Source organism: Clostridium sartagoforme (assembly GCF_004794105.1).
GTDB classification, from domain to species: Bacteria; Bacillota; Clostridia; order Clostridiales; family Clostridiaceae; genus Clostridium; species Clostridium sartagoforme_B.
In genome coordinates this window covers 1-57,501 of record NZ_SRYR01000004.1, presented here as the reverse complement: position 1 = coordinate 57,501, position 57,501 = coordinate 1, and the positions used below count along the sequence as shown (strand labels likewise).

68 protein-coding genes and 1 other annotated feature (1 of these 69 only partly in view) are annotated in these 57,501 nt (G+C 32.4%); of the genes, 4 read left to right on the top strand and 64 right to left on the bottom strand.

Going from position 1 to position 57,501, the window contains the following annotated elements:
* Positions 1-220, top strand: the final stretch of a protein-coding gene (locus tag E5347_RS09925; RefSeq protein ID WP_136006935.1) for a cell wall hydrolase. Its footprint begins 338 nt before the window's first position; the window shows 220 of its 558 coding nt (coding positions 339-558); its start codon lies off the left edge, out of view; its stop codon occupies positions 218-220.
* 163 nt (positions 221-383) lie between these two features.
* On the opposite strand, the gene iadA is transcribed toward E5347_RS09925, so the two are convergent.
* Both iadA and E5347_RS09915 read right to left on the bottom strand, forming a co-directional pair.
* Positions 384-1,559 carry a beta-aspartyl-peptidase gene (gene iadA, locus E5347_RS09920; RefSeq protein WP_136006933.1) on the bottom strand — a complete coding sequence of 392 codons (1,176 nt, stop codon included), beginning with the start codon at positions 1,557-1,559 and terminating at the stop codon, positions 384-386.
* A gap of 13 nt (positions 1,560-1,572) precedes the next feature.
* Positions 1,573-2,736 carry a tetratricopeptide repeat protein gene (locus E5347_RS09915; protein WP_136006932.1) on the bottom strand — a complete coding sequence of 388 codons (1,164 nt, stop codon included), beginning with the start codon at positions 2,734-2,736 and terminating at the stop codon, positions 1,573-1,575.
* 291 nt (positions 2,737-3,027) lie between these two features.
* On the opposite strand from E5347_RS09915, the gene E5347_RS09910 reads away from it, so the two are divergent.
* Both E5347_RS09910 and E5347_RS09905 read left to right on the top strand, forming a co-directional pair.
* Positions 3,028-3,351 (top strand): winged helix-turn-helix transcriptional regulator, encoded by a 324-nt coding sequence (locus E5347_RS09910; RefSeq protein ID WP_136006930.1) that lies wholly within the window; start codon positions 3,028-3,030, stop codon positions 3,349-3,351.
* 88 nt (positions 3,352-3,439) lie between these two features.
* Positions 3,440-4,063 (top strand): hypothetical protein, encoded by a 624-nt coding sequence (locus E5347_RS09905; RefSeq protein WP_207670473.1) that lies wholly within the window; start codon positions 3,440-3,442, stop codon positions 4,061-4,063.
* Between the two features lie 375 nt (positions 4,064-4,438).
* On the opposite strand, the gene ptsP is transcribed toward E5347_RS09905, so the two are convergent.
* From ptsP to E5347_RS09875, 6 genes are all read right to left on the bottom strand, one after another.
* Positions 4,439-6,058 carry a phosphoenolpyruvate--protein phosphotransferase gene (ptsP, locus tag E5347_RS09900; protein ID WP_136006928.1) on the bottom strand — a complete coding sequence of 540 codons (1,620 nt, stop codon included), beginning with the start codon at positions 6,056-6,058 and terminating at the stop codon, positions 4,439-4,441.
* A 530-nt stretch (positions 6,059-6,588) separates the two neighbouring features.
* Complete coding sequence (locus E5347_RS09895; RefSeq protein ID WP_136006926.1) at positions 6,589-7,623, bottom strand: ribonucleotide-diphosphate reductase subunit beta; 1,035 nt, start codon at positions 7,621-7,623, stop codon at positions 6,589-6,591.
* 106 nt (positions 7,624-7,729) lie between these two features.
* On the bottom strand, positions 7,730-9,958 hold the full coding sequence (locus E5347_RS09890; RefSeq protein WP_136006924.1) for a ribonucleoside-diphosphate reductase subunit alpha: 2,229 nt from the start codon (positions 9,956-9,958) through the stop codon (positions 7,730-7,732).
* A gap of 231 nt (positions 9,959-10,189) precedes the next feature.
* On the bottom strand, positions 10,190-10,549 hold the full coding sequence (locus E5347_RS09885; protein ID WP_136006922.1) for an arsenate reductase family protein: 360 nt from the start codon (positions 10,547-10,549) through the stop codon (positions 10,190-10,192).
* 189 nt (positions 10,550-10,738) lie between these two features.
* Complete coding sequence (locus tag E5347_RS09880) at positions 10,739-12,514, bottom strand: sensor histidine kinase (RefSeq protein WP_136006920.1); 1,776 nt, start codon at positions 12,512-12,514, stop codon at positions 10,739-10,741.
* The gene (locus E5347_RS09875; RefSeq protein ID WP_136006918.1) at positions 12,498-13,193 is read right to left on the bottom strand and encodes a response regulator transcription factor; all 696 of its coding nucleotides are present in this window, start codon (positions 13,191-13,193) and stop codon (positions 12,498-12,500) included. Before E5347_RS09875 ends, E5347_RS09880 begins: the two co-directional genes overlap by 17 nt.
* Positions 13,194-13,374: 181 nt before the next feature.
* Here E5347_RS09875 and E5347_RS09870 point away from each other — a divergent pair, with 181 nt between their 5' ends.
* On the top strand, positions 13,375-14,235 hold the full coding sequence (locus E5347_RS09870; RefSeq protein WP_136006916.1) for a YitT family protein: 861 nt from the start codon (positions 13,375-13,377) through the stop codon (positions 14,233-14,235).
* A gap of 552 nt (positions 14,236-14,787) precedes the next feature.
* Here the strand turns inward: E5347_RS09870 and E5347_RS09865 are convergent.
* From E5347_RS09865 to tuf (E5347_RS09590), 56 genes are all read right to left on the bottom strand, one after another.
* Entirely contained in the window at positions 14,788-15,348 is a 561-nt protein-coding gene (locus tag E5347_RS09865) for a Fe-S-containing hydro-lyase (RefSeq protein WP_136006914.1), read from the bottom strand.
* A 12-nt stretch (positions 15,349-15,360) separates the two neighbouring features.
* Positions 15,361-16,203 carry a fumarate hydratase gene (locus E5347_RS09860; protein WP_136006912.1) on the bottom strand — a complete coding sequence of 281 codons (843 nt, stop codon included), beginning with the start codon at positions 16,201-16,203 and terminating at the stop codon, positions 15,361-15,363.
* 148 nt (positions 16,204-16,351) lie between these two features.
* Entirely contained in the window at positions 16,352-17,032 is a 681-nt protein-coding gene (gene cwlD, locus E5347_RS09855) for an N-acetylmuramoyl-L-alanine amidase CwlD (protein WP_136006910.1), read from the bottom strand.
* A 170-nt stretch (positions 17,033-17,202) separates the two neighbouring features.
* Entirely contained in the window at positions 17,203-18,819 is a 1,617-nt protein-coding gene (locus E5347_RS09850; RefSeq protein ID WP_136006909.1) for a Na/Pi cotransporter family protein, read from the bottom strand.
* A 618-nt stretch (positions 18,820-19,437) separates the two neighbouring features.
* A complete protein-coding gene (gene rpsI / locus E5347_RS09845; protein ID WP_136006907.1) occupies positions 19,438-19,830 on the bottom strand; it encodes a 30S ribosomal protein S9 in 393 nt (130 codons plus the stop codon).
* Between the two features lie 25 nt (positions 19,831-19,855).
* A complete protein-coding gene (rplM, locus tag E5347_RS09840) occupies positions 19,856-20,290 on the bottom strand; it encodes a 50S ribosomal protein L13 (protein WP_136006905.1) in 435 nt (144 codons plus the stop codon).
* Positions 20,291-20,470: 180 nt separating this feature from the next.
* Complete coding sequence (truA, locus tag E5347_RS09835; RefSeq protein WP_136006903.1) at positions 20,471-21,205, bottom strand: tRNA pseudouridine(38-40) synthase TruA; 735 nt, start codon at positions 21,203-21,205, stop codon at positions 20,471-20,473.
* Between the two features lie 215 nt (positions 21,206-21,420).
* Positions 21,421-22,224 carry an energy-coupling factor transporter transmembrane component T family protein gene (locus tag E5347_RS09830; protein WP_136006901.1) on the bottom strand — a complete coding sequence of 268 codons (804 nt, stop codon included), beginning with the start codon at positions 22,222-22,224 and terminating at the stop codon, positions 21,421-21,423.
* A gap of 11 nt (positions 22,225-22,235) precedes the next feature.
* Entirely contained in the window at positions 22,236-23,096 is an 861-nt protein-coding gene (locus E5347_RS09825) for an energy-coupling factor transporter ATPase (RefSeq protein WP_136006899.1), read from the bottom strand.
* The gene (locus E5347_RS09820) at positions 23,081-23,926 is read right to left on the bottom strand and encodes an energy-coupling factor transporter ATPase (RefSeq protein WP_136006896.1); all 846 of its coding nucleotides are present in this window, start codon (positions 23,924-23,926) and stop codon (positions 23,081-23,083) included. The genes E5347_RS09825 and E5347_RS09820 overlap by 16 nt, the downstream gene beginning before the upstream one ends.
* Positions 23,927-24,119: 193 nt before the next feature.
* Positions 24,120-24,461: a 50S ribosomal protein L17 gene (gene rplQ / locus E5347_RS09815; RefSeq protein ID WP_136006894.1), complete on the bottom strand. Its 342-nt coding sequence runs from the start codon at positions 24,459-24,461 to the stop codon at positions 24,120-24,122.
* A gap of 14 nt (positions 24,462-24,475) precedes the next feature.
* Positions 24,476-25,423, bottom strand: coding sequence for a DNA-directed RNA polymerase subunit alpha (locus E5347_RS09810; protein WP_136006892.1), 948 nt, complete (start codon positions 25,421-25,423; stop codon positions 24,476-24,478).
* Between the two features lie 102 nt (positions 25,424-25,525).
* Positions 25,526-26,146 carry a 30S ribosomal protein S4 gene (gene rpsD / locus E5347_RS09805; RefSeq protein ID WP_136006890.1) on the bottom strand — a complete coding sequence of 207 codons (621 nt, stop codon included), beginning with the start codon at positions 26,144-26,146 and terminating at the stop codon, positions 25,526-25,528.
* Between the two features lie 23 nt (positions 26,147-26,169).
* On the bottom strand, positions 26,170-26,562 hold the full coding sequence (gene rpsK / locus E5347_RS09800) for a 30S ribosomal protein S11 (RefSeq protein WP_136006888.1): 393 nt from the start codon (positions 26,560-26,562) through the stop codon (positions 26,170-26,172).
* 15 nt (positions 26,563-26,577) lie between these two features.
* On the bottom strand, positions 26,578-26,943 hold the full coding sequence (gene rpsM, locus E5347_RS09795) for a 30S ribosomal protein S13 (protein WP_136006886.1): 366 nt from the start codon (positions 26,941-26,943) through the stop codon (positions 26,578-26,580).
* Positions 26,944-27,163: 220 nt separating this feature from the next.
* On the bottom strand, positions 27,164-27,277 hold the full coding sequence (gene rpmJ / locus E5347_RS09790) for a 50S ribosomal protein L36 (RefSeq protein ID WP_016205879.1): 114 nt from the start codon (positions 27,275-27,277) through the stop codon (positions 27,164-27,166).
* 41 nt (positions 27,278-27,318) lie between these two features.
* Positions 27,319-27,537, bottom strand: coding sequence for a translation initiation factor IF-1 (gene infA, locus E5347_RS09785; protein ID WP_136006884.1), 219 nt, complete (start codon positions 27,535-27,537; stop codon positions 27,319-27,321).
* Positions 27,538-27,544: 7 nt separating this feature from the next.
* Entirely contained in the window at positions 27,545-27,856 is a 312-nt protein-coding gene (locus tag E5347_RS09780) for a KOW domain-containing RNA-binding protein (RefSeq protein WP_136006882.1), read from the bottom strand.
* A 56-nt stretch (positions 27,857-27,912) separates the two neighbouring features.
* Entirely contained in the window at positions 27,913-28,659 is a 747-nt protein-coding gene (gene map, locus E5347_RS09775; protein ID WP_136006880.1) for a type I methionyl aminopeptidase, read from the bottom strand.
* A 2-nt stretch (positions 28,660-28,661) separates the two neighbouring features.
* A complete protein-coding gene (locus tag E5347_RS09770; RefSeq protein WP_136006878.1) occupies positions 28,662-29,309 on the bottom strand; it encodes an adenylate kinase in 648 nt (215 codons plus the stop codon).
* Positions 29,310-29,331: 22 nt separating this feature from the next.
* Positions 29,332-30,606: a preprotein translocase subunit SecY gene (gene secY / locus E5347_RS09765; RefSeq protein WP_136006876.1), complete on the bottom strand. Its 1,275-nt coding sequence runs from the start codon at positions 30,604-30,606 to the stop codon at positions 29,332-29,334.
* 1 nt (position 30,607) lies between these two features.
* Positions 30,608-31,048, bottom strand: a complete 441-nt coding sequence (rplO, locus tag E5347_RS09760) for a 50S ribosomal protein L15 (protein WP_136006873.1) — start codon at positions 31,046-31,048, stop codon at positions 30,608-30,610.
* 21 nt (positions 31,049-31,069) lie between these two features.
* Positions 31,070-31,249 (bottom strand): 50S ribosomal protein L30, encoded by a 180-nt coding sequence (gene rpmD, locus E5347_RS09755; protein ID WP_136006871.1) that lies wholly within the window; start codon positions 31,247-31,249, stop codon positions 31,070-31,072.
* A gap of 12 nt (positions 31,250-31,261) precedes the next feature.
* Entirely contained in the window at positions 31,262-31,759 is a 498-nt protein-coding gene (rpsE, locus tag E5347_RS09750) for a 30S ribosomal protein S5 (RefSeq protein WP_136006869.1), read from the bottom strand.
* 19 nt (positions 31,760-31,778) lie between these two features.
* A complete protein-coding gene (gene rplR, locus E5347_RS09745; protein WP_136006867.1) occupies positions 31,779-32,141 on the bottom strand; it encodes a 50S ribosomal protein L18 in 363 nt (120 codons plus the stop codon).
* 20 nt (positions 32,142-32,161) lie between these two features.
* Positions 32,162-32,704, bottom strand: a complete 543-nt coding sequence (gene rplF, locus E5347_RS09740) for a 50S ribosomal protein L6 (RefSeq protein ID WP_136006865.1) — start codon at positions 32,702-32,704, stop codon at positions 32,162-32,164.
* Positions 32,705-32,766: 62 nt separating this feature from the next.
* Positions 32,767-33,165, bottom strand: a complete 399-nt coding sequence (gene rpsH, locus E5347_RS09735) for a 30S ribosomal protein S8 (protein WP_136006863.1) — start codon at positions 33,163-33,165, stop codon at positions 32,767-32,769.
* Positions 33,166-33,196: 31 nt separating this feature from the next.
* On the bottom strand, positions 33,197-33,382 hold the full coding sequence (locus E5347_RS09730; RefSeq protein ID WP_136006861.1) for a type Z 30S ribosomal protein S14: 186 nt from the start codon (positions 33,380-33,382) through the stop codon (positions 33,197-33,199).
* 15 nt (positions 33,383-33,397) lie between these two features.
* Positions 33,398-33,940, bottom strand: coding sequence for a 50S ribosomal protein L5 (gene rplE, locus E5347_RS09725; RefSeq protein ID WP_136006859.1), 543 nt, complete (start codon positions 33,938-33,940; stop codon positions 33,398-33,400).
* A gap of 23 nt (positions 33,941-33,963) precedes the next feature.
* A complete protein-coding gene (rplX, locus tag E5347_RS09720; protein ID WP_136006857.1) occupies positions 33,964-34,278 on the bottom strand; it encodes a 50S ribosomal protein L24 in 315 nt (104 codons plus the stop codon).
* A gap of 17 nt (positions 34,279-34,295) precedes the next feature.
* Complete coding sequence (gene rplN / locus E5347_RS09715) at positions 34,296-34,664, bottom strand: 50S ribosomal protein L14 (protein WP_136006854.1); 369 nt, start codon at positions 34,662-34,664, stop codon at positions 34,296-34,298.
* A gap of 28 nt (positions 34,665-34,692) precedes the next feature.
* Positions 34,693-34,947, bottom strand: coding sequence for a 30S ribosomal protein S17 (gene rpsQ / locus E5347_RS09710; RefSeq protein WP_066889849.1), 255 nt, complete (start codon positions 34,945-34,947; stop codon positions 34,693-34,695).
* A 22-nt stretch (positions 34,948-34,969) separates the two neighbouring features.
* On the bottom strand, positions 34,970-35,182 hold the full coding sequence (gene rpmC, locus E5347_RS09705) for a 50S ribosomal protein L29 (RefSeq protein ID WP_136006852.1): 213 nt from the start codon (positions 35,180-35,182) through the stop codon (positions 34,970-34,972).
* Complete coding sequence (gene rplP / locus E5347_RS09700; protein ID WP_136006850.1) at positions 35,182-35,616, bottom strand: 50S ribosomal protein L16; 435 nt, start codon at positions 35,614-35,616, stop codon at positions 35,182-35,184. Before rplP ends, rpmC begins: the two co-directional genes overlap by 1 nt.
* A gap of 21 nt (positions 35,617-35,637) precedes the next feature.
* On the bottom strand, positions 35,638-36,306 hold the full coding sequence (rpsC, locus tag E5347_RS09695) for a 30S ribosomal protein S3 (protein WP_136006849.1): 669 nt from the start codon (positions 36,304-36,306) through the stop codon (positions 35,638-35,640).
* A gap of 19 nt (positions 36,307-36,325) precedes the next feature.
* A complete protein-coding gene (gene rplV / locus E5347_RS09690) occupies positions 36,326-36,661 on the bottom strand; it encodes a 50S ribosomal protein L22 (RefSeq protein WP_136006847.1) in 336 nt (111 codons plus the stop codon).
* A gap of 21 nt (positions 36,662-36,682) precedes the next feature.
* Positions 36,683-36,967 carry a 30S ribosomal protein S19 gene (gene rpsS / locus E5347_RS09685; RefSeq protein ID WP_136006846.1) on the bottom strand — a complete coding sequence of 95 codons (285 nt, stop codon included), beginning with the start codon at positions 36,965-36,967 and terminating at the stop codon, positions 36,683-36,685.
* Between the two features lie 66 nt (positions 36,968-37,033).
* Positions 37,034-37,867: a 50S ribosomal protein L2 gene (gene rplB / locus E5347_RS09680; RefSeq protein ID WP_136006844.1), complete on the bottom strand. Its 834-nt coding sequence runs from the start codon at positions 37,865-37,867 to the stop codon at positions 37,034-37,036.
* A 64-nt stretch (positions 37,868-37,931) separates the two neighbouring features.
* Positions 37,932-38,222, bottom strand: a complete 291-nt coding sequence (rplW, locus tag E5347_RS09675; protein ID WP_136006843.1) for a 50S ribosomal protein L23 — start codon at positions 38,220-38,222, stop codon at positions 37,932-37,934.
* Entirely contained in the window at positions 38,222-38,842 is a 621-nt protein-coding gene (gene rplD / locus E5347_RS09670) for a 50S ribosomal protein L4 (protein ID WP_136006841.1), read from the bottom strand. Before rplD ends, rplW begins: the two co-directional genes overlap by 1 nt.
* A gap of 24 nt (positions 38,843-38,866) precedes the next feature.
* Positions 38,867-39,496, bottom strand: coding sequence for a 50S ribosomal protein L3 (gene rplC, locus E5347_RS09665; protein ID WP_136006840.1), 630 nt, complete (start codon positions 39,494-39,496; stop codon positions 38,867-38,869).
* 78 nt (positions 39,497-39,574) lie between these two features.
* Entirely contained in the window at positions 39,575-39,883 is a 309-nt protein-coding gene (rpsJ, locus tag E5347_RS09660; protein ID WP_136006838.1) for a 30S ribosomal protein S10, read from the bottom strand.
* Between the two features lie 524 nt (positions 39,884-40,407).
* Positions 40,408-41,601, bottom strand: coding sequence for an elongation factor Tu (gene tuf, locus E5347_RS09655; RefSeq protein ID WP_136006816.1), 1,194 nt, complete (start codon positions 41,599-41,601; stop codon positions 40,408-40,410).
* Positions 41,602-41,788: 187 nt separating this feature from the next.
* Positions 41,789-43,852: an elongation factor G gene (fusA, locus tag E5347_RS09650; RefSeq protein WP_136006836.1), complete on the bottom strand. Its 2,064-nt coding sequence runs from the start codon at positions 43,850-43,852 to the stop codon at positions 41,789-41,791.
* Positions 43,853-43,927: 75 nt separating this feature from the next.
* Complete coding sequence (rpsG, locus tag E5347_RS09645) at positions 43,928-44,398, bottom strand: 30S ribosomal protein S7 (protein WP_136006835.1); 471 nt, start codon at positions 44,396-44,398, stop codon at positions 43,928-43,930.
* 152 nt (positions 44,399-44,550) lie between these two features.
* Positions 44,551-44,931 carry a 30S ribosomal protein S12 gene (rpsL, locus tag E5347_RS09640; RefSeq protein ID WP_136006833.1) on the bottom strand — a complete coding sequence of 127 codons (381 nt, stop codon included), beginning with the start codon at positions 44,929-44,931 and terminating at the stop codon, positions 44,551-44,553.
* A 227-nt stretch (positions 44,932-45,158) separates the two neighbouring features.
* Positions 45,159-48,692 carry a DNA-directed RNA polymerase subunit beta' gene (gene rpoC, locus E5347_RS09635; RefSeq protein ID WP_136006831.1) on the bottom strand — a complete coding sequence of 1,178 codons (3,534 nt, stop codon included), beginning with the start codon at positions 48,690-48,692 and terminating at the stop codon, positions 45,159-45,161.
* Between the two features lie 21 nt (positions 48,693-48,713).
* The gene (rpoB, locus tag E5347_RS09630; protein WP_136006828.1) at positions 48,714-52,427 is read right to left on the bottom strand and encodes a DNA-directed RNA polymerase subunit beta; all 3,714 of its coding nucleotides are present in this window, start codon (positions 52,425-52,427) and stop codon (positions 48,714-48,716) included.
* Between the two features lie 345 nt (positions 52,428-52,772).
* On the bottom strand, positions 52,773-53,141 hold the full coding sequence (rplL, locus tag E5347_RS09625) for a 50S ribosomal protein L7/L12 (protein WP_136006827.1): 369 nt from the start codon (positions 53,139-53,141) through the stop codon (positions 52,773-52,775).
* Between the two features lie 32 nt (positions 53,142-53,173).
* Entirely contained in the window at positions 53,174-53,677 is a 504-nt protein-coding gene (gene rplJ, locus E5347_RS09620; RefSeq protein WP_136006825.1) for a 50S ribosomal protein L10, read from the bottom strand.
* A 37-nt stretch (positions 53,678-53,714) separates the two neighbouring features.
* Positions 53,715-53,845, bottom strand: a sequence feature (ribosomal protein L10 leader region).
* A gap of 42 nt (positions 53,846-53,887) precedes the next feature.
* Positions 53,888-54,577, bottom strand: coding sequence for a 50S ribosomal protein L1 (rplA, locus tag E5347_RS09615; protein ID WP_136006824.1), 690 nt, complete (start codon positions 54,575-54,577; stop codon positions 53,888-53,890).
* 52 nt (positions 54,578-54,629) lie between these two features.
* Complete coding sequence (gene rplK / locus E5347_RS09610) at positions 54,630-55,055, bottom strand: 50S ribosomal protein L11 (RefSeq protein WP_136006822.1); 426 nt, start codon at positions 55,053-55,055, stop codon at positions 54,630-54,632.
* 71 nt (positions 55,056-55,126) lie between these two features.
* Positions 55,127-55,648 (bottom strand): transcription termination/antitermination protein NusG, encoded by a 522-nt coding sequence (gene nusG, locus E5347_RS09605; RefSeq protein ID WP_136006820.1) that lies wholly within the window; start codon positions 55,646-55,648, stop codon positions 55,127-55,129.
* 33 nt (positions 55,649-55,681) lie between these two features.
* Positions 55,682-55,915, bottom strand: a complete 234-nt coding sequence (gene secE / locus E5347_RS09600; RefSeq protein WP_136006818.1) for a preprotein translocase subunit SecE — start codon at positions 55,913-55,915, stop codon at positions 55,682-55,684.
* A 50-nt stretch (positions 55,916-55,965) separates the two neighbouring features.
* On the bottom strand, positions 55,966-56,115 hold the full coding sequence (gene rpmG, locus E5347_RS09595) for a 50S ribosomal protein L33 (RefSeq protein ID WP_008681213.1): 150 nt from the start codon (positions 56,113-56,115) through the stop codon (positions 55,966-55,968).
* 175 nt (positions 56,116-56,290) lie between these two features.
* Positions 56,291-57,484, bottom strand: a complete 1,194-nt coding sequence (gene tuf / locus E5347_RS09590; protein WP_136006816.1) for an elongation factor Tu — start codon at positions 57,482-57,484, stop codon at positions 56,291-56,293.
* Positions 57,485-57,501: the final 17 nt, after the last annotated feature.

Below are 57,501 nucleotides of genomic sequence, written 5' to 3'. Positions count from 1 at the left end.
TCAACCTAATGCATTTTCTTGTGTAATTAATGGAGAAATTAATGTAACTCCTACTGAGGAATGCTATAATGCTGTGTATGATGCTATAAAGGGTAATGATCCAACTAATGAAGCTCTGTTCTTCTATAACCCTTCTATAGCAACTTGTTCATGGATGCAAGATGTTCAGAAAACAAATAGTAAAGCCATAGGGCAACACTTATTTTTCAACACATACTAACAAATGACTATGTTAGTTCCGATTAAAAATTAATAATTAAAATTTAATATTTTTAGATTGTAAGAAAATCCTCAGATAAATTTTTATCTGAGGATTTTTTTATCAAAAGTATATTTTATTCTAACTAAGACTAACCTAACATATTAAGTAGATTTATACTTTTTTATTCTTCAAAAGTTCCCTTAACTATTGCTTCTCCCTCTTTAACCATTAATTTTCCCATTGCTATTACAGTATCTATTTCTAAAGAATCTTCCTTTACTAATACTAAATCAGCATCTTTTCCTATTTCTATTGAACCTTTATTCTTTAGCTTTAATACCTTTGCTACATTCGAAGTAATTACTTTAAGCGCATCTTCTATTTCTATATTATATGTCTTAATACATTTCTTAACTTCTTCATAAAGACTTGCAACAGAGCATATTCCTACTTTAATCAATCTACCTTTTTCATCAAATATAGGCATACTTCCATTTCCATCTGAAGAGAAGGTTACATTTTCTACATTTGCTTTATTTTTTATTAATATACTTAAGCCCTCACTTGCTGATAATTCTCCTGGAGCTAGTTGATCTTCTGGTGTACTAGTTGTTAAATCTATATATCCACCTTTATTTATATATTCTTCTCCTGACTTAAATAAATCTCCATTTCTATTTATATGAGTAGGTAAAATTTGAGTTATTGGTAGTTCTGTTTCATCAGCTAATCTAAATAAATATCCAAGCTTTCTTGTTCCATCTCCTAAATGTATATTAGCTATACCTGCCTTTCCAGATAAAAGACCTCCAACTCTTGCTTGTGCTATAGCTTGAATTAATTGATCATAGGTAGCTTGAGAACTTCTTGTATCTGAAATAGCTAGTTCACCTATCCCTATTATCTTATCTATTAGCATAATATCCTTTTTTATCTCTCCTGTTAAAGTCTTTACAGGGATATCATATGATCCTGTATAGCAATAAGCAGTTATACCTTCTGCTTCTAGGGATTTCGTCTTAGCAATTAAACTTGCCATATCTCTACAGACTCCATCTGTTCCAATACATCCAACTACTGTAGTAATTCCTGCCTTTGTTAATGATGATAACTTTAGTTCTGGAGTTCTCATATTAAAGCCACCTTCTCCTCCAGCACCATTAATATGAACATGATTATCTATAAATCCTGGGAATAATAACTTCCCTTTTCCATCTATAACTTCTATATTAATAAAGTTTTCTGGTATATTTAAATCTTCATATATTCCTTCAATTTTATTTGATGATATTACTACGTCTTTAACACCTAAATATTTAGGCGCATATACTTTAACTTTCTTTATAACTTTTATCATACTCTATTGCCTCCTATGAACTTATAATCTCTTGAATTTTACTATTATTATAAATAGAATTTGGATAATTGTCTTTAAGCTTAAGGGCATAAGTTTTACTTTTTTCATTATTTCTATCTTTATAAATTAAGGCAGCTCTATAATAAGCTTCTTGTATGTAACTTCCACCTTCATATTCTTCTATATAAGAATCATAGTAATTAATAGCCTTATCTACATCATTTATATTTTCATAAGTAGATGCTAATAAAAACATGATATCATCTCTTAGATGGCTTTTTTCAGCACTTGGTAATATCTTTTCTAATACCGCCTTTGCTTCTTCTATCTTATTATCTTCATAATAACTAGATGCCTTTATATAACTTTCCTTAATTTCTTCTTCAGATAAAACTTCTATTTCCTGACCCTTGTCTTCTTTTTCTGAAGTTTCTTCTCTATTCTCATTATTAACTTCTTCATTATTGACATTTTTATCATTAGTTTGGTTGCTATTATTTTCATTATGAGAATTATTAACTTCTATATTATTTTGTACCTCTTCAGCTTTTATATTATCTTCATTATATTTATTATTACCCTTATCTTTAATAAAAATAGTTATAAATATACTTAGAATAATTAATAAAGCTACTGGAATAATTTTTTTCATTAAACTACTATCTTTTATTTCTAATGCACTATTTAACTCTTTATTTATTTCTTTAGCATATACATTAACTTTGTCTATTTCTATTAATTTGCTAAGATTCTCATGGCTTTTTAAGTAGTCACCCTTTCTTAAATAACAAATAGCTAAGTACTTATTTACATTAATTGAATTAAAGTCACTTTCTGTGCATAATACTAATAATTCTATAGCCTCATCTATTTCAAAGCTATTTATACATTCAACTGCCCTATTATACAAATCAAGTCTTTCATAATCCTTTTCTATATCTTTTAAATAAGATGAAGAAATATCATCATTATTAAAATGCCTATTTGTCTTAAAAAGAGCTACTGCCTCTTCTAAATCTCCCTTTAAATATAGAAGTAGTCCTTTTAAATTTAATAGCTTTGAATTAGATAAATCCCTACTTATTCCCATCTCACATATATCTATAGCTTTATCTATATAACCATTATTATATAATTTCAATGCCTTTTCATAAGTTCTATTCTCTCTATTTTTCATCCATATACCTCTATTAGTAATAATTATCTACAATTACTTTTACTTTATAATTATCGTACCACAGCCTAAAAGCTTTTGTACACACTGTGAAAAATGTACAGCATTTTTTAAATGTATAATGCATAATTGATAATGCGTAATTAAGGAAATTTGATCTTTGAAATTGAATAATACGGTATTTAAAGCCTCTATACAAATTATAGCTTATTTAGTATATAATTAAATTATTTTAGTTGCTTATCTATTAAACTCCACGTTAAATTTATAATTTGTGAATATGGAGGTTGTTAAATGTTAAAAAAGGAAGATATGCCAATATGTGCTGTGGCAACAACCGTTCAGATAATCGGTAGCAAATGGAAACTTCTTATTATTAGAGATTTATTAGAAGGACCTAAGCGACCATCTGAATTAAAAAAATCTTTAGTAGGTATCTCTCAAAAAGTACTGACATCATCTTTAAAATCAATGATTGAGGATGGCATAGTCGAAAGAATAGATTATGAGGAAATTCCTCCGCGTGTAGATTACAAACTAACACCACTAGGCGACAGTTTAAAACCAGTTATTTTAATAATGGAGCAATGGGGAAATTGGTATAAAAAGCAACTATAAAAGTAGGCACAAAAAAGTGCCTACTTTCCTATATAGTAACAATAATTTATAATGTGAACTGTAAAAATTATGATGAGAGGATAATTATATGAAAAATAAAATTGACATTAATAAAGAAAATTTTGAAGCAGTTCATACAGCAATTGAAAATGCTATGCTAGGTGGTGAAGAAGTATTAAGAGTTGTTAAATCTGAAAAAATATTAGAATTTGATGAAAATACTTATGCAAAATTAAAGAATCTTAATTTTCATAATGGTGTTATTGAAGTAAAAATGCTGAGCTTACTTTTATCTGATGCACCAGATTATGCAAGAGGATTTATTGGTATTGCTTTTAGAATAAATGATGATGATACAAAATTTGAGTCATTTTATGTTAGACCAACAAACGGTAGAAAGTGTAGTGATTCTATAAGAAAATGCCACGGGTGTCAATATTTTTCTTACCCTAAATATACATTTGCCTATTTTAGAGAGAATAACATTTCAAAATATGAAGCACCAGTTGATATAGATTTAAATGAATGGATAGATTTAAAAGCAATTATTGAAGGAAGTCATGCTGAGTTTTATGTTAATAATAGCAAAGATCCAATCCTTGTTGTTGATGATATGAAGCTGGGTACTAGCCAAAAAGGATCAATTGGTTTCTTTGTTGACATAGGTACAGAAGCATTCTTTAAAGATTTAAAAATTACTGTTAATGATTAAATTCTTATATATAAATTTCAATTTATATAATAAATTAAATATTAAACTTACAAGAATACCGTATTATTCAAAAAAACTAATATATGATATTTTTTTAACTCAACATCGCAATCAAGCCAACTCATATTACAAAACTCTTTTTATTCAAAAATCCCTAAGGTTTTTTTCCTTAATTTTTAATTTTTCATTTTAATCGTTGAATTACTAGCAAAGATAAATATAATATGTGAAATAAGCATATGGCGAAATTTTAGCAGTTTTTACGATCCTAGAACTTCTTTTTGCAGCCATCTGTCTTATGGAGCATATTCTATTTATCTTTGCAGTTATATTCACACTTTAAATGAAAAAGGACTGCTTTCGCAGTCCTTCATACTATTCTTGTTCTAATATTATCTTCTTAGCAGTTAAGATTGATGTAGCGCTCATTGAGAACTCATCTAATCCATATTCAACTAATGTTGGGATAGCAGTTTCGTCTCCTGCCATTTCTCCACACATTCCTACCCACTTGCCGTGCTTGTGAGCTCCATCTATAGTCATCTTGATTAATCTTAATACAGCTGGATGCATTGGGTTGTAAAGGTATGATACCTTTTCACTCATTCTGTCAGCAGCTAATGTATATTGGATTAAGTCATTTGTTCCTATAGAGAAGAAGTCTACGTGCTTAGCTAATTCATCAGCGTAAACAGCTGCAGCAGGAATTTCTACCATTATACCCCATTGGATTTTTTCTGAGTATTCTTTTCCTTCTGCCTTTAATTCTGCTTTACATTCTTCAACGAATTCTTTAGCAGCTTGGAATTCTTCTAAGCCTGAAATCATTGGGAACATAACAGCTAGGTTTCCATATACAGAAGCTCTTAATAAAGCTCTGATTTGAACCTTGAATATGTCTTTTCTATCTAAACATAATCTTATTGCTCTATATCCTAAGAATGGGTTCATTTCTTGTGGTAATGGTAAGTATGGTAGAGTCTTATCTCCACCGATATCAAGTGTTCTTATAACAACTTGCTTTCCATCCATTATTTCAAGAACTTTCTTATATGCTTCGAATTGCTCTTCTTCAGTTGGAGCAGAATCTCTATCCATATATAAGAATTCAGTTCTGAATAATCCAACACCGTCTCCACCATTTGCAACTACTGCTTCAGCATCTGCAGGTGATCCTATGTTTCCACAAACTTCAACTCTTCTTCCTGATTTAGTAACTGTTTTAACAGATATTAATTTCTTTAATTCTTCTTGTTCTGCTAAGAATTTTTCTCTCTTTGCAGTATATTCATCTATAACTGATTGCTCAGGATTTATTATACATATTCCTTCGATACCATCAACTATAACCATATCTCCATTTTTAACAGATGTTGTTATATCCTTTAATCCAACTATTGCAGGAATTTCTAATGTTCTTGCCATAATAGCAGAGTGAGAAGTTCTTCCTCCAATGTTAGTTAAGAAACCAGTTACTTTACTTCTATCTAATTGAGCTGTATCTGATGGAGTTAAGTCGTGAGCTACAACTACAGTATTAGCTTCTGTAATTGCAAAAGCATCTCCGCCTTTTCCTGCTAAATTAGAGATAATTCTCTTAGAAACGTCTTTTATATCAGCAGCTCTTTCCTTCATATATTCATCTTCCATAGAGTCAAATATCATTACAAAGGTATTTGTAACGCTTTCAACAGCCTTCATAGCATTTATGCTATTTGTTTCAATTTCTAATAGCATTCCGCCAGTAAATTCTGGATCATCTAATAAAGTTAAGTGAGCTTCAAACACTTGCGCTTCATGTTCACCAATTTCTTCTAATGCCTTATCTCTTATTTTTTCTAATTGAACCTTAGATTGAGCTAAAGCTTTATTTAAAATTTCTTTTTCAGCCGCAATATCAGAAACCTTTGCATCTGTTATTACTATTTCTTCGTGTTCTTGTAAAAATACTTTACCTATTGCATAACCCTTAGAAGCAGCTATACCTTTTTTCATTATTGAGATTCCTCCTTAAATAGCTATAAATTCAAACTATGAATTTAATAGAACGTACTTTATCTATTTTAAAATTACAACTACAATGTATTATAACATATTTTTTCTTTATGTTAATAAAAATACACACAATTTTTATTATTTTCTATCATCCATTTTATTCATATTCATCTTTTTAAGAATTATTTATATTTTAATAAAATTCTGTTAAAAAACATTTACATTTTATGTATTCACTATGATTATAAAAAAAATTCATTTTACAATTTTAATCTTCATTTAATATAAACTATAAATTTTATTGATACATTTAACCTTTAATTAATATAGTTTATGTGACAAATAGTATATTAAGCATAAAATTTATAACATTAATATTTTATTTTTATCTTTATTCTAATTTAAAAACTTAGCTTTATTTTCATAATATAATAATTTTCAAACTTGCTATCTTTCAAGACAAAATATGAGGATGCTCAAACAAAACACCCCCATTAATTTATATATTTAATATTTTTCTTTACTAAATATTATAGATCATCTATAAGTGCTCCTGCTTTTGCATAAGCAGTAGATTTTGCTTCAAAGAAATCTGTTTTAACTGAATTAGCATCAGATAATATATCAACCCAAGCTGCTGGATTTTTATCATAGCCTTCATATATTTCTTCTAATCCTATAGCTCTCATTCTTATATTACCTAGATACTTTATATAATCTTCAATTAACTTTTTATTTATACCTTGGATATTGTCTCCTATTACATAATGTCCCCAAGCTATTTCATGATTAACAGCTGTTTTCATCATTTCTTTTAGCTCACTTTTTAATTCTTCTGTAAATATATCTGCCTCTTCTAATTGTAACTCTTTAAGAATATTTCTAAATAACCAAAGATGAGTATTTTCATCTCTATTTATATATCTAATTTCTTGTGCTGAGCCAGGCATCTTACCGTTTCTTTCTAAATTATAGAAGAACATAAATCCTGAGTAGAAGTATATACCTTCTAAAATATAGTTTGCCATAGCTGTTTTAACTAAGTTTTCCTTAGTTGGGGATTCAATAAAGTTATTATATAGATCACCTATAAACTTATTTCTTTCTAATAATCTCTTATCATCTTTCCATTGATATAGTATTTCATTTCTTTTCTCTGGAGAGCAAATACTATCTAACATATAACTATAACTTTGTGAGTGAACAGCTTCTTGGAAAGCTTGAATAGTTAAACATAAGTTTACTTCACTCGCAGTTATATAGTTATTTATATTTGATAAGTTTGCTGTTTGTATAGAGTCTAAAAATATTAAGAAAGAAAGTATCTTATCATAAGCTGTTCTTTCCTCAATTGTTAACTTATTATAATCCTTTAAGTCTTGAGCTAAATTTATTTCTTCTGGTATCCAAAAGTTATTCATTGCTTGCCTATACCAATCAGATACCCAGTTATATTTCATATTATTAAAATCATTTAAGTTGGTAGTATTACCATTTATCATCCTTTTTTTAGATGTTTCTATATCCCCAAATTCGTTAAATAGAGGCTTTTTATTTACAATCATATTTACCCTCCAAAGCTTTCATATTTTATACCATCGCTACCATTGCTAACACTCCCACCTTCTATAAATGGAAACTAAGCACTGCTACGCGCCTGGATTAGTTATTCTATGCTGAGCAGCTTTCACAATCACTTACTGTTAAAGATTTTGATCTTACATAGTATATTGATTTCACTCCTACTTTACATGCTTCTATATATAAATTCATTATTTGTCTCATAGTATAATTTGTTGTTATATATAAATTAAAGGATTGACCTTGATCTATATGTCTTTGTCTTATTCCATTAATTTGTACACACCATTTTTGATCTATATTATAAGCTGAATTATAATACCAATAATTTTCATCATTTAAATTAGGTGCAGTCTTAGGGATTATACTTCCCTTCTTTTCTTCAAGCCAGAACCTAGCCATTACTGGATCTACACCTTCTGAAGTTCCTGCTATAGTAGCTGTTGATCCATTAGGTGCTACAGCCATTAAATATCCATTTCTCATTCCATAAGTGTTTACTTCTTCTCTTAAATCTTGCCACTTTTTAGAGTTATATCCTCTAAGATTGAAGTAATCACCGTTTTGCCAATCTGAACCTTCGAAACATGAGTATCTGCCTTTTTCCTTAGCTATATTCATACTTGCTTTTATTGCATGATAATTTATTCTTTCATATACATCATCTGCAAAATCCTTATGTTCATCAGCTGTCCAATGTATTAAATTATTTGCAAGCATATGATGATATCCACTAGTCCCAAGGCCGATAGCTCTATATTTCTTATTTGTAACCTCAGCAAATGGAACTGAATAGTAGTTTAAGTCTATAACATTATCCATTGCTCTAATTTGTGTTTCTACTACATATCCAAGTTCTTCATCATTTTTAACTTCTACATTTCCTAAAACTACTGAAGATAGGTTACATACTACAAAGTCTCCTGCTTTAATTCTTTCAACAATAACCTTATCTCCATTTTCATCAATAATCTCTGACTTCTCTATATCCATACTACTCATATTTTGCATTATTTCAGTACATAGATTTGATGAATATATCATACCTTTATGTTTGTTTGGATTCATTTTATTTACTGAATCTCTATAGAAAGCAAAAGGTGTCCCTGTTTCTGCTGCACTCTTTATTATAAGCCTTACTATATCCTTAACAGGCATTGATCTTTTGCTAATATTATCATCATTTACACATTCTAAATATCTTCTTTCCCACTCTTCTCCATAGAAATCCTCTAATGAATATCCCTTAGCTAATCTTATCTCATGTGGACACATCATATACCAGTTTGCATCTATATCATTTTCTGCAAGCTTCCAGAATAAATCTGGGTAACATATCCCTGGGAAAACATCATGTGCTTTCTTTCTATCATCACCATTATTAGTTTTTAACTGTAGGAATTCTGGTAAATCTTTATGCCACGCATCAAGCCATATTGCAACTGATCCATTTCTAACTCCAAGCTGATCTACGGCTATGGCAGTATCATTAAACAGCTTAATCCAAGGTATTACCCCTCCTGATGCTCCTTTAAACCCTCTGATTGGTGATTCTAAGGCTCTTACCTTACCTACGTATATTCCCATTCCGCCACCAAACTTAGATACTTCTGCAAAGTTATCTAGAGATTTATATATACCCTTTAAGCTATCATCAACAGTATCTATAAAACATGAACTTAATTGATAAAATGGTTTTCTTGCATTTGACATTGTTGGAGTTGCCATTGTTGCTTTAAGAGAACTTAAAACATCATAGAATCTCTTAGCCCACTCTACTCTCTTTTCTTTTTTCTCAGGTACAGCTAGGTGCATAGCGATTCCCATAAACATTTGCTGTGGTAACTCTAACTTACTTCTATCATAATCCTGAATTAAATATCTCTTTGCCAAAAGATTAATTCCACTGTATGTAAACAAGAAATCTCTTTCTGGCTTTATTTCTTTTTCTAATTCTAGAACCTCTTCCTTAGAGTAATTTTCAAGAATATACTTGCCATATAGACCTTTATCAGTTAATTCTGCTATAAATTCATAAAGAGATCCATATAAATTATCATCTGAAGTTAATCCCCTATTTCTTCTTACCTCATCATAAAGTTTATATATGTATAACCTTTCAGCTGCTACTTGCCACTTAGGCTCCATATCTGTAGTTAATTCTAATGATACTTGAATAAGAGAATCCCTTATTTCTTCATCTGTCATATTTGGTCTAACTATATGATTTAATGCTTCTAAAAGCCTTTCTTCATTATAAATTTCTTTACTCTCATTTATCCCAATTAAAGCATTACTGCAAATATCTAATAAATCCATGTCGTTCCCCTTCCACTACATATAGTGTATATATTTATACTATGTATAAATATATACACAACATATAGACATTATAAGTTCTATTCTACATAAAGTAAAATTGAGGAATTAATCAATAGATTAAAAATGCTCAAATAAAATGGAGATATCTTTTAATATCTCCCTTTTTCACTTCAAAGAATATTTCTTTAGTAATATTTATTATTTCTCAGTAATTATACACTTCAAGTATTACTTTTTAAGATTTTCTACCCATTCTTCTTCTTTAAAACCTACTAGTACTGTATCTTCTTTTACTAATATAGGTCTCTTTACTAACATCCCATTTGTAGCTAATATATCTAATAGCTCATCTTCTGGTAAAGTCTTCACTTTATCCTTTAGTTGCATTTCTCTATAAAGTACTCCAGAAGTATTGAAGAACTTATTTATTTTTAATCCACTTTTATCAAGCCAAGTTTTTAATTCTTCCTTACTTGGATTTTCTTCTGCTATATGTCTATCTATAAATTCCACATTATTTTCTTGTAAGAACTTCTTAGCTCTTCTACATGTAGTACATTTCGGATATTCCACAAATAAAACTGACATTATATCACTCCTTAATTATAATTATTATTTAATTACTTCTATTATATATATCTTTCAATTAATAATCTACATAAAAATAATTTTGTAAAATTGAAAGTCATAAAATTATTAAGTAAAGCCTTGAAACTCAAGGCTTACATACTTTTTAATTTTTAATGGGGCTGTTTGTGCTAACAGCCCCATTGTATATTATTTCTTAGGTATAATTAAATATATTTTAAACATGTCTCCTTCAACTTCTATTTTTATACTTCCATCATGTAATTCCACTATACTTTTAGTTATTGCTAAGCCCATTCCAGATCCTTCTACTGCTGAATTTCTAGACTTATCTGCTCTTGCGAATCTTTCAAATATATCTTTTGTATTAAAGCCCATTTCATAATTAGAAATATTCTTAAAGGAAACCTCTACTAAGTTATCTTTTGAATTTATATCTATATATACTCTAGTGTTATTTAATGAATATTTTAATGCATTAACTATTAGATTTTCAAAAACTCTGGACATTAGCTTTCCATCTAAATCTAATATTATCTCTTCCTCATTACTAGTTACCTTAAATTCTATATTCTTTTCTTCATATAAATTTGAATATTCACCAACACCTTGATGAACTAAAGATACTATATCTATTTCTTCTTTTTCTATTTTCATCTTGCCACTATTTAGTTTAGATGCTTCAAATAAATCTTCTATAAGACTTTTTAATCTCTTTGAGTTTCTATCTAGTATTTGTAAATAGTCTTTTCTTTCATCTTCAGTTATATTTGGATCATTTAATATATTTACATAGTTTATTATGGATGTTAATGGTGTTTTTAAGTCATGAGAAACATTAGATATTAATTCTGTTTTAAGCTTTTCATTTCTTATTTGCTCATTTAAAGCAATCTTATACCCATCTTTTATTTGATTTATATTTTGAACTAATTCCTTAACTTCTCTTTCACCAATATTTTTTAAGTTATATTCAAGATCTCCTGAATTTATCTTTCTTAATCCATCATTTATAATTGATATATCTAAACTCTTCTTCAAAGAATATAATACGCATACTAGAGGTATTAATATTAATATCAAAGTTCCCTTAAAGGGATACCTAGTAAGGAATGTAACTAATACATTTTGATTCCTTATACCAGCTATAAGGTATAAGTACACTATAATTACTCCTGCAGCTCCTCCAAAGGATATCATTATTTTATTTCTTGTATTCCTATATTTAAATCCATATCTTAGCACAAAAAATAACCTCTTCAACACTTTTATTTCTAAATGAATATTATTACTATTAAAAATTAGATTAAATACAATTTTTATTAAAAGCAAAATAGATACTACACTGGCTAATATCATTATTTTCGCAGTTAATGATTCAGTCCTTATTAAATAATCATAGGCATCTGGATTTTTATAGTATATTTCTATATACTTATCTATATTTTTCATATTTACCTTATCTTCAGAACTCATTACATAGTAATTATACTTATCTTTATTATCCAACCTAACTGATGATAAACCTATTTCTTTTAAATATGAATTTATATTATCCTCTAATAGAGCAACATTAGTATAATATGGAGATAATACATTAGCTAATTTAGGATCATCTGTAGTAAAGTCTCCAGTTTCTTTATTTATTAACACATAAAATATTTCATCATAATAATAATAGTTTTCTTGTAAATATTGATTTTCATATTCTATAGCGCTTATATCCTCTAAATTATTGCTGTTATTATATATATACTCTGATATTACTCTACTTTCATAATAAATCATTGACTCTATATATTTATTCTTATTAAAAAGAGCATCAAAAGTACCAGCACCAATTTTAGCTGCACTATCATTAAATGCATTATAATATCCTGTAACTAAAGTTAATACTAATATTACCAGGGTTAAAATTTCTACTCCCCATATACCTGTTACATATTCTTTAATTTTCTCTCTCAATTTTATACCCAACTCCCCACACTACTTTTATATATTCTGGGTCCTTTGTATTTATTTCTATCTTTTCTCTTATTCTTCTTATATGAACTGTTACTGTATTTTCACTTCTATAAAATGGCTCTTCCCATACTTTTTCATATATTTCTTTAATAGAAAAAACTCTTCCTAAATTAGATGCAAGTAGCTGAAGTATCTTAAATTCAGTTGCAGTTGCTTTAATTTCTTCTCCTCTTAAGTATATAGTTTTTTCCTTATTATTTATAACAAGATCCTTTACCTCAATGATATCAGGGCTTTCATTTTCTAGTTCTAATGGCTTTTGATATCTTCTTAGTTGAGATTTTACTCTTGCTACTAATTCTAAGTGATTAAATGGTTTTGCTATGTAATCATCAGCTCCAACATTAAGCCCTAATATTTTATCACTATCTTCACCCTTAGCTGATAGCATTATTATAGGTAAATTTCTTTTTTCTCTTATTTTTAAACAAGTTTTGATACCATCCATTCTTGGCATCATTATATCTAATACTATTAAATGAATCTTTTCTTTATCTAATATTTCTAAAGCTTCAATACCATCTTGAGCCTTAAATACTTTCATTCCTTCTCCTCTTAAATATATGTCTATAGCATCTCTGATTTCTTTTTCATCATCTACTACTAAAACATTGAACATATAAAAACACCCCTTGAATTATATTATCTTATAATTATAATAGCTTATATTGCTGATTTTTACTAAGTATAAAAATTACATTTTTATTAAAATACTAAGTTAATAAAGTTTTCGTTAACATATCGTTAAGTTTGGTATATAATCTTGAGTGTACGTTCTACTAATTTTTAAGGAGTTTAAAATGTTTCAAAAAGTCTCAATCAATAAACACATGGTACTAGATTTTATTTTCATTTTTATAGGATGTATAATTGCTTCTCTTGGAGTTAATTTATTCCTAGTTAATGCACAATTACTTAGTGGAGGCGCTACAGGTATAGCACTTATTCTACAATACATGTTTAATGTATCTTCTGGTATAACTGTATTTATAATTAACATTCCTTTATTTTTTGTTAGTTATAAAATGCTAAATAAAAAATTCACTTTATATTCTGCTGTTGGTATGATGTCACTATCTCTTTCCTTAATCATTACTGAACCACTCTCAAAACTAGTAAGGGTAGATGATGTTTTACTTTATTGTATCTATGGTGGTGTTTTATGTGGATTAGGTTATGGATTAGTATTCTCTAGAAATGGTTCTACTGGTGGTACTGATATTATCACAATGGTTCTTAGAAAAAAGTACTCTAATCTAGATATAGGTAGCCTTAGCTTTTCTTTAAACTGCGTTATAGTATTTATTGGAGCTTTAATATTTGGACTACCCAAAGCCTTATATACATTAATCTCTATGTTTGTTCAAAGCATTGTGGTAGATAAGGTTATTAATGGATTCTATAGCAAAAAGCTTTTATTAATATTAACAGATAAAGAACAAGATATTATCGAATATGTTATTAAAGATATGAATAGAGGTGTTACTTCTTTAATTTCTGAAGGTGAATACACTCATGAGCTTAGAAAGATGCTTTACATAGCTGTTACCTCATCTCAACTAGTAAGATTAAAAAAGAAAATTTTGAGAATAGATCCTAAGGCCTTTATAACTATAATAGATGTTTCTGAAGTTAACGGCAAAGGCTTCCATAAGATTTAAATATATAACTAAAACTATAGCTATATTGTGCTCAGTTCTCCGTCGCAAGCTCCAAGTCGACTTTCGCATCAATATAGCTATAGTTTTTTATTATAATTTAAATTACACACACTCGCCCTACTAAAGGAAAAAATTCAGACGAGCTGAATTTCTGTGTTAATTATAACTTTTATATTTAAATTATACTTTAGCTCCAAGTCACCCTACCGCATTAATATGTATAATTTTTTTTGTATAAATTTAAATTGTAAACATCACCTACTGAAGGAGGAATTCAGACAAGCTGAATTTCGGTGTTAATTTTAACTCTTGTATTAAATTTATACTTTAGCCAAGTCGACTTTCGCATCAATATAGCTATATGTTTGCTTCGAGCTTGATTTCAATATTACTTTTAACTTTATATAGACTTTTTCAAGTTGTTGTATCGTAATATTAAATAAAGGGCTGTCTCACAATGTAAACTAATAAAAAACTCCCGAAGGAGTTTCAAAAAGAAATTAATGATGTAATTCTTACGGAATTACATCATTAATTATTAATTGTTAATTATTAATTGCCAATTGTCCTCAGGTATTCTTCTTGTCCTACTTTGTATAGATTAATTCCTTTTGAGTCTATTATTACTGTTAAAGGCATATCTTTTACTTCCATTTTTCTTATTGCTTCTGTCCCTAGATCTTCGTATGCAATTATTTCTGAAGCTACTATAGACTTCGATATTAATGCTGCTGCTCCTCCTATTGCTCCTAGATAAACTGCTTTATTTTTTATTATAGAATTTATAACTGCTTCATTTCTAGCACCTTTTCCTATCATGGCTTTAAGTCCTAAATCTAATAGCTGTGGTGAATAATCATCCATCCTATAGCTAGTTGTAGGTCCTGCTGAGCCTATAACTTGTCCTTCTTTTGCTGGAGTAGGTCCAACATAATATATAACAGCATCTCTAACATCTATAGGTAGTTCTTTTCCTTCTTCTAATAATTCTATTAATCTTTTATGAGCAGCATCTCTTGCTGAATAAATAATTCCTGATAATAATATACTATCTCCTGCTTTTAAATCTTTAATCTTCTCGTATGTTAATGGTGTAGATAATTTTATTTCCATACTCATATCCCCTTATATTATTTCTTCTTTATGTCTAGTTGCATGACAGCTAATATTAACAGCTACAGGCAATCCAGCTATATGGGTTGGATATGTTTCTATATTTAGACCTATTGCAGTAGTTTTACCTCCAAAGCCTTGTGGCCCTATTCCTAGTCTATTAAAGTCTAAAAGTAACTCTTCTTCTAAATCAGCATAAAACTTATTTTTATTTTTACTATCAATAGGTCTTATTAAAGCTTTCTTTGATAGGTATGCTGCTTTTTCAAAAGTTCCTCCTATACCTACTCCTACTATCATTGGTGGACATGGATTTGGACCTGCATCCTTAACAACCTTAACAATAAAATCCTTTACTCCTTTAAGTCCATCTGAAGGTTTTAGCATCTTTATTTGACTCATATTTTCAGATCCAAATCCTTTAGGTGCCACCGTAATCTTTAATTTATCTCCTGGTACTATTTCATAATGTATTATTGCAGGTGTATTGTCTTTAGTATTTAATCTATCTATAGGATCTTTTACAATTGATTTTCTTAGATATCCTTTATCATATCCTCTTCTTACACCTTCATTAATTGCATCTTCAAGATTTCCACCAACAATATGTACATCTTGACCTACCTCTAAAAATACACATGCCATTCCTGTATCTTGACATATTGGCATACTTTCACTTTTTGAAATTTCTGCATTTACAATTATTTTATCAAGAATATCTCCAGCTAGTGTCCATGTTTCCTCTTCCTTTGCTTTGTTTAAAGCATCAAAGACATCTTTAGATAAATTATAGTTTGATTCTATGCATAGCTTTTCTACAACTTCTTCAATTTTTTTAATATGAACTTCTCTCATTAGCCTACCCCTTTTATAAAAATACTGTTTAATCAATTGAACTATATTGATATTTTAACATAATTTTCTATAACTGTTGGGGTAATTTCACAAAGTAGTTTCACTTATTCTCTAACCTACTTTTCATCATATAATAATACTTAATTCACTAATTATTTTTTATTTCCTCAAAATACTTATTTATTCCCCAGGAAATTCCCTTAACTATTGAATTTTGATGTTCTTCTGTTTGTAACCTTTTTTCTTCATCAGGATTAGATAAAAATCCACATTCAAGTAATATTGAAGCTCCTTCATATTTATCTCTTAAAATTAAATAGGCATCCCCAGCAGGCTTAGAAACTCTCTTATTGCCATCATTAGCACTTTCCTTTATTCCTTGTTGAACATTATCTGCGAGCTTTTTACTTACTTCATTTGAACTATGCCATACTTGTGCTCCATAACATTTAGCCTCTGGAAACATATTTTGATGTATTGATATAAAAACATCGCATTTAGTCTCAGCCTTCATATCTCTTCTTTTCTTTAAGTCTTCTCTTTTCTTTTCTCTAATAGTTTTACCAGTATTACCTAGGTCTTCATCAGATTCTCTAGTTAAAAAAACTATATACCCTTGCTCTTCTAAGTTTTCTTTAAGCCTTAGACTTATTTGAAGATTTATATCTTTTTCTATAGTTCCAGCTTTTGACTTAGCTCCTCCATCAAATCCTCCATGCCCTGGATCAATTAATATTATTTTTTTATTCTCATCAGCCTTTACACTAATAGGTGTAATAAAGATTGATATTATTAACATTAATAAGCAAACAAAATTAAACTTCTTCATAACTTTCCTCCATTTTTAAATTTATAAGCTTATTATGTCCATTTTTCTTTTACTTAATAATAAAAATTAAAATGTAAAATAGAAATTCTTATTCCATTAACTTTATATAAGACTCTTATTAAATTTTTATTTTAATTATTAAAAGAGCCACCTAAAAAGGCAGCTCTTAACTAACTATTCTCTATAACACTTTCAGATATATTCATTGCATGGTCACCAACTCTTTCTAGATTACTTAATAAATCTAGATATATAGCCCCTGCATATGCATTACAAGTTCCATCATATAATCTCTTAATATGAAGTTCTCTATATTTCTTTTGCATTCTGTCTAATTCAGATTCAATTGCATCTACGCTCTTTGCCTTATTTACATCTTTAGTTGCATAACTATCTATTGCTACTGATAATGATTCTAAAGCCTTATCATAAACCTTATGTATCTGCTCTATAGCTTGCTCACTATAACCTAATTTCTTATTAATTTTTTGTTGAGTTAAATCAGCAATATTTTCAGCGTGATCTCCAATTCTTTCTATATCATTAATAACATGGAATGTTGCTGCTACTATACTTAATTCTTTATCAGATAATTCACATTTTGAAAGCTTAACTAAGTATGTAGTAATAGCTTCATTTAATGTATTTATTACAGTTTCATTTTCATATACCTTTTGAATTAATTTTTCATCATTTTTTTCAAAAGCCTCTAATGATAATGCTAAACCTTTTTTCGCTTTTTTAGCCATTCTTAATGTCTCTTTAGCCACTTGTCCTGCTGCTATTACAGGAGTTTCAAGTAATCTATCATCTATGTATTTAGGACCTGGTCTATCCTCTTCCTCATCCTCTGGAATAATTCTATTAACTATCTTAATTAAGAATCCTGTTAATGGAAGCATAATTGCTGTATTCACAACATTAAATACTGTATGTGAATTTGCTATTTGTCTACTTACATCTCCTGGACTTATAGTAGATACTACATCACCTAATAATCCACTTACTAGAACTGGAATGAATATTAATGTACCACCTAAATTGAATATTAAATGTAATAATGCAGCTTTATGTGCAGTTTTACTAGTTCCAACTGTTGCAAGCATAGCTGTAACACATGTACCTATATTACATCCAAATACTATTGGAAGGGCTTGTGTTATATCTATAGCTCCTGCTGTTGCTAAAGCTACTAATATACCTGTTGTTGCTGATGAACTTTGAAGTACTGCTGTAATAAGTGCTCCAGCTAGTATTCCAAGATACCACTTATCACCTACAGTTGCTAAAATTTCATTAAATATAGGTGAAGCTGTTAATGGTTTCATAGCTGCGCTCATTTGTCCCATTCCAACAAATAAAATACCAAAGCCTAATATAATACTTCCAATATCTTTTCTCTTTTTCTTTTTTGCAAACATTACTATAAATGCTCCAACAAAAACGAATAAAGGTGCTATTTGATCTAGCTTAAATGCTACTAGCTGAGCTGTTATTGTAGTACCTATATTAGCTCCCATAATAATTCCTGCAGCTTGTGCTAAATTCATAAGTCCTGCATTAACAAAACCTACTACCATTACAGTTGTTGCACTACTACTTTGAATAACTGCTGTAACTATAGCTCCTACTATAACTGCTATAACTGGATTTCTAGTTACTTTTTCTAAGATAGATTTAAGTCCATCCCCTGCAGCATTTTCTAGACCATCCCCCATGATCTTCATTCCATAGATAAATAGCCCTAAGCCACCAAGTAACTTTATAATAACCATTAATGATTCCAAAGTTATTCTCCTTTTCAACATTATTTTTACAAACTAAGTTTACATTATTTTTTAACATTTGTTAAGTAATTAAACTTATTTTTAACATGATTTTAATATATGATTCTATGGTTTTACAATTTTAATTATTAATTTAATATTTTTACTTTCTTTTTATAACAATTTTTATTTATATTATTTTAATATTGCAAAATTCTACATTTCTATTTCTATTGATTTTAACATAAAAATCTATTATATAATAAGTTCATAAATAGGTCTTATTATATAATAGATCCTTTCAATATAAGCTAATTCAATTTCATAATAAGGCAATATTATTAATAATTATTTCTCAGTCTATATAAGTACTTTTATATAGGCTTTTAATACTATCTACTATTATGCCCTAATTATATATAATATATAGATTCTAGTATTTTGTCATACTAAAATCCCACTACAAATTTTGCTAATTAATCAGCTAATTTCTATTTCATTGAGTATAATTATTTATAACTTTTACAATAACATTTCTAGTGGTACCATAATTTAAAGTATATCACTAAAACCCCTTTTCAGAGTAATAGAAAAAATCCCACAACCATAATGATTGTGGGATTTGTAAAGTTCCAAATATTATCTCTTTGAGAATTGAGGAGCTCTTCTTGCTTTCTTAAGACCGTATTTCTTTCTTTCTTTCATTCTTGGGTCTCTAGTTACGAATCCAGCCTTCTTTAATTCTGGCTTTAAGTTTTCGTCAGCTTTGATTAAAGCTCTAGTGATTCCGTGTCTTATTGCTCCAGCTTGACCTGTGAATCCACCACCGTGAACGTTAACTAAAACGTCGAATCTGTCCTTAGTTCCAGTTAAAACTAATGGTTGATTAACGATCATTCTTAAAGTTTCTAATCCGAAATAATTTTCGATATCTCTTTTATTTATAACTACTTTACCATTTCCAGGTACAAGTCTAACTCTTGCTATTGATTTTTTTCTTCTTCCAGTTCCCATGTATTGAACTTTTGCCATTTTTATTCCTCCTCCCGAGCATGTATTAGTACTTTAATTCAAGTACTTCTGGTTGTTGAGCATCATGTCCGTGCTCAGTACCTCTGTATACTTTTAATTTTTTAAGCATTTTTCTTCCTAAAACACCTGTTGGAAGCATTCTTCTTACTGCTTCTTCGAAAGCGAATTCAGGCTTCTTAGCTAATACTTCTCTGTATGGAGTTTCCTTTAATCCACCTGGATATAAGCTGTGCTTTCTCATTAATTTTTGGTCTAACTTCTTACCAGTTAAAACCACCTTTTCAGCATTGATTACGATAACGAAATCTCCGCAGTCAACATTTGGTGTAAATGTTGGCTTATTTTTTCCTCTTAAAATTGAAGCAACTTGGCTAGCAACTCTTCCTAGTGGCTTACCAGCAGCATCAACAACATACCATTTTCTTTCAACTTCTTGCGCCTTAGCGATGTATGATTTCATGTTTTTCCCTCCCTGAACTTACATTTGTGCTTTACTTCTTAAGTACTGCTTTTATGTCAAGACCCGGGGCTAGTGGATCTTATATACATAAATTATTCTAACAAACATTAATAATTATAATACACGCATACGGGTGTGTCAATGTTTTTATTTTATTATTTTTATAGTTTTTTTATTTTTTTAATAGTAAACTTCTTCTAATATTAATCCATTAGCAGGAACACAATTTCCGGCTTTTTTTCTATCCTTACTATCAATTATATCTTTAATTTTACAAGGTTTTATCTTGTTATTTCCAACCATAATTAGTGTACCTACTATTATTCTTACCATATTGTAAAGAAAACCATCACCTGTAACATAAATTTTTATTATATCCCCACTATGCTCTATATGTAAGTCTGTAATAGTTCTTACAGTAGTTTTAACTGATCCTCCACTACTTTTAAAAGCATTGAAGTCATGAGTCCCAATAAAATACTTGCAAGCTTCTTCCATAGCTTCAGTATTCAACTTTTTCTTTACATGATAATAATAATTTCTATATATAGCTGAAGGGACATCTCTATTTATAATTGAATAAGAGTATGTTTTACCTTTAGCACTATATCTTGAATGAAAATCATCAGATACCTCTTCTGATTTTAATATTACTATATCTTCTGGAAGCCTATAGTTTAATGCCTCCCTAAACTTATTAGAAGGAATTGTACTTTCAGTTTTAAAGTTAGCTATAAAACCTTTTGCATGAACTCCAGAATCTGTTCTAGAGCTTCCTGTTACCTCTACCTCTTCTTTTATAAGTTCTTCTATTGCCCTTTCAAGAGTACCTTGTATAGTTTCCCCTATCTTTTGTTTTTGCCAACCTTGATAGTTAGTACCATCATACTCTAAAGTAAGTTTTATATTTTTCATATTTGTTTCACCTTCATATATATGTTTCAGTAAATAACATACAGTTAAGTCTTATAAAATTATACGTAATAATAAGTTTAGAATAAATCGCATCAATTTAAAGCATCGATTTTTAATTTTTATATATGTTGCTAACTAAAATTCTTATGTTAAATATTTTTATGACAAAATATAAATTAATAAAAAGTAGAATTTTTTATTACAACTTATATATTTTACAATACAAATCTTACTGCTATGCTTCCTATAAATAAAACTGAGAATAAAGCAAAGGCTATTGCATCTTTATTAGTAAACTTTAATTCCTTCATTCTAGTTCTACCAGCCCCACCTCTATATGCTCTTGATTCCATAGCCATAGCTAATTCATCCGCTCTTCTAAATGAGCTTATAAATAGAGGCACTAGTAATGGGATTAAACTCTTAGCTTTTTGTATTAATCCACCACTTTCAAAATCTGCTCCTCTTGCCTTTTGCGCCATCATTATTTTATCTGTTTCATCCATTAATGTAGGAATAAATCTTAATGCTATTGTCATCATCATTGCAAGCTCATGAGCCATTTCTTTTCCTATTGGTCTAAGTAATCTCTCTATTCCATCTGTTAACTCTATTGGAGAAGTAGTTAATGTTAATACTGATGTTCCCATAATTAAGAATATTAATCTTAAAGCCATAAACCCAGCTGTTGTTAACCCTTCTGTATAAACTTTTATAAATCCAATTTCAAATAATAAAGTATCTGCTGTTCCCTTAATCATAAAAATATTTAATACTGCTGTAAATATTATAAGGAAAAATACAGGTTTAAGCCCTTTATATAAATATCTTGGTGGTAATTTTGCCACATAAACTGTTAGAACTAAAAAAGCAACTATTAATATATATCCCACGAATTTATTAACTAAAAATAAAGATACAATAAATAGGATAGATAATAGTATTTTTGTTCTAGGATCTAACTTATGGACAAAGGTTTCTCCTGGTATATATTGACCTATAGTTATGTCTTTTATCATTTTCTATCCCCCTATTTATTAGTTTCCTTTAAGATTCTTAATAATTCTTCCTTGCCCTTACTAATAGTGTACACTTCATCTGAAACATTAAAACCTTTTTCTCTTAATGCCCTCATAAGATAAGTTACTTGTGGCACAGCAAGACCTATACTTTCTAAGGTATCGACTTCTTTAAATACTTTAGCAGGTGAACCTTCTAATTGAACTTTACCTTTGTTCATTACTATTATTCTCTCAGCTAGTTTACCTACATCTTCCATACTATGACTTACAAGAACTATAGTCATCTTGTAAGTATCATGAAGAGTTTTTATTTGAGCTAATATATCATCTCTACCTTTAGGATCTAGCCCTGCTGTAGGTTCATCTAAGATAAGTACTTTGGGCTCCATAGCTACTACCCCTGCTATAGCCACTCTTCTCTTTTGTCCCCCACTTAAATCAAAAGGTGATTTATGTCTATATGTTTCGTAATCTAAACCAACCATCTCCATAGACCTTTTAACTCTTCTTGTTATTTCTTCTTGATCTAGTCCTAAATTCCTTGGACCATATTCTATATCCTTTTCTATAGTTTCTTCAAATAATTGATATTCAGGATATTGAAATACTAAACCTACTTTTTTTCTTATATCTGTAAGCTTTACTCCATCCTTAGTTATATCTACTCCATCTACTATAATTCTTCCAGAGCTTGGCTTTAAAAGCCCATTCATATGTTGAATTAATGTTGATTTTCCTGAGCCTGTATGTCCTATTAGAGCAACAAACTCTCCTTCTTTTATCTCAATATTTACATCATCTAAAGCCACTTTTTCAAAAGGTGACTTAGGCATATAAACATGTACTAAATTCTCTATCTTAATTGACATAACGCATCCACCATCTCATCTACATTTAATATATTTGTATCTATATTTATACCACTATTTTTTAATTCATAGCATAATTCAGTCACTTGAGGAACGTCTAAACCTATTTCCTTCATTTCTTTCACATTAGAAAATACTTCTCTTGGCTTACCTTCTAATATTACTTTGCCTTCATCCATTACTATTACCCTATCAGCTTGTGCTGCTTCATCCATATAATGTGTTATAAGAACAATAGTTATACCATACATCTCGTTAATTTCTTTTATATTCTTTAAAACTTCTCTTCTTCCTGATGGGTCAAGCATTGCAGTAGGTTCATCAAATATTATACACTTAGGTTTCATTGCTAATATTCCTGCAATAGCTATCCTTTGCTTCTGTCCGCCTGAAAGTAAATGTGGTGCATGTCTTCTATATTCATACATTCCAACTTTTTTTAAACTTTCATCTACTCTTTTCCTTATTTCTTCTGGTTCAACTCCAAGATTTTCAGGCCCAAATGCTACATCTTCTTCAACTATCGTTGCTACTAATTGGTTATCTGGATTCTGAAAAACCATACCAGCTCTTGATCTTATTTCCCATAAATTCTTTTGATCTTTAGTGTCTAATCCATCTACAATAACAGTTCCATCAGAGGGTATTAAAAGAGCATTCATATGCTTAGCAATAGTTGATTTTCCTGATCCATTATGACCTAATACTACTAAGAATTCTCCCTTTTCAACTTCAAAGCTTACACCATTAACGGCATACTTTTCTTCCTCTCCCTCAACTGCTCTATATTTAAAAGATACATTCTCACACTTCACCATTGCTTCTTTCATAATATAGCCCTCCTTCTCTTATTAAGCATTATATAAAAACTTAAATAGTGTATATACATTAACATAAGAATATTATAATACACATTTCATTAATTACAATTAGTTTACATTAATTTTTTAAGCTCTTATATTATATTTAATTTTCTATATGCAAAAATGGGGACTAAGCTTTATACTTAATCCCCCCTTTATATTATACTAATTCAAGTATAACAACTTCTGCTCCGTCCCCTCTTCTAGGGCCTTTTTTGTACATTCTAGTGTATCCACCGTTTCTTTCAGCGTACTTTGGAGCAACATTGTCAAATAGGTTTTGAACTACTTCTTCTTCATGAACAAATGCTAAAACTTGTCTTCTAGCGTGAAGGTCACCTCTTTTTGCTAAAGTGATCATCTTTTCAGCTAACTTTCTAGTTTCCTTAGCTCTTGTTTCAGTTGTTTCAATCTTACCATGCTTTAAAAAGCTTGTAACAAGGCTTCTTAGCATAGCTCTTCTTTGGTCAGTAGGACGACCTAATTTACGATAACCTGCCATATGGATTTACCTCCTTACTCATCGTTTAGTCTTAATCCTAAGCCTAATTCCTTAAGCTTTCTTTCGACTTCCTCTAAAGATTTCTTTCCTAGATTTCTTACCTTCATCATGTCATCCATAGACTTTCCAGCAAGTTCTTGAACTGTATTGATTCCTGCTCTCTTTAAACAGTTATATGATCTAACTGATAAATCTAGCTCTTCTACAGTCATCTCTAGTACTTTCTCTTTCTTATCTTCTTCTTTTTCTATCATAATTTCTACATCATTAGTACTATCTCCTAATGACATAAATAACTTAAAGTGTTCTATAAGTATTTTTGATGATAAGCTAATAGCTTCATCAATTTTAATAGTTCCATTAGTCCAGATTTCTAATGTTAACTTATCGTAGTCAGTAATTTGACCAACTCTTGTATTTTCAACAGTAAAGTTAACTCTCTTAACTGGAGTATATATTGAGTCTACAGCAATAGCTGATAATGGAAGGTCTTCACTCTTATTTTTATTTTGAGTAACATATCCTCTTCCTCTATTAACTGTTATCTCCATGTATAACTTACCATTCTCATCTAATGTAGCTATATGAAGATCTTTGCTTACAACTTCAACGTCTCCGTCAGTTTTAATATCTGCACCTGTAACTACTCCTGGTCCTTGAGCATCTATATATATTGTCTTTGGACCTTCACCATTCATTATTAATGCTAAAGCTTTTATGTTTAAGATTATTTCTGTAACATCTTCTTTAACACCTTGTACAGTAGAAAATTCGTGTAGTACTCCATCAATTTTTACTGATGTTGGAGCTGCACCAGGAAGTGATGATAAAAGTATTCTTCTTAGAGCATTTCCAAGTGTAATACCATATCCTCTTTCTAATGGTTCAACTACATATTTACCATAAGTACCATTTTCATTTGCTTCTATACATTCAATTATTGGCTTTTCTATTTCTAACATGCACAAACCCTCCTTATATTATAAATGGCAACATTATTCTGAGGGCAACTGCTTATATATTTGTATTGTAAGATAAATCTTAACAATACAAATACTAAACTATTACTTGCTGTATAACTCAACGATAAGAGTTTCGTTAACTGGTACGTCAATGTCTTCTCTTGCTGGTTCAGCTATAACTTTTCCTGAATAATTTTCAACATTTGCTTCTAACCACTTTGGTAATGTCTTTGGATTTTCTATAAATGTCTTGAATTTTTCAGTTCCTCTGCTCTTTTCTGCAACTAATATTTCATCGTTAACAGAAACTTTGTATGAAGCGATATCTACTTTCTTACCATTTACTAAGAAATGTCCATGGTTAACTAATTGTCTAGCTTCAGCTCTTGAAGCACCATATCCTAGTCTATAAACAACGTTATCTAATCTCATTTCTAGTAACTTAAGTAAGTTTTCACCTGCAATACCCTTCATATGATCAGCCTTTTCATAGTAACTTCTGAATTGGCCTTCTAATACTCCGTATATTCTTCTAGCTTTTTGCTTTTCTCTTAATTGTACGCCATAGTTAGATAATTTTTTCTTAGCTGCTCCATGTTGTCCTGGTGCATAACTTCTTCTAACAAAAGCACATTTATCTGTGAAACATCTATCCCCTTTAAGGAATAATTTCATACCTTCTCTTCTACATAATCTACATGTAGCTCCAGTATATCTTGCCATTAATTACACCTCCTATATGAATACTAGACTCTTCTTCTCTTTGGTGGTCTACATCCGTTATGTGGGATTGGAGTAACATCTTTAATTAGAGTTACTTCTAATCCTGCTGCTTGTAAAGATCTGATTGCTGCTTCTCTTCCAGCACCAGGTCCCTTTACGTATACTTCTATACTTTTTAATCCATGTTCCATAGCTGCTTTAGCTGCAGTTTCTGCTGCCATTTGAGCTGCGAATGGAGTACTTTTTCTTGATCCTCTAAAGCCTAGAGCTCCTGCACTTGACCATGATAAAGCATTACCTGCCGCATCAGTCAAAGTAACTATTGAGTTATTGAAAGTTGATTTGATGTGTGCAGCACCATGCTCAATATTCTTTCTTTCTTTTCTTCTTCTAGTCTTTTTAACCTTTTGAGCCATCGAATTCCCTCCTCACTACTTCTTCTTATTTGCGATAGTTTTCTTTGGACCTTTTCTAGTTCTAGCATTAGTCTTAGTCTTTTGTCCTCTAACTGGAAGACCTTTTCTATGTCTGATACCTCTGTAACATCCAATTTCAACTAATCTCTTAATATTTAAAGCAACTTCTCTTCTTAAGTCACCTTCAATTGTTAATGTTTTTACAAATTCTCTTATCTTAGTTACTTCATCTTCTGAAAGATCCTTAACTCTTGTGTCAGGATTAACTCCTGTTTCTGCTAAAATCTTTTGAGAAGTAGAAAGTCCTATTCCGTATATATATGTTAGACCTATTTCAACTCTTTTTTCTCTTGGTAGGTCTACGCCTGAAATTCTTGCCATTAAAACTTACACCTCCTGATATTGAAATGCATACAACTTTAATTATATGTGTATATTTATATAATAAAATCCTAGGTCAGTAGAGCTTTCCTCTACTGTCAGCCGCACCTAAAATCTTTATGCTTGATTTAAATGCCTATATAATCATATTTGACTTTAACTGAAAAGTCAATAATATTTACATAGTTAAATTATTCTTTTTGCCTATACTGTAACTGTATTAGCCTTGCTTTTGCTTGTGCTTAGGATTTTCACAGATAACCATTACTTTTCCTTTTCTTCTTATAATCTTGCACTTTTCGCAAATAGGCTTAACTGATGGTCTTACTTTCATCGCTAACCCTCCTTGTAATACTTAGTGGTGATACCACTGTTTTATTTAGCTCTCCATGTAATTCTACCTCTAGTTAAATCATACGGAGAAAGCTCTATTGTAACCTTGTCTCCAGGTAGAATTCTAATGAAGTTCATTCTTAATTTTCCTGATATATGTGCTAGAATTTTGTGACCACTCTCTAGTTCAACTTGGAACATAGCATTTGGTAATGACTCTAGTACAACACCTTGCATTTCTATTACATCATCTTTTGACATAAGGTAATCAACCCTCCTTAACAATGCCTTTAAGTTTTAGAAATCTTTTTATTTTTAAATCAGTACCTCTATCCTTTAATATGATAGATTCTTTAATCTCATCATCTACATCCTCTAAAACACTTATATGTTTTAAATTCTTCTGTTTAGGCATCTGAACTGTTTTAGTGCTCCCATTACTAAGGATTGCATATCTATCACCTAAATGCCCTATTACAACATATAAGTGATCTTTATCTCTTCCTGTTTTTGAAAGAACTACTTTCCCAATTAAGTCATTGTTTTGCAAACTTTTCACCTCAATGATTACCTTAGTCATAAATCTACAAGCCACCCTTTGGTATCATGCGAATTTATAACTAAGCAACACCTCTATTAAATCAGTGTTAATATTTCGGGTCCATCTGGTAAAATAACAATTGTATTTTCGTAGTGTGCAGATAAACTTCCATCCCTAGTTACTACAGTCCAATCATCATTTAAAGTTTTCACTTTATAATCCCCTGCATTAACCATAGGTTCAATGGCTAGGGCCATTCCCTTTACTAATCTCGGTCCCTTTCCAGGCTTACCGAAATTAGGTACCTCTGGATCTTCGTGTACTACTCTACCTATACCGTGTCCTACGAAATCTCGTACTACAGAGAAACCATGTGATTCTATGTAGCTTTGTATTCCATGTGATATATCAGTAAGTCTGTTGTCAACTTTAGCATATTCTATACCTTTAAAGAAACTTTCTTTAGTTACTTCTATTAACCTTCTAGCTTCTTCACTTATATTTCCTACACCAAAAGTTCTGGCAGCATCACCGTGAAAGCCATTTAAATATGCTCCACAGTCTACACTAATTATATCTCCATCTTTTAATGCATAACCTCCTGGGATCCCATGAACTACTTGCTCGTTAACAGATATACATAGTGAAGCTGGAAAATCATATAGACCTTTAAATGAAGGTCTTGCTCCATGCTTAGTTATAAATTCTTCTGCTATTCTATCTAATTCAGCAGTAGTTATTCCTGGCCTTACTTTTTCTTCAATCAGTAGTAGTGTTTCCGCTACTATTTTACCTGCTTCCCTCATTAGGTTTATTTCTTTGTCGTTTTTAATAAAAATCATTATTAAAGACTCCCTAAGATGTTACAGATACTTTCAAACACTTCGTTAATAGCTTGTGTTCCATCTACTGTTGAAAGTAAGTTTCTTTCTTTATAAAAATCAATCAGTGGTTGTGTTTGTCTCTCATACACATCAAGTCTTTCAGATACAGTTTCTTCTGTATCGTCTTTTCTTTGGATTACATCACTTCCGCAAACATCACATTTACCTTGTGCTGTTGGTGGGTTAAACTTAATATGATAGCTAGCTCCACATGATGGACATACCCTTCTTCCAGTCATTCTTTCTAGAATGAAACCAGTAGGTACTTCAATTAATAAAGCTGTATCTAAGTCTTCATTTCTTGAATTTAAAAATTCTTGAAGAGCTTCAGCTTGATTAACTGTCCTTGGGAAACCATCTAATAAGTATCCATTCTTACAGTCATCTTGTTGTAACCTATCTTTTACCATATTTATAGTAACTTCATCAGGTACTAGTTGACCTTTATCGATGTGCTTCTTAGCTTCTATTCCTAAAGGAGTATTTTCAGAAATATTCTTTCTAAATATATCTCCTGTAGAAATATGTGGTATTGAGTATCTATTACTAATTGATTTTGCCTGTGTTCCCTTACCTGCTCCAGGAGGACCTAATAATACTATCTTCACGGGCATCATCTCCATTATTAATCTATTTTAAGAATCCTTGATAGTGTCTCATTACTAATTGTGAATCTAATTGTCTTGAGAAATCAAGCCCAACACCAACCATAATTAATAATGATGTACCACCAAATTGTATTCCTTGTAAACTAGTATTTGCAATTAATATTGGTAGTACTGCTAGTAAAGCTGCAAATACTCCTCCAACTAGTGATACTTTTGTAAGTACCTTTTCAAAATGCTTTTCTGTTGCTTCTCCCGGTCTTATTCCTGGTACAAAACCTGCTGATTTATTAAGATTCTCTGCCATTTCATCAGGCTTAAATGTAATTTGTGTGTAGAACCAAGTAAAGAATATAGTTAATAATGCATAACATACTGGATACATCCAAGTAGTTTCATTGAACATACTATATTTACTTGTAACAACACTTTGTACCCAAGTAACATTTGGGAAAAATTCTGCAATTGTCTTAGGGAACATCATAACTGACATAGAGAATATTATCGCTATAACAGCTGACCCTATAATACTTAAAGGAATGTGAGTGCTTTGACCCTTCATCACTTTAGATCCTACTGCTTTACCGGCATATTGTACTGGAATTCTTCTCTCTGCTAATGAGAAGAATACACATAAACCTAGTAAGATAATTGCGAATGCAACAAATAATAAAATTCCTATTATAGTAATTTTCCCTTGATCCTCTAATGTAAATAATGACATTAAAGTAACAGGTAACTGAGATACTATATTTACGAATATTAATATGGATATACCATTTCCAAATCCTTTAGCTGTGATTTGATCTCCAAGCCACATACAGAATGTTGATCCTGCAACTAATGCCACTAAAACAACTAGCATTTCTGGCCAAGACATTCCTACTGTAGCACCCTTAGCTGCTACCATACTGTATGTTCCAAAAGCAAGAATAAATCCTATTACAATAGATAATATCCTTGTAATCTTTTGAATCTTTTTCCTTCCATCTTCACCTTCCTTTGAAAGTTGCTCTAATGATGGAATTGCTATAGTTAATAATTGAACTATAATTGAGGCATTAATATAAGGTGTAACACTTAAAGCAAATATACTAAATTGTCTAAATGCTCCTCCTGATATTAAATCATAAAAACCAAATATTGTACCACTTGAAGCTAAACTATTTAAAACATCTGTGCGAATTCCAGGAACAGGAATATGGGTTCCTATCCTGAAAATTGCAACTAAAAATATAGTCCATAAAAATCTCTTTTTTAATTCGGGAACCTTCCAGGCATTACGTAGGGTTGATAGCATACTAAATCACCTCAACTTTTCCTCCAGCTGATTCTATCTTTTCAGCCGCTGATTTTGAGAACTTACATCCTTTAACAGTTAGGCTCTTCTCTAGTACACCATTTCCTAAAATCTTAACTCCGTCTTTTACCTTACTGATAACTCTTCTTTCAAGTAAAACTTCCGGTGTAATTTCAGTTCCATTTTCAAATATATTTAATCTGTCAACATTGATGCTAACATATTGCTTAGCAAATATATTTGTGAATCCTCTCTTAGGAAGTCTTCTATATAATGGCATTTGACCACCTTCAAATCCTGGTCTTACTCCGCCACCTGATCTAGCCTTTTGGCCTTTTTCACCTTTTCCAGCATTTCTACCTAAACCTGAACCAGTACCTCTACCAACTCTTTTAGGAGCCTTCTTACTTCCAGCTGCTGGTTTTAATTCATGAAGTTTCATTACTCAATGCACCTCCTCTTATTAAACTTCTTCTACTTTTAGTAGATAGTTAACCTTATTAATCATTCCTCTGATTTGAGGAGTTTCTTCATGTTCTACTGTCTTACCGATTTTTTTAAGTCCAAGGGCATTAGCAGTAGCAATATGGTCTTTTTTTCTTCCAATTAAACTCTTAACAAGAGTAACTTTAATTTTTGCCATTGCGATTCCCTCCTAACCTAAAATTTCTTCTACAGTTTTGCCTCTTAATTTAGCTATATCCTCAGCTGTTCTTAAGTTTGCTAAACCGTTAATAGTAGCACTTACCATATTTTTTGGATTGTTTGAACCTAATGACTTAGCTCTAACATCCTTTAATCCTGCTAATTCTAATACAGATCTTGCTGGACCTCCAGCGATAACTCCTGTACCTTCCTTAGCTGGCATTATAAGAACCTTACCAGTTCCGAATTTTCCATATATTTGATGAGGAACAGTTGTTCCAACTATAGCAACACTTACTAAGTGTTTCTTAGCGTCTTCTATTCCTTTTTTAATTGCTTCTGGGATTTCTATTGACTTACCCATTCCAACGCCTACGTGTCCGTTTTCGTCACCTACAACTACTAAAGCGCTGAATCTGAAGTTTCTACCACCCTTAACAACCTTAGTTACTCTGTTTATGCTAACAACCTTTTCCTTAAGGTCTAGTGTGCTAGGATCGATTCTCATGTATTTCCCTCCTTGTTTATTAGAATTTTAAGCCTGCTTCTCTTGCAGCCTCAGCTAAAGATTGAACTCTTCCGTGATATACGTATCCACCTCTATCGAATACTACTTCTGATATTCCTTTTTCTAAAGCTTTCTTTGCTATTAATTCACCAACTAATTTAGCTGCTTCTTTGTTTCCGCCTGATTTAACTTCTACAGTCTTATCTAAGCTTGAAGCTGCAACTAATGTTACTGCATTAACATCATCTATAATTTGAGCATATATATTTTTTTCACTTCTATATACTGAAAGTCTTGGTCTTTCAGGAGTACCAGAAATTTTCTTACGTACTCTTAGGTGACGTCTTTCTCTACTAGCTTTTCTGTCTACCTTTTTAAACATAAAGGTTTCACTCCTTTCTATTATTTCTTACCAGTTTTACCTTCTTTACGTCTGATTACTTCGTTATCATACTTAACTCCCTTACCCTTATATGGTTCAGGCTTTCTCCATGATCTGATATCAGCCGCAGCAGCTCCAACTTTTTCTTTATCTATTCCCTTAACAACAACTTTAGTTGCAGCTGGAGTTTCGAAAGTAACACCTTCGATTGGTTCTATTTCAACTGGATGTGAATATCCTAAGTTCATTACAAGTTTCTTTCCTTGTAATTGAGCTCTGTAACCAACACCAATTAGTTCTAAGCTCTTTTCAAATCCTTTTTCTACTCCAATTACCATGTTATTGATTAATGCTCTAGTTAATCCGTGAAGAGCTCTGTGCTCTTTTTGATCGCTAGGTCTAGTAACAACAACTTGATTGTTTTCTACTGCTATATTCATGTCTTTGTTCATAGCTTTAACAAGTTCGCCCTTTGGACCCTTAACTGTAACAACATTATCTGCTGAAACAGCTACAGTTACGCCTGCAGGTATAGTTATAGGTAATCTACCTACTCTTGACATAATCGCACCTCCTGTTTTACTTGTTCTTATATATGTTAATCTAGTTACTTTCTAATTTGGAATTACCAAATGTAGCAAACTACTTCTCCGCCTAATCCAGCTTTTCTTGCTTCTCTATCAACTAATAAACCATTAGATGTAGATATTATAGCAACTCCTAGTCCGCTTAACACCTTTGGAATTTCATCTTTCTTGCAGTAAACTCTTAAGCCTGGTTTAGATATTCTCTTTAAACCAGTTATAACTCTTTCTTTATCTGCTCCATATTTAAGAGATATTCTAAGCATTGGAACAACACCATCGTTATATTCCTCTAATTCTTTAATGTATCCCTCTTGTAATAATATATTTGCAATAGCCTTCTTCACGTTTGATGAAGGTACTTCTACTACTTCATGTCTAGCAGCATTTGCGTTTCTAACACGAGTCAGCAAATCTGCGATAGGATCTGTCATAACCATTTAATGTGCCTCCTTTCACTAAATCAGTTTCTTACCAACTTGCTTTCTTACAACCAGGGATTTGACCCTTGTAAGCAAGTTCTCTAAAACATATACGGCATATACCAAATTTCTTTAATACTGAGTGTGGTCTTCCACATAGTCTGCATCTTGTATAAGCTCTTGTTGCATATTTTGGTTCTTTTTTCCACTTTTCAATAATAGCCTTACGTGCCACGGTTTTCCCTCCTTATTATTGAGCGAATGGCATACCAAGGAATCTTAATAATTCTCTTGCTTCTTCGTCAGTGTTAGCTGTAGTTACGAAGATAATATCCATTCCTCTAACCTTATCGATTTTATCGTATTCAATTTCTGGGAATATTAATTGCTCTTTAACTCCTAGTGAGTAGTTTCCTCTTCCATCGAAAGATTTGCTTGAAACTCCTCTGAAGTCTCTAACTCTTGGAAGAGCAATTGCCATTAATTTATCAGCAAATTCATACATCTTTGCTTTTCTTAATGTAACCTTACATCCTAAAGCCATTTGCTCTCTTATCTTAAAGTTAGCAACTGATTTCTTTGCTCTTGTTAAGATTGGCTTTTGACCTGCAATAATACTTAAATCATTAACTGCAGCTTCTAATATTTTTTGATTGTCCTTAGCTTCACCAACACCCATGTTGATAACTATCTTTTCAAGCTTTGGAACTTGCATTATATTCTTATATCCAAACTTTTCGATCATAGCTGGAATTACTTCTTTTTGATACTTTTCTTGAAGTCTTGTTGTCATAATTTAGTACCTCCTTTCAGATTCTAGAATGTTTCTCCGCACTTCTTACAAGCTCTAACTTTAGTACCATCTTCTAATATCTTGTTACTAATTCTTGTAGCGTTTTTACACTTTGTGCAGTATAACATAACTTTTGAGCTATAGATAGCTCCTTCTTTTTCTATTATTCCGCCTTGAGCATTAGCTCTACTTGGCTTTTGGTGCTTTTTAACTATATTAACTCCTTGAACGATAACTTTACCTGTCTTAGGATATACTTTTAAAACTTCACCAGTCTTTCCTTTGTCTTTACCGGAAACAACTACAACTGTGTCATTCTTTCTAACATGTACTTTCAAATGAGACACCTCCTCCATTATAGAACTTCAGGTGCTAATGATAAAATCTTATTAAATTCGTTATCTCTTAGCTCCCTTGCAACTGGTCCGAAGATACGAGTTCCTCTTGGTTGCTTGTCATCCTTTATAATAACTGCTGCATTTTCATCAAACTTAATGTATGAACCATCAGCTCTTCTTAATCCTTTTACTGATCTTACTATAACAGCTTTTACAACGTCTCCTTTTTTAACAACTCCGCCTGGTGTTGCACTTTTAACGCTAGCAACTATTACGTCTCCAATGTTACCGAACTTTCTCTTAGATCCGCCTAAAACTCTTATGCACATGATTTCCTTTGCACCTGAGTTATCTGCTACTTTTAGTAAGGTTTGTTGTTGTATCATTGAATTACCCTCCTTTCAGACTTAAAGCCTATTTAGCTTTTTCAACTATTTCAACAAGTCTCCATCTCTTATCCTTAGATAATGGTCTAGTTTCCATAATTAAAACTCTATCATTAATTTTAGCTTCATTGTTTTCATCATGAGCTTTAAACTTAGTTGTTCTGTTAACTGTCTTACCATATAATGGATGTCTAACCTTAGTTTCAACAGCAACAACGATAGTCTTATCCATTTTATCTGAAACAACTCTACCTATTCTTTTCTTTCTTAATCCTCTTTCCATTAAGAGTTACCTCCTTTCAGATTTACTGCTCGAAAGCCCTTATCTCTTCTTCTCTTAAGATGGTTTTGATTTGGGCTATAGATTTCTTTACTTCTCTAATTCTCATAGGATTTTCTAATTGACCTGTAGCTAATTGGAATCTTAAGTTGAATAACTCAGCCTTAAGGTCATTTAATTTAACCTTTAAATCTTGAGGAGCATTTGCTCTTAATTCTTTTAGTTCTCTAGCCTTCATTATTCTTCACCACCCATTTCCTCAAAATCTCTTCTTGTAACGAACTTACACTTTACAGGAAGCTTGTGTGATGCAAGTCTCATTGCTTCTCTTGCAACTTCTTCATTAACTCCTGATAATTCAAATAAAACTCTACCAGGTTTAACTACTGCTACCCAGTACTCTGGTGAACCTTTACCTGAACCCATTCTTGTTCCAGCTGGTTTCATAGTAACTGGCTTATCTGGGAAAATCTTTATCCAAAGTTTTCCTCCTCTTCTGATATATCTGTTTATAGCAATTCTGGCAGATTCAATTTGATTACTTGTTATCCATCCGCAGTTCATTGCTTGGATACCAAAATCTCCGTATGCAAGGAAATTACCTCTTGTAGCTTTTCCCTTCATTCTACCACGTTGTACCTTACGATGCTTAACTCTCTTAGGCATTAACATGACTAATTCCTCCTTTCTTACTTATGCGTTAGCTTCTTCCTTCTTTTCAACTTTTTTAGTTGGAAGAACTTCTCCATTATAAACCCAAACCTTTACGCCGATCTTTCCATAAGTTGTATCAGCTTCAGCAAATCCATAATCGATATCTGCTCTTAAAGTTTGTAGTGGAATTGTTCCCTCATGATATTGTTCAGTTCTAGCTATTTCAGCTCCACCTAATCTACCTGAGCAAGCAGTTTTAACACCTTTAGCTCCAAGTCTCATAGCTCTTTGGATACTTTGCTTCATAGCTCTTCTGAATGATACTCTTTTTTCTAATTGAGCAGCAATGTTTTCTGCCATTAATTGAGCATCAGCTTCTGCATTCTTTACTTCAACTATATTGATTATTAAATTCTTCTTTTCAACAATTTTAGCTAACTTAACTTTTAAAGCTTCTATTCCTGATCCACCTTTACCGATGATAACACCTGGTTTAGCAGTATATATATTTAATTTAACTCTCTTAGCAGCTCTTTCTATTTCAATCTTTGAAATACCAGCTGAGAAAAGTTCCTTCTTTACGAATTCTCTTATTTTGTTATCTTCGATTAAGTTGTCTGCGAAATTCTTCTTTGAAGCATACCACTTAGCATCCCAATCTTTGATAACTCCTACTCTAAGTCCGTGAGGATGTACTTTTTGACCCACTTGTTTTCCCTCCTTCTTTCTAAGCTCTTTCTTTAACTACAAGTGTTATATTACTTGTTCTCTTGTTAATTCTAAATGCTTTTCCGTGATCCATTGGTCTGAATCTCTTAAGTGTTGGACCTGCACCAACATATGCTTCTGCTACATATAATCTTTCTACATCCATTTCGTGATTATTTTCCGCATTAGCAACAGCTGACTTTAAAACCTTGTTTATTGCAACAGCTGCTTCTTTTGGAGTATATTGTAGAATAGCGAAAGCCTCTTGAATATTTTTTCCTCTTATTAAATCAAGAACTACTCCTACTTTAGTTGGAGACATTCTAACATATTTAGCTATAGCTCTAGCTTCCATTTATGTTCCTCCTTTCCGGGATTACTTTCTTTTTCTTGCTGCTTTTTCGTCATAATCGTGTCCTCTGTAAGTTCTTGTTAATGCGAACTCACCAAGCTTATGTCCTACCATGTCTTCGCTTACGAAAACTGGAACATGCTTTCTTCCATCGTGAACAGCAATTGTATGACCAATCATTTGTGGGAATATTGTTGAACTTCTTGACCAAGTCTTAACAACCTTCTTATCTCCACTAGCATTCATTTCTTCAATTTTCTTTAAAAGTCCTTCATGTACAAAAGGCCCTTTTTTTGTTGATCTACTCACTATAATTTGCCTCCCTTCATAATCTATAGGCTGACAAGCCATGAAGAGAACTTACTTCTCTTCATACTACTTATCGTTTCTTCTCTTTATTATGAATTTGTCAGAATACTTCTTATTCTTTCTAGTCTTGTATCCAAGTGCTGGTTTACCCCATGGAGTAACTGGACTTGGTCTACCGATTGGTGATCTACCTTCACCACCACCATGAGGGTGATCGCAAGGGTTCATTACAGAACCTCTAACTGTAGGTCTCCATCCTAAATGTCTCTTTCTACCAGCTTTACCGATATTGATAATATCGTTAGTAGTATTTGAAACAGTTCCTACTGTAGCTCTACATTCTATTCTAACATATCTCATTTCACCTGAAGGTAATCTTAATGTTGCATAGTTACCTTCTTTAGCCATTAATTGAGCTGAAGTACCAGCTGATCTTACCATTTGAGCACCTTTGCCTATTTGTAATTCAACATTGTGAACAAAAGTACCTACTGGTATATTTCTTAATGGAAGAGCGTTACCAATTTTGATATCAGCATCTGCTCCTGAAACTACAACATCTCCAACTTTTAATCCAACTGGAGCTATTATATATCTCTTATCACCATCAGCATATACAACTAGTGCTATGTATGCTGTTCTGTTTGGATCGTATTCGATAGTAGCAACCTTTGCAGGGATACCATCCTTATTTCTCTTGAAATCTATTATTCTATATTTTCTCTTAGCTCCACCACCGTGGTGTCTAACAGTTATTTTACCTTGAGCATTTCTACCACCGCTTTTGTTTAATGAAACAAGAAGTGACTTCTCAGGAGTACTTGTTGTAATTTCTTCAAAAGTAGCCATTGTCATATGTCTTCTTGATGGGGTAGTCGGTCTAAACTTTTTAACTGCCATGTAAATTCCCTCCTTACTTTAAGCTTATCTGGTATTTATATACCAATAATGCGCTTTATTCGCGTTATTGCATTCCTTCGAAGAATTCGATGCTCTTGCTATCTTCTGTTAAAGTAACAACAGCTTTCTTGAAGTCTGCTCTTTTTCCTACATGTACGCCCATTCTCTTTGTTTTTCCCATAGTTCTTAATGTTTGAACTTTGTCAACTTTTACGCCGAAGATTTCTTCTACAGCTTTTTTAATTTGAACTTTGTTAGCGTTAATTTGAACTATGAAAGTGTACTTTTTGTCTGCCATAGCAGTCATACTCTTTTCAGTGATAACAGGCTTTCTTATAATATCATAGCTTGTCATTATGCGTACACCTCCTCAATCTTTGATACAGCATCCTTAGTTATGATTAATTTTTCAAACTTTAATAAATCATAAACATTGATGTTGTTAACTGGCATAATTTGAACATCAGCAATATTTCTAGCTGATTTGTATAATACTTCGTTTGATTCACCAGTTACTATTAAAGTCTTCTTAGCTTCGAAAGCTTTTAATACTTCAACCATGTTCTTAGTCTTTGGAGCTTCGAATCCTAATGTTTCTAACACTACCATTTGACCGTCTTGAACCTTGCTAGTTAAAGCAGACTTCATAGCTACTTTTCTCATGCTCTTTGGCACTGATACTCTGTAATCTCTTGGCTTTGGTGCGAATACTATACCACCTTTGATCCATTGAGGTGCTCTAATAGAACCTTGTCTTGCTCTACCAGTTCCTTTTTGTCTCCAAGGCTTGATTCCGCCCCCTCTTACCTCAGCTCTTGTCTTAGCTGATTGAGTTCCTTGTCTCTTGTTAGCTAATAAAGCAACTACAACTTGATGCATAGCATCTGTGTTAACTTCAACTCCGAACACATTATCGTTTAATTGGATATCTCCAACTTGTTTTCCTTCTTGATTAAATAATCCTACTGTAGGCATCCTGTTTCCTCCTTTCTATAGAAATTAAGCTTTAACTGCATTTCTTATTACTACTGTACCTTTGTTAGGTCCTGGGATACCACCCTTGATTAGTATTAAGTTCTTTTCAGCTATAACCTTAACTACTTCTAAGTTTAATACTGTTGTGTTAACAGCACCCATATGCCCTGGCATATTCTTGTTTTTGAAAGTTCTTGATGGATCTGATGAAGCTCCCATAGAACCTACTGCTCTGTGGAACTTAGAACCGTGACTCATTGGTCCTCTGCTTGCATTCCATCTCTTGATAACACCTTGGAATCCCTTACCTTTAGAAACTCCAGATACATCAACTTTATCTCCAACTTGGAATAAGTCAGCTTTAATTTCTTGACCAACTTCATAAGCTGAACAATCTTCTAATCTTAATTCCTTTAATCTTCTCTTTAAAGAAACTCCTGCTTTAGCATAGTGTCCCTTCTTTGGCTTGTTAACTAATTTTTCTCTTATGTCACCAAATCCAACTTGTATTGCTTCATAACCATCTTTCTCGATAGTTTTCTTTTGAACAACAACACATGGACCAGCTTCTACTACAGTTACAGGAACAACCTTACCATTTTCATCAAAGATTTGAGTCATTCCAACTTTCTTTCCTAATATAGCTTTTTTCATGTATTTACACCTCCTAAACGTATTAGCGGATTGATTAACAATCATAATCGTTCAAACTGTTTATTTGATAAGTATTTACTATAGCTTAATTTCGATATCAACACCAGCTGGTAAGTTTAATCTCATTAAAGCATCAACTGTCTTAGGTGATGGATTAACTATGTCGATTAATCTCTTGTGTGTTCTGATTTCGAATTGCTCTCTTGAATCTTTGTATTTGTGAACAGCTCTTAATATTGTAACAACATCTTTTTCAGTTGGTAGTGGTACTGGACCTGCAACCTTAGCTCCTGTTGATTTAGCTGTTTCAACAATTCTTTCAGCAGATTGATCTAAAATATTGTGATCAAAAGCCTTTAATCTGATTCTTATTTTTTGTTTTGACATCTTGGTTTCCCTCCTTTTCATGTACGCTTTACTTCTAACGCACAACAGTGGATGTTCTATAAACTGCTCCACGTGTTTCATATTTTACCCATGGTGCTATAGAACCCCTGGCGTAGGATTCTAGATCCTAACTTCTTAATTAAGAATTAACCCGGAAGTCCGGCAACCTCTTAATTATGTACTGTTTGCTATACAACTCCTACATTATACTATGTTTAAATAGGCTTTTCAAGAGTTTTTTTATCGTTTTTTCATAAATTTTAAGACTTATATTACTCTATAAATTTTATTTTATAATTTCCTCAGCAAATATATTCTATATTGCTTATCTTCTTTTATCAATAGATTTTTTTATGTAATTTCTACCGTATACTTTCACCCATTATATAGTATTCCTATTTTATTATATATTAATCATTTACAATAACTTGGAATTTTTTTTATTTTAAAATTAAAAGAGAGTAAAGGCGTCCCTTTACTCTCCAATTGTGATCACATTATTTTATTTAAAAAACTTTTAGTTACTATTCGATTATGCTAGTAACAACTCCTGAACCTACAGTTCTTCCACCTTCTCTGATGGCGAATCTTAATCCTTCGTCCATAGCAACTCTAGTGATTAATTCAACGTTCATGTCGATGTGGTCTCCTGGCATAACCATTTCCATTCCTTCTGGTAATTTGATTGATCCAGTAACGTCTGTTGTTCTGAAGTAGAATTGTGGTCTATATCCATCGAAGAATGGAGTATGTCTTCCACCTTCTTCTTTTTTAAGTACGTATACTTGACCTACGAACTTGTGGTGTGGCTTAACTGATCCAACTTTTGATAAAACTTGACCTCTTTCGATGTCAGTTCTTTGAACTCCTCTTAAAAGAACTCCAACGTTGTCTCCAGCTTGTGCTTCATCTAGTAACTTTCTGAACATTTCTATTCCTGTTACTACTACTTTTCTGCTTTCTTCTTGTAATCCAACGATTTCTACTTCGTCTCCTACGTGAAGAACTCCTCTTTCAACTCTTCCTGTTGCAACTGTTCCTCTACCAGTGATTGTGAATACATCTTCTACTGGCATTAAGAATGGCTTATCTGTTGCTCTTTCTGGAGTTGGGATGTAGCTGTCTACTGCTTCCATTAACTCTAAGATTGGAGCGATTGCTTTTTCATCTGTTGGGTTTTCTAATGCTACTAAAGCTGAACCCTTGATTACTGGAATATCATCTCCTGGGAAGTTGTATTCAGATAATAATTCTCTAACTTCCATTTCAACTAATTCTAATAATTCTTCATCATCTACCATATCAGCTTTGTTTAAGAATACTACTATGTAGTCAACTCCAACTCTTGATGCTAGTAGGATGTGTTCTCTTGTTTGTGGCATTGGACCGTCTGCTGCTGAACAAACTAGGATTGCTCCGTCCATTTGTGCTGCTCCAGTGATCATGTTCTTAACATAGTCAGCATGTCCTGGACAGTCAACGTGAGCATAGTGTCTGTTTTCAGTTTCGTATTCAACGTGTGATGTATTGATTGTGATTCCTCTTTCTTTTTCTTCAGGAGCCTTATCTATATCAGCATAGTTGAATGCTTCTGCATAACCTCTGTTTGCTAAAACTGTTGTTATAGCAGCTGTTAATGTTGTCTTACCGTGGTCAACGTGACCAATTGTTCCAATGTTTACGTGTGGTTTACTTCTTTCGAATTTTTGCTTTGCCATTGTAAAATCCTCCTTTATGGAAATTAAATTATATGAACCTTCTTAGTTATTATATCTAATTTAGTTCTTTTTTTCTATACTTATCTTAATTTTCATTTAGTATTCACATACTAAATTTTCTTTGTAATGTTACTAATAATATATTATTAGTAACATTACTTAAATTTATAACTAAAACTAAAATTAATTAGCCTCTTTCACTCTTAATCTTTTCTTGGATGCTCTTTGGAACTTCTTCGAAGTGATCGAATACCATTGAGTAAGTTCCTCTACCTTGAGTTCTTGATCTTAAAGTAGTTGCATATCCAAACATTTCTGAAAGTGGAACGAATGCTCTAATTATTTGAGCTCCGTTTATAGCTTCCATACCTTCGATTCTTCCTCTTCTTGAGTTAAGGTCTCCCATTACATCTCCCATGTATTCTTCTGGAACTGTAACTTCTACCTTTTCTACTGGCTCAAGTAATACTGGATCTGCTTTAGCCATAGCATTCTTAAATGCCATAGATCCTGCTATCTTGAAGGCCATTTCAGATGAGTCAACTTCGTGGTATGATCCATGAACTAACCTAACTTTGAAGTTAATAGTTTCATATCCTGCTATAACCCCGTTCTTAGCTGCTTCTTGAATACCATTGTCTATAGCTGGAATGTATTCTCTTGGAATAGCTCCTCCAACGATAGCATTTTCAAATACGTATTCTCCTTCAGTTGGTTCCATTTCAATAACAGCATGACCGTATTGTCCTTTACCACCTGATTGCTTAGCATATTTAGCTTCAGCTTTAACAGCTTTTCTGATTGTTTCTTTGTAAGCAACTTGAGGAGCACCAACGTTACACTCAACTTTGAATTCTCTAGTTAATCTATCAACTATGATTTCTAAGTGAAGTTCTCCCATACCTGCAATAATTGTTTGACCAGTTTCTTGATCAGTATGAGTTCTGAAAGTTGGATCTTCTTCAGCTAACTTAGCTAATGCTAATCCCATCTTTTCTTGACCAGCTTTTGTCTTTGGCTCTATAGCTACAGATATAACTGGTTCTGGGAATTCCATTGATTCTAATATTATTGGATTATTTTCTGCACAAAGAGTATCCCCTGTAGTAGTGTTCTTTAATCCAATTATTGCTCCTAATTCACCTGCTTCTAATGATTCAACCTCTTCTCTATGGTTGGCATGCATCTTAACAAGTCTTCCGATTCTTTCTTTCTTTCCCTTAGTTGAGTTTAATACATAAGTACCACTTTGCATAATACCTGAATAAACTCTTGTGAAGGCAAGTTTTCCTACGAATGGGTCAGTAGCTATCTTAAACGCTAAAGCTGACATTGGAGCTTCGTCTGAAGCTTCTCTTGTATCTTCTTCACCTTCTAAAGTAGTTCCTTTAACAGCAGGAATATCTAATGGTGATGGTAAGAATGCAACCACTCCATCAATCATTTGTTGAACACCTTTGTTTTTGTATGATGATCCACAAATACATGGAACTATTTCATTAGCTATAGTAGCTTTTCTTAAAGCTACCATCATTTCTTCTATAGTTAATTCTTCACCTTCTAGGTATTTTTCCATTAACTCTTCATCTGATTCAGCTATAGCTTCTATAAGAGCCATTCTGTACTCTTCAGCTTGATCTACTAAGTCAGCAGGAATTTCTTCTTCTCTAACGTCTTTTCCTAGGTCATCATAGAACATAATAGCTTTATTAGTTATTAAGTCTACCATTCCCTTGAATTGATCTTCTGAACCAATTGGAATTTGTATTGGCACAGCGTTAGCCTTTAATCTATCTCTTACAGTGTTGATACATCTGAAGAAGTCTGCTCCAGTAGCATCCATCTTATTAACATATATCATTCTTGGTACACCGTATTTGTCTGCCTGTCTCCAAACAGTTTCAGTTTGAGGTTCAACCCCACTCTTTGCATCTAGAACTGTAACAGCTCCATCAAGTACTCTTAATGATCTTTCAACTTCAACTGTGAAGTCTACGTGACCCGGAGTATCTATTATATTTAATTCGTGGCCTTTCCAGAAACACATAGTAGCTGCAGAAGTAATTGTTATACCTCTTTCTTTTTCTTGTTCCATCCAGTCCATTTGTGAAGCACCTTCGTGTGTTTCACCTATTTTATGAGTTTTACCTGCATAAAATAATATACGCTCAGTAGTTGTTGTCTTACCAGCATCTATATGAGCCATTATCCCAAAGTTACGGAATTTATCTAACGGATAATTTCTTGCCATCTATAGTCCTCCTCTCAACGAGTAATTTTAAATTCGACAAAACTGTTTTGGTTTTACACCAAAACAGTTTGTATATTAGTATCTGTAATGAGCAAATGCCTTGTTTGCTTCAGCCATCTTATGAGTATCTTCTCTCTTCTTAACAGCTGCTCCAGTATTATTAGCTGCATCCATTAACTCTCCAGCTAATCTTTGAGCCATTACTTTTTCGCCTCTTTTTCTAGCTGCAGCTAAAATCCATCTAAGTCCTAAAGTCTGTCTTCTTTCTGGTCTTACTTCGATAGGAACTTGGTAGTTAGCACCACCTATTCTTCTAGCTTTAACTTCTAATAAAGGCATTACATTGTTCATAGCTTCTTCGAATACTTCTAAAGCTTCTTTGCCTGTTTTTTGCGCCATTATTTCAAACGCTTCGTAGCATATTTTTTGTGCTACTCCTTTTTTACCGTCTTCCATAACGTTGTTTACTAACTTAGTAACAACCTTTGAGTTATATATTGGATCTGGTAATACATCTCTTTTTGCGATATGTCCTTTTCTTGGCACTTTTCTTCCCTCCTTAACATGATAAATTTAAGTTCATTGGTACTCTGCAATTTAAAATTGCCGTAAAGTGCTCACTTCTTCATCTATATAAACTTAATTTATAAATCTATGTAAATGCTGAAGACAAGCACTGTTATAGTTTATTTACTAAACTATTTTTTTGCCTTCGGCTTTTTAGCACCGTACTTTGATCTTCCTTGCATTCTGTTAGCTACTCCAGCACAGTCAAGTGCTCCTCTTACGATATGGTATCTAACACCAGGAAGGTCTTTTACTCTACCACCTCTTATAAGAACAACGCTGTGCTCTTGTAAGTTGTGTCCTACACCACCGATATATGCGCTTACTTCGAATCCATTTGTAAGTCTTACTCTCGCGATTTTTCTTAAAGCTGAGTTAGGCTTCTTAGGAGTAGTTGTTTTAACAACTGTACAAACTCCTCTTCTTTGTGGACACTCATTAAGTGCTGGCGCTGTTGACTTGTTGATAACAGTTTTTCTGCCTTTTCTTACTAATTGGCTAATAGTTGGCATTTTTTCACCTCCTGAAAATTTTTTATCTATATATCTAATATTTAAGATAAAAGCTTAATTAAATTTTTTTCATGAAGTAGAAACCCTCAATAAAGATTCATAGAGGCTCAGTTCATGACTTTGCCTCCATGACTTCATGTAGGCAATTCTATTAGCGTGTATCTTAAAAATCACACAATTGGTATTTTATCATTTAAGCATACACATGTCAATAAAATTGCTATCTATTATTCAATAGATTCTACCACTTCATTTTCTACTGGAAGTTCCTCTACATCTAGCTTTACGTTTCTGTATCTCATCATTCCAGTACCTGCTGGTATTAACTTACCAATAATAACATTTTCTTTTAATCCTACCAATGGATCTATCTTACCTTTAATTGCTGCTTCTGTAAGAACTCTAGTAGTTTCTTGGAAGGATGCTGCTGATAAGAAACTATCAGTTGCAAGAGCTGCTTTAGTAATACCTAATAATGCTTGCTCTCCCTTTGCCTCTTCTCCACCAAATTCTCTTACTCTTTCATTTTCTTCAATAAAGTCGAATACATCAATCATTGTACCTGGTAGTAAATCAGTATCTCCAGAGTCTGATACTTTTACCTTTCTAGTCATTTGTCTAACAACTACTTCTAAGTGCTTATCATTGATATCAACACCTTGTAATCTATAAACTTTTTGAACTTCTGATAATAAGTATTTTCTTGCTCCATCAATACCTTTTATAGCTGCTATATCATGTGGATTTACTGAACCTTCAGTTACTTCATCCCCAGCTTCTATAAAGTCACCATCTGATACCTTTAATCTTGAACCAAATGGAATTTCATAACTACGTTCTTCTCCATCTTCAGCCATTACAATTACAGTTCTCTTCTTCTTAGTTTCTTCAACCTTAACAGAACCTGTAATTTCACTTACTATAGCTAAACCTTTAGGTTTTCTTGCTTCAAATAACTCTTCAACTCTTGGAAGACCTTGTGTAATATCGGCTCCAACTACTCCCCCTGTATGGAAGGTTCTCATTGTAAGCTGAGTTCCTGGTTCTCCGATTGATTGAGCTGCAATAATACCTACTGCTTCACCTATATTGATCTTTTGAGCTGTTGCCATGTTCATACCATAACACTTAGAACATACTCCTACTTTACATTTACATGTAAATACAGATCTAATCTTAACTTTTTTAACTCCAGCTGCTGCAACTTTCTCTGCAACATCTAGTTCCATATATTGATCAGCTTCTACCATTACTTCACCAGTTTCAGGATGAACTATTGGTTCTGCTGTATATCTACCATATAATCTTTCTGCTAAGCCTTCAATTGCTTCATTTCCTTCTTTTATTTCTGAAACAACGATACCTTCTGTAGTACCACAATCTACTTCTCTTACGATAACATCTTGTGATACGTCAACAAGTCTTCTTGTTAAGTATCCTGAGTCAGCTGTTTTAAGAGCAGTATCGGCATTACCTTTTCTAGCTCCGTGTGTAGATATGAAGTATTCTAAAACTTCAAGACCTTCTCTAAATGATGCTCTGATTGGTAATTCTATAATCTTACCAGTCGGGCTGGCCATAAGTCCTCTCATACCAGCTAATTGCTTAATTTGAGACTTAGATCCTCTGGCTCCTGAGTCAGCCATCATGAATATTGGATTGAATTTATCCAAGCTATCCATAAGTGCATCCGCAACATCTTCAGTTGTCTTAGTCCATTTTTCTATAACTCTTTCATATCTTTCTTCTTCAGAAATGAAACCTCTCTTATACATCTTTTCGATTTTCTCTACTGTATCATCTGCTTCTTTAAGTAATCTATATTTAGCTTCTGGTACTATCATATCAGATGCTGCAACAGTTACCGCTCCAATAGATGAGTAGTGATATCCTAATGCTTTAATCTTATCTAGCATTATAGATGTATTAGTTGGTCCGTGAACTGCATAACATTTATCAATTATAGTTCCTAATGTCTTCTTAGTTATTAAGAAGTCAACTTCTAAGTTAAATTCTTCTTCTTTGTTATTTCTATTAACAAAGCCTAAGTCTTGAGGAATTGATTCGTTAAATATTAGCTTACCTACTGTAGTATTAATTATACCTGATTTAACTTCTCCATTTACCTCTTTAGTCATCTTAACTTTAATTGCAGCATGTATAGCAATTTCTCCTACTTCATAAGCCATTATAGCTTCATCTTTAGAGTAGAATGCTTTACCTTCTCCCTTGGCTCCTTCTTTATCCATTGTTAAATAGTATGAACCTAGAACCATATCTTGAGTAGGTACACAAACTGGTTTACCATCAGATGGCTTCATTATATTTCCTGCTGCAAGCATTAAGAATCTTGCTTCTGCTTGTGCTTCAACTGATAATGGTACGTGAACCGCCATTTGGTCTCCATCGAAGTCAGCATTATAAGCAGTACATACAAGTGGATGTAATTTAATAGCTCTACCTTCTACTAAAACAGGTTGGAATGCTTGAATTCCAAGTCTATGTAGAGTAGGTGCACGGTTTAATAGAACTGGATGGTCAGTAATAACTTCTTCAAGTACATCCCATACTTGATTGTTTACTCTTTCAACCATTCTCTTAGCACTCTTTATATTGTGAGCAACTCCATCTTCAACTAACTTCTTCATTACAAATGGTTTAAATAATTCTAAAGCCATTTCTTTTGGAAGTCCACATTGATACATCTTAAGCTCTGGTCCAACAACGATAACTGATCTACCAGAGTAGTCAACTCTCTTACCAAGTAAGTTTTGTCTAAATCTTCCTTGCTTACCTTTTAGCATATCTGATAAAGATTTAAGTGGTCTGTTTCCAGGACCAGTAACTGGTCTTCCTCTTCTACCGTTATCAATAAGTGCATCAACTGCTTCTTGAAGCATTCTCTTTTCATTTCTTACAATGATATCAGGTGCTCCTAGGTCTAAAAGTTTCTTTAATCTGTTATTTCTATTAATAACTCTTCTATATAAATCATTTAAGTCAGAAGTTGCAAATCTTCCTCCATCTAATTGAACCATAGGTCTAATATCTGGTGGAATTACAGGAATAACGTTTATTACCATCCATCTTGGATCGTTACCTGATTTTCTAAATGACTCAACTACTTCTAATCTTCTTATGATTCTAACTTTCTTTTGACCAGTGCTTACTTTTAATTCTTCTTTAAGCTCTTTTGTTTGAGAGTCTAAATCAATCTCTCCAAGTAATTGTTGAACAGCTTCTGCTCCCATTCCAGCTACAAAGCTTTCATCACCATACTTATCTACAGCTTCTCTATATTCTTTTTCATTTAGAAGTTGTTTCTTTAATAATGGTGTTTCTTTAGGATCTATTACTACATATGAAGCAAAGTATAGTATTTTTTCTAAAGCTCTTGGTGACATATCTAAAAGTAATCCCATTCTTGATGGAATTCCTTTGAAGTACCATATGTGAGAAACTGGGGCAGCAAGTTCAATATGCCCCATTCTTTCTCTTCTTACCTTAGCCTTAGTTACTTCAACTCCACATCTATCACAAACTATTCCCTTATATCTTACTCTCTTATATTTACCACAATGACATTCCCAGTCCTTGATAGGTCCAAATATTCTTTCACAGAATAGACCATCTCTTTCTGGTTTTAGAGTTCTATAGTTTATGGTTTCAGGCTTCTTAACTTCACCTCTTGACCACTCTCTTATTTGATCTGGTGAAGCTAAACCTATTTGTATAGCATCAAAATTATTCAATTCAAACAAGGGTACATCCTCCCTTCAAATTTAGTGTTCATCATTTACAAAGTCATCAAGTTCTAAGTCTTCTTCGTGGAAGCCATCTAAAGCAAAGTTCTCGAATTCAACTTCTTCCTCTACTTCTACTTCATCTTCTGACAATGTATAACTATCATCTATATTTACTTCTTCAGAAACAACATCCTCTGTACCTTCGATGTTAACTTCTAAATCTTCCATATCTTCTTCTGCAAATTCCTTAAGTCTTACTTCTTGGTTTTCATCATTTAATACTTTAACATCTAAGCATAAAGCTTGAAGTTCTTTTATAAGTACCTTAAATGATTCTGGAACTCCTGGTTCTGGGATGTTTTCTCCCTTAACTATAGCTTCATATGTCTTAACTCTACCTACAACATCATCTGACTTAACAGTTAATATTTCTTGTAGTGTGTGAGCTGCACCATATGCTTCTAATGCCCAAACTTCCATTTCCCCAAATCTTTGACCACCGAATTGTGCCTTACCACCAAGTGGTTGTTGAGTTACTAATGAGTAAGGTCCTGTTGATCTTGCGTGAATCTTATCGTCAACTAAGTGAGCTAGCTTTAAGATATACATTATTCCAACAGTAACTTCATTATCAAATGCTTCTCCTGTTCTACCATCATATAGTACAGTTTTTCCATTTGCATTATATCCTGCTTTTTCTAAGCATTCTTCTATATCTTCTTCTGTTGCACCATCAAATACAGGAGTAGCTATATGCCATCCTAATTGACTTGCTGCCCATCCTAAGTGAACTTCTAATACCTGACCGATGTTCATACGAGATGGAACCCCTAGAGGATTTAAACAGATTTGTAGTGGTCTTCCGTCTGGTAGGAATGGCATATCTTCTTCTGGAAGAACTCTTGATATAACCCCTTTATTACCGTGACGTCCAGCCATCTTATCCCCAACAGAGATTTTTCTCTTTTGAGCTATATAACATCTTACTAGTTCATTAACACCAGGATTTAATTCATCCCCGTTTTCTCTAGTGAAGACTTTAACATCTACAATTATACCTGCTTCCCCGTGAGGAACTCTTAATGAAGTATCTCTTACTTCTCTTGCCTTTTCACCAAAGATAGCTCTTAATAGTCTTTCTTCAGCTGTTAATTCAGTTTCTCCCTTAGGTGTTACTTTACCTACAAGAACGTCTCCTGATCTAACTTCAGCACCTATTCTAATGATACCTCTATCGTCTATATCTTTTAATGCATCTTCACTTACATTAGGAATATCTCTAGTTATTTCTTCTGGTCCTAGTTTAGTATCTCTAGCTTCACACTCATATTCTTCAATATGGATAGAAGTAAAGACATCTTCTCTAACTAATTCTTCAGAAATAAGCATAGCATCCTCGTAGTTATAACCTTCCCAAGTAATGAAGCCCATTCTTATGTTCTTACCTAATGCTATTTCACCTAGATCAGTTGATGGACCATCAGCTAATACTTGGTTTTTAAACACTATTTCACCCTTATCTACTAAAGGTCTTTGGTTTATACATGTACCTTGGTTACTTCTCTTAAATTTAAGAAGTTTATATACGTCAGTTCCTCCATCAGAATCTCTTTTAACTCTGATTTCACTAGCACTTACATATGTTACTTTACCAGCATTTTTAGCCTTTGGTAAAACTCCTGAATCTACAGCAGCTTTAAACTCTATTCCTGTACCTACTATTGGAGCTTGTGGCTTTAATAATGGTACTGCTTGACGTTGCATGTTTGATCCCATCAGTGCTCTTGAAGCATCATCATTTTCAAGGAAAGGTATCATAGCTGTTGCTACAGATACTATTTGTCTAGCTGAAACGTCTATTAAATCAACTTCTTCAGCATTAACTACTAAGATATCATGCTTGCTTCTAACAGTAACTCTGCTATCAACAAACTTTCTATCTTCACCAATAGGTTCTTTAGCTTGTGCTACAAGGTATAAGTCTTCTTCATCAGCTGTGAAGTATCTTATTTCATCTGTTATTACTCCATTTACTTTATCAACAACTCTATAAGGTGTTTCAATAAATCCATATTCATTAACCTTAGCATATGTAGCTAAAGAGTTAATAAGACCTATGTTTGGTCCTTCTGGAGTCTCGATTGGACACATTCTACCATAATGTGAATGGTGAACGTCTCTAACTTCGAAACCAGCTCTTTCTCTTGAAAGACCTCCTGGTCCTAAAGCAGATAATCTTCTCTTATGAGTTAATTCTGAAAGCGGATTTGTCTGATCCATGAATTGTGATAATTGAGAGCTACCAAAGAATTCTTTAATAGCAGCTGCAACTGGTCTAATGTTTATTAACATTTGAGGAGTTATAGCTTCTTGGTCTTGAATAGTCATTCTTTCCTTAACTACTCTTTCCATTCTTGATAAACCAATTCTAAATTGGTTTTGTAATAACTCTCCAACTGATCTTAATCTTCTATTACCTAGATGGTCTATGTCATCTACATAACCAATAGAATAAGCTAAACCTATTTCATAGCTTATTGTTGCAAAGATATCATCTTTTATTATATGTTTAGGTATAAGCCTAGTTATATTTTTCTTAATTTCTTCTTTAATAGTTTCTTCATCATCGTAATTATCTAGTATTTCTTTTAATGTTGGATAATGAACATATTCCTTGATATTTAAATCTTCAATATCAAATGATATGAACTTATTTATATCAACAAAGTGGTTACCAATTACTCTAACTACTTTATCCTCTACTAGTATATCAACTGAATTGATACCTAAGTTTTGAATTTCTTCAGCAGTAGTTCTGCTAATTTTCTTACCTTGCTCTACTATAATTTCTCCAGTTTCAGGATTAATTATGTCTGTAGCTGCAATTTGGTTGACTAATCTTAAATTTAATGCTAACTTCTTATTAAACTTATATCTACCAACTCTTGATAAATCATATCTTTTCGCATCAAAAAATAGGGAATCTATAAGAGATACAGCGCTATCCACAGTTGGTGGTTCACCTGGTCTTAATCTCTTGTATATTTCCAATAATGCTTCTTCTTTAGTCTTAGTATTATCCTTTTCTATAGTAGCTTTGAATCTTTCATCTTCTCCAAAATACTCTAAAAGCTCTGCATCACTTCCAAAGCCCATAGCTCTAGCTAATATAGATATAGGAAGCTTTCTAGTTTTATCTATTCTTACATAGATAATATCGTTAGAATCAGTTTCATATTCTAACCATGCTCCCCTATTTGGAATTACTGTTGATGAGTATAACTTTTTACCTGTTTTATCAACATTAAAATTGTAGTATACTCCTGGTGACCTAACAAGCTGACTTACAATAACTCTTTCTGCACCATTGATGATGAAAGTTCCTTGATCCGTCATTAATGGGAAGTCACCCATAAATACTTCTTGTTCTTTAATTTCTCCAGTTTCATTGTTTTGTAATCTAACTGAAACTTTTAGTGGCGCAGCATAAGTAGAATCTCTTTCCTTACACTCTTCCACTGAATACTTAATATTATCCATATCTAGTTTGTAATCTACAAATTCTAAAACAAGATTACCTGTAAAATTTGTAATAGGATTAATGTCATCAAATACTTCGTGAAGACCTTCCCTTAAAAACCATTGATATGAATCCAACTGTACCTCAATAAGATTTGGCATTTCTGTTACATCTTTAACTTTACCAAAACTCATTCTAGTTCTTTTTCCGACTTGGACAGGATGTACCATGAATTTTCACCCCTTGTATAAAACTAAAATAACCAAAAGCATAGCTTCCCTAAGGACTTTTACTTTCGGACAACATCACTTATTAGTATAACCACGTTTTACGCGCTTATACAAATTTTTCATATGAATATATACCTACCCATAATGAATAGTACATTTAATGATACTATCATATTACAGATTCAATGTCAATTATTTTTATTGCATTAATTATGTTAATCATCATTTTTATCACTTCAGCAACTTATAAAACTATATAAAGTATTCCAGCACATTATATTTTATATAGTTTCATTTAGGCAATTAAAAAGGTGCCATTACAGCACCTTTTTATTTTAAAGTTAATTACTTAACTTCTACTTCAGCTCCAACTTCAGCTAATTTAGCTTTCATATCTTCAGCTTCTTCTTTTGAAACGCCTTCTTTAATTGTCTTAGGAGCTCCGTCAACTATTTCTTTAGCTTCCTTTAATCCTAATCCAGTTAATTCTCTAACTACTTTGATAACCTTGATCTTTTGGCCACCAGCGTTAGCTAATACTACGTCGAATTCAGTCTTTTCTTCTGCAGCTGCAGCACCACCTGCAACAGCTCCTGCAACAGCTACTGGAGCAGCAGCGCTAACACCAAACTCTTCTTCACAAGCTGTAACTAGCTCGTTTAATTCTAAAACAGTCATTTCTTTTATTGCTTGAATTATATCTTCTCTTGTCATTTTAATTGCACCTCCAAAATTTTTATCAGTTATTATTCAGCTGACTCTGATTCTTTTTTCTCTTTAATCGCATTTAATAAGTATGCTAGGTTTGATAATGGAGCCTTGAAGCTTCCAAGAAGTTTTGCGATAAGAACTTCTTTTGATGGTATTGTAGCAAGCTTTTCAACTTGAGCTTTATCATAAACTGTACCATCAACCATACCTGCTTTTAATTCTAGTTTCTTGTGATCCTTAGCAAATGTGTGTAACACTCTTGCAGGAGCAGTAGCATCTTCGTAACCGAATGCTATAGAAACTGGTCCTTCTAAGTAAGCATCTAAACCTTGAATTCCTAATTCATTAGCAGCTAAAACTACTAAATTGTTTTTGTAAACTTTGTATTCAACGCCTGCTTCTCTTAGGTTTTTTCTTAAAGTTGTATCTTCTTCAACTGTTAAACCTTGATAGTTAGCTAGAACAACGCCTTGAGCTTTTTCTAACTTTTCTTTAATTTCAGCTACTTTAGCTTCTTTTAATTGTCTATTCTTGTTCATTACTGTGTGTCCACCTCCTCACAGTTTTTAACTGCAATTTTATATTAAGAAAGGCCTTCCCATAAGACATAGGAAGACCACAAATAATTACTTACCTTGGCGTTCCTCGGTAGGCAATTATTTAAACCTTTCGGCACCTACTGTCTTTGGAATCAGTATTCTTTTTAACAACATAAAAGATTTTATTACATAATCTTTTATTTGTCAATACTAATCTAAAACTTTTGTTGGGTTAACTTTAGCTCCTGGTCCCATTGTGCTTGAAACTGATACTGATTTAATGTATTGTCCCTTAGCAGCAGCTGGTTTAGCTTTGATTAACGCATCCATTAAAGTGTTGAAGTTAGCTTGAAGTTTTTCTACTCCAAATGACTTCTTTCCGATTGGGCAGTGAACGATAGCAGTCTTATCAACTCTATATTCAACCTTACCAGCTTTAATATCAGCTATTGCTTTAGCAACATCAAATGTTACTGTTCCTGATTTTGGGTTTGGCATTAATCCCTTAGGTCCTAAAATTCTACCGATTCTACCAACAACACCCATCATATCTGGTGTAGCTACAACTACATCGTAGTCGAACCAGTTTTCACTTTGGATCTTTTGAACTAATTCTTCAGCTCCAACGAAATCTGCTCCAGCTTCTTGAGCTTCCTTAGCTTTTTCTCCCTTAGCAAACACTAAAACTCTTACAGTTCTACCTGTTCCGTGTGGAAGAACAACAGCTCCTCTTACTTGTTGATCTGCATGTCTTGGGTCAACCCCTAATCTAACATGTAGTTCTATAGTTTCATCAAACTTAGCTTTAGCAGTTTTAACAGCTAAATCTAAAGCTTCAGATGGAGTGTATAATGCACTCTTATCTATTAATTTTGCACTTTCAATATAATTCTTTCCCATGATTTGCCTCCTTTGTGGTATTAGCGGTTTTTACCTCCCACTTTTTTACGAATTACTCTTCAACAGTTACTCCCATACTTCTTGCAGTACCTTCGATCATGCTCATAGCAGTTTCGATAGTAGCCGCATTTAAGTCTGGCATCTTTAATTCAGCAATTTTTCTTACTTGATCTTTTGTTAACTTACCAATCTTAGTTCTGTTTGGAACTCCTGAACCACTTTCGATTCCTAATTCCTTCTTAATAAGAACTGCTGCTGGTGGAGTTTTTAGTATGAAACTAAAAGATCTATCTTGGTAAACTGTTATTACAACTGGGATTATTAATCCAGCTTGATTAGCAGTCTTTGCATTAAACTCCTTACAGAATCCCATAATGTTAACACCGTGTTGACCTAATGCTGGTCCTACTGGTGGTGCTGGTGTCGCCTTACCTGCAGGAAGTTGAAGTTTAATCATTCCTGTTACTTTCTTAGCCATGTTATTATTCCTCCTATACTGTGGTAATACGGACTTTAAGTCCTCCCACTTTATTAAAACATTAGCTTATATTAAACTAATTTTTCAACTTGTGTAAATTCTAATTCAGCAAGAGTTTCTCTGCCGAACATATCTATTGAACCTTTAAGCTTACGCTTTTCTAAGTTTATCTCTTGGATTATAGCCACAAATCCTTTTAGTGGTCCAGAGATAACACTTACACTTTCCCCAACCTCTAAATCTATCTCTACAGGTGCTTCTTGAACTCCCATAGATTCGACTTCTTCATCAGTTAGGGGAACTGGTTTAGAAGCTGGGCCAACAAATCCTGTTACACCCCTTGTGTTTCTAACCACATACCATGACTCATCAGTCATTAGCATTTTTACTAACACATATCCAGGAAACTTTTTCTTTAGAGAAATCTTTTGTTTCCCATCTTTCTCTTCTACAACTTCTTCCATAGGAACTTGTATATCCTGAAGCAAGCTTTGAAGATTTCTATTTTCAATGGTTTTCTCAAGATTTGCTTTAACTTTGTTTTCGTAGCCTGAGTATGTGTGTACTACATACCATCTTGCTTTTTCACTCATATTTTCTTTTAGGCAATTATTGCCTAAACCTCCTTATTTAAAATTTAAAATGAACTTAAAGAGGTTTTGAAAAATATAGTCAAACCCACCTACTAATACAACGTATATTAGTACTACTACGCCAACTGCAATTAACGCTTTTTTAGTTTCATTTTTAGATGGCCAAGTTATTCTTCTAACTTCTGCCTTAACCTCTCTAAAAAATTTTAATATACCACCTTTTCCAGATGGATTCTTCGCTACTTTCACATTTTCTTTAACAGCCATTACTTCACATCCTTAATTATTGTGAGTATATGTCATTCCTATACAGCTAACTACTTAGTTTCTTTATGAAGTGTATGTTTCTTACAGAATTTGCAATACTTATGCATTTCTAATCTGTCTGGGTTGTTCTTCTTATTTTTCATTGAATTGTAATTTCTTTGCTTACACTCTGTGCATGCTAAAGTTATCTTTACTCTCACAGTCTGCACCTCCAGTTTACCGTAAATAATATAAAACCTTATACTTTATGTTAATTTATTTTTCGTTAATTACCTAAACACATTACCATAAAACATGTATTATGTCAATATATATGACCTTCATAGGACTAGGTAATGAAACCCAGTCCTACGAAGTATTTATCAATCTTTGTTACTATTCGATTATGCTAGTAACAACTCCTGAACCTACAGTTCTTCCACCTTCTCTAATAGCGAATCTTAATCCTTCGTCCATAGCAACTCTAGTGATTAATTCAACGTTCATATCGATGTGGTCTCCTGGCATAACCATTTCCATTCCTTCTGGTAATTTGATTGATCCAGTAACGTCTGTTGTTCTGAAGTAGAATTGTGGTCTATATCCATCGAAGAATGGAGTATGTCTTCCACCTTCTTCTTTTTTAAGTACGTATACTTGACCTACGAACTTGTGATGTGGCTTAACTGATCCAACTTTTGATAAAACTTGACCTCTTTCGATGTCAGTTCTTTGAACTCCTCTTAAAAGAACTCCAACGTTGTCTCCAGCTTGTGCTTCATCTAGTAACTTTCTGAACATTTCTATTCCTGTTACTACTACTTTTCTGCTTTCTTCTTGTAATCCAACGATTTCTACTTCGTCTCCTACGTGAAGAACTCCTCTTTCAACTCTTCCTGTTGCAACTGTTCCTCTACCAGTGATTGTGAATACATCTTCTACTGGCATTAAGAATGGCTTATCTGTTGCTCTTTCTGGAGTTGGGATGTAGCTGTCTACTGCTTCCATTAACTCTAAGATTGGAGCGATTGCTTTTTCATCTGTTGGGTTTTCTAATGCTACTAAAGCTGAACCCTTGATTACTGGAATATCATCTCCTGGGAAGTTGTATTCAGATAATAATTCTCTAACTTCCATTTCAACTAATTCTAATAATTCTTCATCATCTACCATATCAGCTTTGTTTAAGAATACTACTATGTAGTCAACTCCAACTCTTGATGCTAGTAGGATGTGTTCTCTTGTTTGTGGCATTGGACCGTCTGCTGCTGAACAAACTAGGATTGCTCCGTCCATTTGTGCTGCTCCAGTGATCATGTTCTTAACATAGTCAGCATGTCCTGGACAGTCAACGTGAGCATAGTGTCTGTTTTCAGTTTCGTATTCAACGTGTGATGTATTGATTGTGATTCCTCTTTCTTTTTCTTCAGGAGCCTTATCTATATCAGCGTAGTTGAATGCTTCTGCATAACCTCTGTTTGCTAATACTGTTGTGATTGCAGCTGTTAAAGTCGTCTTACCGTGGTCAACGTGACCAATTGTTCCAATGTTTACGTGTGGTTTACTTCTTTCGAATTTTTGCTTTGCCATTGTAAAATCCTCCTTTA

What these genes read in the sequence shown, in the direction of transcription:
- iadA (WP_136006933.1), bottom strand. Translation starts at nt 1,559, where the DNA reads ATGATAAAAGTTATAAAGAAAGTTAAAGTATATGCGCCTAAATATTTA.
- E5347_RS09915 (WP_136006932.1), bottom strand. Translation starts at nt 2,736, where the DNA reads ATGAAAAATAGAGAGAATAGAACTTATGAAAAGGCATTGAAATTATAT.
- E5347_RS09910 (WP_136006930.1), top strand. Translation starts at nt 3,028, where the DNA reads ATGTTAAAAAAGGAAGATATGCCAATATGTGCTGTGGCAACAACCGTT.
- E5347_RS09905 (WP_207670473.1), top strand. Translation starts at nt 3,440, where the DNA reads ATGAAAAATAAAATTGACATTAATAAAGAAAATTTTGAAGCAGTTCAT.
- ptsP (WP_136006928.1), bottom strand. Translation starts at nt 6,058, where the DNA reads ATGAAAAAAGGTATAGCTGCTTCTAAGGGTTATGCAATAGGTAAAGTA.
- E5347_RS09895 (WP_136006926.1), bottom strand. Translation starts at nt 7,623, where the DNA reads ATGATTGTAAATAAAAAGCCTCTATTTAACGAATTTGGGGATATAGAA.
- E5347_RS09890 (WP_136006924.1), bottom strand. Translation starts at nt 9,958, where the DNA reads ATGGATTTATTAGATATTTGCAGTAATGCTTTAATTGGGATAAATGAG.
- E5347_RS09885 (WP_136006922.1), bottom strand. Translation starts at nt 10,549, where the DNA reads ATGTCAGTTTTATTTGTGGAATATCCGAAATGTACTACATGTAGAAGA.
- E5347_RS09875 (WP_136006918.1), bottom strand. Translation starts at nt 13,193, where the DNA reads ATGTTCAATGTTTTAGTAGTAGATGATGAAAAAGAAATCAGAGATGCT.
- E5347_RS09870 (WP_136006916.1), top strand. Translation starts at nt 13,375, where the DNA reads ATGTTTCAAAAAGTCTCAATCAATAAACACATGGTACTAGATTTTATT.
- E5347_RS09865 (WP_136006914.1), bottom strand. Translation starts at nt 15,348, where the DNA reads ATGGAAATAAAATTATCTACACCATTAACATACGAGAAGATTAAAGAT.
- E5347_RS09860 (WP_136006912.1), bottom strand. Translation starts at nt 16,203, where the DNA reads ATGAGAGAAGTTCATATTAAAAAAATTGAAGAAGTTGTAGAAAAGCTA.
- cwlD (WP_136006910.1), bottom strand. Translation starts at nt 17,032, where the DNA reads ATGAAGAAGTTTAATTTTGTTTGCTTATTAATGTTAATAATATCAATC.
- rpsI (WP_136006907.1), bottom strand. Translation starts at nt 19,830, where the DNA reads ATGGCAAAAGTTCAATACATGGGAACTGGAAGAAGAAAAAAATCAATA.
- rplM (WP_136006905.1), bottom strand. Translation starts at nt 20,290, where the DNA reads ATGAAATCATACATCGCTAAGGCGCAAGAAGTTGAAAGAAAATGGTAT.
- truA (WP_136006903.1), bottom strand. Translation starts at nt 21,205, where the DNA reads ATGAAAAATATAAAACTTACTTTAGAGTATGATGGTACTAACTATCAA.
- E5347_RS09830 (WP_136006901.1), bottom strand. Translation starts at nt 22,224, where the DNA reads ATGATAAAAGACATAACTATAGGTCAATATATACCAGGAGAAACCTTT.
- E5347_RS09825 (WP_136006899.1), bottom strand. Translation starts at nt 23,096, where the DNA reads ATGTCAATTAAGATAGAGAATTTAGTACATGTTTATATGCCTAAGTCA.
- E5347_RS09820 (WP_136006896.1), bottom strand. Translation starts at nt 23,926, where the DNA reads ATGAAAGAAGCAATGGTGAAGTGTGAGAATGTATCTTTTAAATATAGA.
- rplQ (WP_136006894.1), bottom strand. Translation starts at nt 24,461, where the DNA reads ATGGCAGGTTATCGTAAATTAGGTCGTCCTACTGACCAAAGAAGAGCT.
- E5347_RS09810 (WP_136006892.1), bottom strand. Translation starts at nt 25,423, where the DNA reads ATGTTAGAAATAGAAAAGCCAATAATTGAATGTATAGAAGCAAATGAA.
- rpsD (WP_136006890.1), bottom strand. Translation starts at nt 26,146, where the DNA reads ATGGCAAGATATACTGGAGCTACATGTAGATTATGTAGAAGAGAAGGT.
- rpsK (WP_136006888.1), bottom strand. Translation starts at nt 26,562, where the DNA reads ATGGCTCAAAAGGTTAAAAAGACTAGAAGAAGAAAAGAAAGAAAGAAT.
- rpsM (WP_136006886.1), bottom strand. Translation starts at nt 26,943, where the DNA reads ATGGCAAGAATTTCAGGCGTAGACCTACCAAGAGAAAAAAGAGTTGAA.
- rpmJ (WP_016205879.1), bottom strand. Translation starts at nt 27,277, where the DNA reads ATGAAAGTAAGACCATCAGTTAAGCCTATTTGCGAAAAGTGCAAGATT.
- infA (WP_136006884.1), bottom strand. Translation starts at nt 27,537, where the DNA reads ATGTCAAAAGATGATGTAATAGAAATGCAAGGTGTTGTACTAGAGTCA.
- E5347_RS09780 (WP_136006882.1), bottom strand. Translation starts at nt 27,856, where the DNA reads ATGACTAAGGTAATCATTGAGGTGAAAAGTTTGCAAAACAATGACTTA.
- map (WP_136006880.1), bottom strand. Translation starts at nt 28,659, where the DNA reads ATGATTTTTATTAAAAACGACAAAGAAATAAACCTAATGAGGGAAGCA.
- secY (WP_136006876.1), bottom strand. Translation starts at nt 30,606, where the DNA reads ATGCTATCAACCCTACGTAATGCCTGGAAGGTTCCCGAATTAAAAAAG.
- rplO (WP_136006873.1), bottom strand. Translation starts at nt 31,048, where the DNA reads ATGAAACTTCATGAATTAAAACCAGCAGCTGGAAGTAAGAAGGCTCCT.
- rpmD (WP_136006871.1), bottom strand. Translation starts at nt 31,249, where the DNA reads ATGGCAAAAATTAAAGTTACTCTTGTTAAGAGTTTAATTGGAAGAAAA.
- rpsE (WP_136006869.1), bottom strand. Translation starts at nt 31,759, where the DNA reads ATGAGAATCGATCCTAGCACACTAGACCTTAAGGAAAAGGTTGTTAGC.
- rplR (WP_136006867.1), bottom strand. Translation starts at nt 32,141, where the DNA reads ATGTTTAAAAAGGTAGACAGAAAAGCTAGTAGAGAAAGACGTCACCTA.
- rplF (WP_136006865.1), bottom strand. Translation starts at nt 32,704, where the DNA reads ATGTCAAGAGTAGGTAGATTACCTATAACTATACCTGCAGGCGTAACT.
- rpsH (WP_136006863.1), bottom strand. Translation starts at nt 33,165, where the DNA reads ATGGTTATGACAGATCCTATCGCAGATTTGCTGACTCGTGTTAGAAAC.
- rplE (WP_136006859.1), bottom strand. Translation starts at nt 33,940, where the DNA reads ATGACAACAAGACTTCAAGAAAAGTATCAAAAAGAAGTAATTCCAGCT.
- rplN (WP_136006854.1), bottom strand. Translation starts at nt 34,664, where the DNA reads ATGATACAACAACAAACCTTACTAAAAGTAGCAGATAACTCAGGTGCA.
- rpsQ (WP_066889849.1), bottom strand. Translation starts at nt 34,947, where the DNA reads ATGGAAAGAGGATTAAGAAAGAAAAGAATAGGTAGAGTTGTTTCAGAT.
- rpmC (WP_136006852.1), bottom strand. Translation starts at nt 35,182, where the DNA reads ATGAAGGCTAGAGAACTAAAAGAATTAAGAGCAAATGCTCCTCAAGAT.
- rplP (WP_136006850.1), bottom strand. Translation starts at nt 35,616, where the DNA reads ATGTTAATGCCTAAGAGAGTTAAGCATCGTAAGGTACAACGTGGTAGA.
- rplV (WP_136006847.1), bottom strand. Translation starts at nt 36,661, where the DNA reads ATGGAAGCTAGAGCTATAGCTAAATATGTTAGAATGTCTCCAACTAAA.
- rplB (WP_136006844.1), bottom strand. Translation starts at nt 37,867, where the DNA reads ATGGCAGTTAAAAAGTTTAGACCGACTACCCCATCAAGAAGACATATG.
- rplW (WP_136006843.1), bottom strand. Translation starts at nt 38,222, where the DNA reads ATGACAAGCTATGATATTATAAGAAAGCCTGTTATCACTGAAAAGAGT.
- rplD (WP_136006841.1), bottom strand. Translation starts at nt 38,842, where the DNA reads ATGCCTACAGTAGGATTATTTAATCAAGAAGGAAAACAAGTTGGAGAT.
- rplC (WP_136006840.1), bottom strand. Translation starts at nt 39,496, where the DNA reads ATGAAAAAAGCTATATTAGGAAAGAAAGTTGGAATGACTCAAATCTTT.
- rpsJ (WP_136006838.1), bottom strand. Translation starts at nt 39,883, where the DNA reads ATGTCAAAACAAAAAATAAGAATCAGATTAAAGGCTTTTGATCACAAT.
- tuf (WP_136006816.1), bottom strand. Translation starts at nt 41,601, where the DNA reads ATGGCAAAGCAAAAATTCGAAAGAAGTAAACCACACGTAAACATTGGA.
- fusA (WP_136006836.1), bottom strand. Translation starts at nt 43,852, where the DNA reads ATGGCAAGAAATTATCCGTTAGATAAATTCCGTAACTTTGGGATAATG.
- rpsL (WP_136006833.1), bottom strand. Translation starts at nt 44,931, where the DNA reads ATGCCAACTATTAGCCAATTAGTAAGAAAAGGCAGAAAAACTGTTATC.
- rpoB (WP_136006828.1), bottom strand. Translation starts at nt 52,427, where the DNA reads ATGGTACATCCTGTCCAAGTCGGAAAAAGAACTAGAATGAGTTTTGGT.
- rplL (WP_136006827.1), bottom strand. Translation starts at nt 53,141, where the DNA reads ATGACAAGAGAAGATATAATTCAAGCAATAAAAGAAATGACTGTTTTA.
- rplJ (WP_136006825.1), bottom strand. Translation starts at nt 53,677, where the DNA reads ATGAACAAGAATAGACAATTAAAAGAAGCTAAAGTAGCTGAAATTAAA.
- rplA (WP_136006824.1), bottom strand. Translation starts at nt 54,577, where the DNA reads ATGGGAAAGAATTATATTGAAAGTGCAAAATTAATAGATAAGAGTGCA.
- rplK (WP_136006822.1), bottom strand. Translation starts at nt 55,055, where the DNA reads ATGGCTAAGAAAGTAACAGGAATGATTAAACTTCAACTTCCTGCAGGT.
- nusG (WP_136006820.1), bottom strand. Translation starts at nt 55,648, where the DNA reads ATGAGTGAAAAAGCAAGATGGTATGTAGTACACACATACTCAGGCTAC.
- secE (WP_136006818.1), bottom strand. Translation starts at nt 55,915, where the DNA reads ATGGCTGTTAAAGAAAATGTGAAAGTAGCGAAGAATCCATCTGGAAAA.
- tuf (WP_136006816.1), bottom strand. Translation starts at nt 57,484, where the DNA reads ATGGCAAAGCAAAAATTCGAAAGAAGTAAACCACACGTAAACATTGGA.